At 65.9% G+C, this 56965-nt stretch carries 52 protein-coding genes and 1 tRNA gene (2 of these 53 running past the window's edge); 30 read left to right on the top strand and 23 right to left on the bottom strand.

Features of this window, described 5'->3' with window-relative positions; all coding sequences use genetic code 11:
- Positions 1-656: the 5' portion of a formate dehydrogenase beta subunit gene (locus tag KPL81_RS17870; RefSeq protein ID WP_219793318.1), read on the bottom strand. The gene continues 895 nt to the left of window position 1, outside the view; the window shows 656 of its 1551 coding nt (coding positions 1-656); its start codon is at positions 654-656; its stop codon lies off the left edge, out of view.
- Positions 656-1153, bottom strand: a complete 498-nt coding sequence (locus tag KPL81_RS17865; RefSeq protein WP_219793317.1) for a formate dehydrogenase subunit gamma — start codon at positions 1151-1153, stop codon at positions 656-658. The genes KPL81_RS17870 and KPL81_RS17865 overlap by 1 nt, the downstream gene beginning before the upstream one ends.
- A 192-nt stretch (positions 1154-1345) precedes the next feature.
- On the opposite strand from KPL81_RS17865, the gene KPL81_RS17860 reads away from it, so the two are divergent.
- Positions 1346-2419, top strand: coding sequence for a substrate-binding domain-containing protein (locus KPL81_RS17860; protein ID WP_209474915.1), 1074 nt, complete (start codon positions 1346-1348; stop codon positions 2417-2419).
- Positions 2420-2441: 22 nt separating this feature from the next.
- On the opposite strand, the gene KPL81_RS17855 is transcribed toward KPL81_RS17860, so the two are convergent.
- Positions 2442-3548, bottom strand: coding sequence for an FAD-binding oxidoreductase (locus tag KPL81_RS17855; protein ID WP_219793316.1), 1107 nt, complete (start codon positions 3546-3548; stop codon positions 2442-2444).
- Between the two features lie 327 nt (positions 3549-3875).
- On the opposite strand from KPL81_RS17855, the gene KPL81_RS17850 reads away from it, so the two are divergent.
- The gene (locus tag KPL81_RS17850) at positions 3876-5165 is read left to right on the top strand and encodes an aromatic ring-hydroxylating oxygenase subunit alpha (RefSeq protein WP_209474919.1); all 1290 of its coding nucleotides are present in this window, start codon (positions 3876-3878) and stop codon (positions 5163-5165) included.
- A gap of 102 nt (positions 5166-5267) precedes the next feature.
- Here KPL81_RS17850 and KPL81_RS17845 read toward each other — a convergent pair whose 3' ends face one another.
- On the bottom strand, positions 5268-5507 hold the full coding sequence (locus tag KPL81_RS17845) for a hypothetical protein (protein ID WP_209474921.1): 240 nt from the start codon (positions 5505-5507) through the stop codon (positions 5268-5270).
- 156 nt (positions 5508-5663) lie between these two features.
- A complete protein-coding gene (fdhA, locus tag KPL81_RS17840) occupies positions 5664-6857 on the bottom strand; it encodes a formaldehyde dehydrogenase, glutathione-independent (RefSeq protein ID WP_209474922.1) in 1194 nt (397 codons plus the stop codon).
- A 282-nt stretch (positions 6858-7139) separates the two neighbouring features.
- Here fdhA and KPL81_RS17835 point away from each other — a divergent pair, with 282 nt between their 5' ends.
- Both KPL81_RS17835 and KPL81_RS17830 read left to right on the top strand, forming a co-directional pair.
- The gene (locus KPL81_RS17835; protein WP_219793315.1) at positions 7140-8714 is read left to right on the top strand and encodes a BCCT family transporter; all 1575 of its coding nucleotides are present in this window, start codon (positions 7140-7142) and stop codon (positions 8712-8714) included.
- Positions 8715-8922: 208 nt separating this feature from the next.
- Positions 8923-9480, top strand: coding sequence for an invasion associated locus B family protein (locus KPL81_RS17830; protein WP_240549367.1), 558 nt, complete (start codon positions 8923-8925; stop codon positions 9478-9480).
- Positions 9481-9553: 73 nt separating this feature from the next.
- Here the strand turns inward: KPL81_RS17830 and etfB are convergent, their stop codons facing one another.
- From etfB to KPL81_RS17790, 8 genes are all read right to left on the bottom strand, one after another.
- The gene (gene etfB, locus KPL81_RS17825) at positions 9554-10387 is read right to left on the bottom strand and encodes an electron transfer flavoprotein subunit beta (RefSeq protein WP_219793314.1); all 834 of its coding nucleotides are present in this window, start codon (positions 10385-10387) and stop codon (positions 9554-9556) included.
- Positions 10377-11651, bottom strand: coding sequence for an electron transfer flavoprotein subunit alpha (etfA, locus tag KPL81_RS17820; protein ID WP_219793313.1), 1275 nt, complete (start codon positions 11649-11651; stop codon positions 10377-10379). Before etfA ends, etfB begins: the two co-directional genes overlap by 11 nt.
- Positions 11648-13615: a (Fe-S)-binding protein gene (locus KPL81_RS17815; protein WP_219793312.1), complete on the bottom strand. Its 1968-nt coding sequence runs from the start codon at positions 13613-13615 to the stop codon at positions 11648-11650. The genes etfA and KPL81_RS17815 overlap by 4 nt, the downstream gene beginning before the upstream one ends.
- Positions 13616-13778: 163 nt before the next feature.
- Positions 13779-15851 (bottom strand): dimethylglycine demethylation protein DgcA, encoded by a 2073-nt coding sequence (gene dgcA, locus KPL81_RS17810; RefSeq protein ID WP_219793311.1) that lies wholly within the window; start codon positions 15849-15851, stop codon positions 13779-13781.
- Positions 15852-15861: 10 nt separating this feature from the next.
- On the bottom strand, positions 15862-16407 hold the full coding sequence (locus tag KPL81_RS17805; RefSeq protein WP_219793310.1) for a DUF5943 domain-containing protein: 546 nt from the start codon (positions 16405-16407) through the stop codon (positions 15862-15864).
- A gap of 132 nt (positions 16408-16539) precedes the next feature.
- Positions 16540-17517, bottom strand: coding sequence for a dipeptidase (locus KPL81_RS17800; RefSeq protein ID WP_219793309.1), 978 nt, complete (start codon positions 17515-17517; stop codon positions 16540-16542).
- Between the two features lie 250 nt (positions 17518-17767).
- Complete coding sequence (gbdR, locus tag KPL81_RS17795) at positions 17768-18919, bottom strand: choline metabolism transcriptional regulator GbdR (protein ID WP_209478740.1); 1152 nt, start codon at positions 18917-18919, stop codon at positions 17768-17770.
- Positions 18920-19180: 261 nt separating this feature from the next.
- A complete protein-coding gene (locus tag KPL81_RS17790; protein WP_240549366.1) occupies positions 19181-19918 on the bottom strand; it encodes a FadR/GntR family transcriptional regulator in 738 nt (245 codons plus the stop codon).
- Between the two features lie 187 nt (positions 19919-20105).
- Here KPL81_RS17790 and KPL81_RS17785 point away from each other — a divergent pair, with 187 nt between their 5' ends.
- From KPL81_RS17785 to KPL81_RS17765, 5 genes are all read left to right on the top strand, one after another.
- Entirely contained in the window at positions 20106-21038 is a 933-nt protein-coding gene (locus KPL81_RS17785) for a LysR family transcriptional regulator (RefSeq protein WP_219793308.1), read from the top strand.
- Positions 21039-21168: 130 nt separating this feature from the next.
- Positions 21169-22206, top strand: coding sequence for a TRAP transporter substrate-binding protein DctP (gene dctP / locus KPL81_RS17780; RefSeq protein WP_219793307.1), 1038 nt, complete (start codon positions 21169-21171; stop codon positions 22204-22206).
- 61 nt (positions 22207-22267) lie between these two features.
- The gene (locus KPL81_RS17775; RefSeq protein ID WP_219793306.1) at positions 22268-22759 is read left to right on the top strand and encodes a TRAP transporter small permease; all 492 of its coding nucleotides are present in this window, start codon (positions 22268-22270) and stop codon (positions 22757-22759) included.
- Positions 22756-24033 carry a TRAP transporter large permease gene (locus KPL81_RS17770; RefSeq protein ID WP_219793305.1) on the top strand — a complete coding sequence of 426 codons (1278 nt, stop codon included), beginning with the start codon at positions 22756-22758 and terminating at the stop codon, positions 24031-24033. The genes KPL81_RS17775 and KPL81_RS17770 overlap by 4 nt, the downstream gene beginning before the upstream one ends.
- Positions 24034-24038: 5 nt before the next feature.
- Positions 24039-24785, top strand: coding sequence for a M15 family metallopeptidase (locus KPL81_RS17765; RefSeq protein WP_219793304.1), 747 nt, complete (start codon positions 24039-24041; stop codon positions 24783-24785).
- Between the two features lie 86 nt (positions 24786-24871).
- On the opposite strand, the gene KPL81_RS17760 is transcribed toward KPL81_RS17765, so the two are convergent.
- Positions 24872-25915: a hypothetical protein gene (locus KPL81_RS17760; RefSeq protein WP_219793303.1), complete on the bottom strand. Its 1044-nt coding sequence runs from the start codon at positions 25913-25915 to the stop codon at positions 24872-24874.
- A gap of 163 nt (positions 25916-26078) precedes the next feature.
- Here KPL81_RS17760 and KPL81_RS17755 point away from each other — a divergent pair, with 163 nt between their 5' ends.
- On the top strand, positions 26079-26303 hold the full coding sequence (locus KPL81_RS17755; RefSeq protein ID WP_219793302.1) for an amphi-Trp domain-containing protein: 225 nt from the start codon (positions 26079-26081) through the stop codon (positions 26301-26303).
- 35 nt (positions 26304-26338) lie between these two features.
- Here KPL81_RS17755 and KPL81_RS17750 read toward each other — a convergent pair.
- Positions 26339-26415: transfer RNA gene (locus tag KPL81_RS17750), tRNA-Arg, on the bottom strand.
- A gap of 76 nt (positions 26416-26491) precedes the next feature.
- Complete coding sequence (gene lhgO / locus KPL81_RS17745) at positions 26492-27688, bottom strand: L-2-hydroxyglutarate oxidase (RefSeq protein WP_219793301.1); 1197 nt, start codon at positions 27686-27688, stop codon at positions 26492-26494.
- Positions 27689-27925: 237 nt separating this feature from the next.
- Here lhgO and KPL81_RS17740 point away from each other — a divergent pair, with 237 nt between their 5' ends.
- Positions 27926-28822, top strand: a complete 897-nt coding sequence (locus tag KPL81_RS17740) for a c-type cytochrome (protein WP_338035639.1) — start codon at positions 27926-27928, stop codon at positions 28820-28822.
- A 94-nt stretch (positions 28823-28916) separates the two neighbouring features.
- Here KPL81_RS17740 and rep read toward each other — a convergent pair whose 3' ends face one another.
- From rep to pyrE, 4 genes are read right to left on the bottom strand one after another with little or no spacing between them, the layout of a single operon-like run.
- On the bottom strand, positions 28917-30968 hold the full coding sequence (gene rep, locus KPL81_RS17735) for a DNA helicase Rep (RefSeq protein WP_219793300.1): 2052 nt from the start codon (positions 30966-30968) through the stop codon (positions 28917-28919).
- Positions 30969-30972: 4 nt separating this feature from the next.
- On the bottom strand, positions 30973-31446 hold the full coding sequence (gene trmL / locus KPL81_RS17730) for a tRNA (uridine(34)/cytosine(34)/5-carboxymethylaminomethyluridine(34)-2'-O)-methyltransferase TrmL (RefSeq protein ID WP_219793299.1): 474 nt from the start codon (positions 31444-31446) through the stop codon (positions 30973-30975).
- Between the two features lie 59 nt (positions 31447-31505).
- Positions 31506-32075: a YfaZ family outer membrane protein gene (locus KPL81_RS17725; RefSeq protein ID WP_209474959.1), complete on the bottom strand. Its 570-nt coding sequence runs from the start codon at positions 32073-32075 to the stop codon at positions 31506-31508.
- A gap of 17 nt (positions 32076-32092) precedes the next feature.
- Complete coding sequence (gene pyrE / locus KPL81_RS17720) at positions 32093-32770, bottom strand: orotate phosphoribosyltransferase (protein ID WP_219793411.1); 678 nt, start codon at positions 32768-32770, stop codon at positions 32093-32095.
- Between the two features lie 157 nt (positions 32771-32927).
- Here pyrE and KPL81_RS17715 point away from each other — a divergent pair, with 157 nt between their 5' ends.
- A complete protein-coding gene (locus KPL81_RS17715; protein WP_209474961.1) occupies positions 32928-33695 on the top strand; it encodes an exodeoxyribonuclease III in 768 nt (255 codons plus the stop codon).
- A 146-nt stretch (positions 33696-33841) separates the two neighbouring features.
- On the opposite strand, the gene rph is transcribed toward KPL81_RS17715, so the two are convergent.
- Positions 33842-34579 (bottom strand): ribonuclease PH, encoded by a 738-nt coding sequence (gene rph / locus KPL81_RS17710; protein ID WP_219793298.1) that lies wholly within the window; start codon positions 34577-34579, stop codon positions 33842-33844.
- 169 nt (positions 34580-34748) lie between these two features.
- Between rph and KPL81_RS17705 the strand changes: the two genes are divergently transcribed.
- The 11 genes from KPL81_RS17705 to KPL81_RS17655 all read left to right on the top strand — a co-directional run bounded on the left by KPL81_RS17705 (position 34749) and on the right by KPL81_RS17655 (position 46489).
- Positions 34749-35627 (top strand): YicC/YloC family endoribonuclease, encoded by an 879-nt coding sequence (locus KPL81_RS17705; protein ID WP_209474965.1) that lies wholly within the window; start codon positions 34749-34751, stop codon positions 35625-35627.
- 6 nt (positions 35628-35633) lie between these two features.
- A complete protein-coding gene (locus KPL81_RS17700) occupies positions 35634-37418 on the top strand; it encodes a transporter substrate-binding domain-containing protein (RefSeq protein ID WP_240549365.1) in 1785 nt (594 codons plus the stop codon).
- Positions 37415-38833 carry a sigma-54-dependent transcriptional regulator gene (locus KPL81_RS17695; RefSeq protein WP_219793297.1) on the top strand — a complete coding sequence of 473 codons (1419 nt, stop codon included), beginning with the start codon at positions 37415-37417 and terminating at the stop codon, positions 38831-38833. The genes KPL81_RS17700 and KPL81_RS17695 overlap by 4 nt, the downstream gene beginning before the upstream one ends.
- 322 nt (positions 38834-39155) lie before the next feature.
- Positions 39156-40622, top strand: a complete 1467-nt coding sequence (locus KPL81_RS17690) for an alanine/glycine:cation symporter family protein (protein WP_209474969.1) — start codon at positions 39156-39158, stop codon at positions 40620-40622.
- Positions 40623-40712: 90 nt separating this feature from the next.
- Positions 40713-41627 carry a glutaminase B gene (glsB, locus tag KPL81_RS17685; RefSeq protein ID WP_219793296.1) on the top strand — a complete coding sequence of 305 codons (915 nt, stop codon included), beginning with the start codon at positions 40713-40715 and terminating at the stop codon, positions 41625-41627.
- A gap of 139 nt (positions 41628-41766) precedes the next feature.
- On the top strand, positions 41767-42381 hold the full coding sequence (gene gmk, locus KPL81_RS17680) for a guanylate kinase (RefSeq protein WP_219793295.1): 615 nt from the start codon (positions 41767-41769) through the stop codon (positions 42379-42381).
- A gap of 115 nt (positions 42382-42496) precedes the next feature.
- Complete coding sequence (rpoZ, locus tag KPL81_RS17675; protein WP_159555517.1) at positions 42497-42757, top strand: DNA-directed RNA polymerase subunit omega; 261 nt, start codon at positions 42497-42499, stop codon at positions 42755-42757.
- Positions 42758-42779: 22 nt separating this feature from the next.
- Positions 42780-44915, top strand: a complete 2136-nt coding sequence (locus tag KPL81_RS17670) for a RelA/SpoT family protein (RefSeq protein ID WP_219793294.1) — start codon at positions 42780-42782, stop codon at positions 44913-44915.
- A gap of 87 nt (positions 44916-45002) precedes the next feature.
- Positions 45003-45392 (top strand): RidA family protein, encoded by a 390-nt coding sequence (locus KPL81_RS17665; protein ID WP_209474977.1) that lies wholly within the window; start codon positions 45003-45005, stop codon positions 45390-45392.
- Between the two features lie 7 nt (positions 45393-45399).
- Positions 45400-45912 (top strand): RNA 2',3'-cyclic phosphodiesterase, encoded by a 513-nt coding sequence (gene thpR / locus KPL81_RS17660; RefSeq protein WP_219793293.1) that lies wholly within the window; start codon positions 45400-45402, stop codon positions 45910-45912.
- Between the two features lie 70 nt (positions 45913-45982).
- Positions 45983-46489, top strand: coding sequence for an acyloxyacyl hydrolase (locus KPL81_RS17655; protein ID WP_219793292.1), 507 nt, complete (start codon positions 45983-45985; stop codon positions 46487-46489).
- A gap of 99 nt (positions 46490-46588) precedes the next feature.
- Here the strand turns inward: KPL81_RS17655 and KPL81_RS17650 are convergent, their stop codons facing one another.
- Positions 46589-47461 carry an NAD(P)H-binding protein gene (locus KPL81_RS17650; RefSeq protein WP_219793291.1) on the bottom strand — a complete coding sequence of 291 codons (873 nt, stop codon included), beginning with the start codon at positions 47459-47461 and terminating at the stop codon, positions 46589-46591.
- Positions 47462-47538: 77 nt separating this feature from the next.
- On the opposite strand from KPL81_RS17650, the gene KPL81_RS17645 reads away from it, so the two are divergent.
- Together KPL81_RS17645 and recG are read left to right on the top strand one after the other, a co-directional pair.
- Complete coding sequence (locus KPL81_RS17645) at positions 47539-48459, top strand: hydrogen peroxide-inducible genes activator (RefSeq protein WP_219793290.1); 921 nt, start codon at positions 47539-47541, stop codon at positions 48457-48459.
- Positions 48456-50537, top strand: a complete 2082-nt coding sequence (gene recG, locus KPL81_RS17640) for an ATP-dependent DNA helicase RecG (protein WP_219793289.1) — start codon at positions 48456-48458, stop codon at positions 50535-50537. Before KPL81_RS17645 ends, recG begins: the two co-directional genes overlap by 4 nt.
- 6 nt (positions 50538-50543) lie before the next feature.
- On the opposite strand, the gene yccS is transcribed toward recG, so the two are convergent.
- Positions 50544-52757 (bottom strand): YccS family putative transporter, encoded by a 2214-nt coding sequence (yccS, locus tag KPL81_RS17635; RefSeq protein ID WP_219793288.1) that lies wholly within the window; start codon positions 52755-52757, stop codon positions 50544-50546.
- A 215-nt stretch (positions 52758-52972) separates the two neighbouring features.
- Between yccS and KPL81_RS17630 the strand changes: the two genes are divergently transcribed.
- From KPL81_RS17630 to KPL81_RS17610, 5 genes are all read left to right on the top strand, one after another.
- Positions 52973-53791, top strand: coding sequence for a DUF3100 domain-containing protein (locus KPL81_RS17630; RefSeq protein ID WP_209474989.1), 819 nt, complete (start codon positions 52973-52975; stop codon positions 53789-53791).
- On the top strand, positions 53781-54269 hold the full coding sequence (locus tag KPL81_RS17625; RefSeq protein WP_209474991.1) for a hypothetical protein: 489 nt from the start codon (positions 53781-53783) through the stop codon (positions 54267-54269). The genes KPL81_RS17630 and KPL81_RS17625 overlap by 11 nt, the downstream gene beginning before the upstream one ends.
- An 11-nt stretch (positions 54270-54280) precedes the next feature.
- Positions 54281-55441 carry an amidohydrolase gene (locus KPL81_RS17620; protein WP_219793287.1) on the top strand — a complete coding sequence of 387 codons (1161 nt, stop codon included), beginning with the start codon at positions 54281-54283 and terminating at the stop codon, positions 55439-55441.
- A 100-nt stretch (positions 55442-55541) separates the two neighbouring features.
- Positions 55542-56429 carry an NAD(P)-dependent oxidoreductase gene (locus KPL81_RS17615; RefSeq protein ID WP_219793286.1) on the top strand — a complete coding sequence of 296 codons (888 nt, stop codon included), beginning with the start codon at positions 55542-55544 and terminating at the stop codon, positions 56427-56429.
- Positions 56426-56965 carry the beginning of an aldehyde dehydrogenase family protein gene (locus tag KPL81_RS17610; RefSeq protein ID WP_219793285.1) on the top strand. 1011 nt of this gene lie beyond the right edge of the window, so the window shows 540 of its 1551 coding nt (coding positions 1-540); the start codon lies at positions 56426-56428; the stop codon falls past the right edge of the window. The genes KPL81_RS17615 and KPL81_RS17610 overlap by 4 nt, the downstream gene beginning before the upstream one ends.

Raw genomic sequence — 56965 nt, 5'->3', positions numbered from 1 at the left:
CCCTGGGTGGCGCCCACGGCGAGGCCGGCGATGGCCATGCCCTCGATCAGCAGATAGGGATCGCACTCCATCACCAGACGGTCGGCGAAGGTACCGGAATCGCCCTCGTCGGCGTTGCAGACGATATATTTCTGGTCGGCTGGGGCGTCGAGCACGGTCTGCCACTTGATGCCGGTGGGGAACGCCGCCCCGCCGCGACCGCGCAGGCCGGAGGTCTTGACCTCGTCGACGATGGCCTGGGGCGAGAGCGCCAGCGCCTGCTCCAGGCCGCGGAAACCGTCATGAGCGCGATAGTCGTCGAGTGAGAGCGGATCGGTGATCCCGATGCGCGCAAAGGTCAGACGCTGCTGGGCCTGCAAATAGGGAATCGACTCGGTCGGCCCCCGGCAGAGGGTAGACATGGCGCTGCCCTCTAGCAGCCCGGCGTCGAACAGGCCGGCCACGTCGCCGGGCTCGACCGGACCATAGGCGACACGCCCGGCGTCGGTCTCGACCTCGACCAGCGGCTCCAGCCAGAACAGCCCGCGCGAGCCATTGCGCACCAGCTCGACCTCGGCGCCGCGAGCGACCGCCTCTGCCTCGATACGCTCGGCGACCTCGTCGGCGCCCAGCGCCAGCGCCGTGGTCTCGCGGGGAACGTATATCCTCACTGGCATTAGCTCACCTCCAGCACTTGCGTGGTCAGCTCGTCGACCAGCCGGTTGAATTTTTCGGGGGTGACGCGGGCGAGGATGCGGTCATCGACACGCAGCGACGGACCGCAGGCGCAGTTGCCAAGGCAATAGACCGGCTCCAGGGTGATCTCGCGGTCGGCGGTCGTCTGGTGGTAGTCGATACCGAGCGTTTCCCGTGCGTGATTCTCCAGTGCCCGCGAACCGCGCGCCTGGCACGCCTCGGCGCGGCAGATCTGCACCACATGACGTCCCGGTGGGGTGGTTCGGAAGTGATGATAGAAGCTGATCACGCCGTGCACCTCAGCACGGGTGAGCTGCAACGCCTCGGCAATGATCGGCACCGCCTCACGCGGCACATGGCCGCAGCGGTCCTGAATCGCATGCAGGATGGGAAGCAAGGCCCCGGGCTCGTGCTTCAGGGCGTCGATCTCGTCCTGAACCTGTTGGGGGTTCCAGGGAAGGAATGGGCTGTTTGGCATGGCCTGGCCTCGAAGCGAACGTAGGGTGCATGTCGTACCAATACGTTCGACGCTGCTAGTGACGGTCTATTTATGTACTACAGTGCATATATGAATTACGCTGTATGTCGCTTCACGGCAATCGCTCTTGCTCTCGCGTACTTGTGAAAGTAGCAGTACTGCTTCCGTTTCGAAATATGAAAAACACAGCATATGAAACGCATTCGAATCGAGCCGGCCTGGTCCTTTACCGACGAGTCCGGTAACCGCCTGGACCCTCAGCTGTTCGGGTTGCTGCAGGGCATTCATCGCAGCGGCAAGTTGACCGAGGCCGCCGCCGAGGTCGGTATCTCCTATCGCCACGCCTGGAACCTGCTCAACAAGTGGGCGGACTTCTTCGGCACTGGCCTGGTGGAGATGCAGAAGGGGCGCGGCGCATGGCTGACCCCCCTCGGCGACAAGCTGCTGTGGGCCCGCCAGCGAGTGGCTGCCCGGCTCGGCCCGCAGCTCGAGAGCCTGGGCTCGGAGCTCAACCTCGAGCTTCAACAACTTCTCGAAGGTGTCGAGCCGGTACTGCGCATGCACGCCAGTCACGGCTATGCAGTAGCGCTGCTGCCCCGCTTCGCCAGCGACTTCCAGCTCGACCTGCAGTACTGCAGCCCGCAGGAGGCACTGGCGGCACTCAATCGAGGCGCCTGCGACGTGGCCGGCTACCACATGCCGACTTCGGCGACCCACGGTCCGCTGATGCAGGGCTATCGGCGCCAGCTTCGGCCACGCAGCCACTGCATCATCCGCTTCATCACCCGCTGCCAGGGGCTCATGCTCGCACCGGACAACCCCAAGGGCATCGCCGGCCTGACCGACCTGGCCCGAGGTGACGTGCGTTTCATCAATCGACAGAAGGCCTCGGGCACCCGGGCGCTGCTCGACATCCTGCTGCGCGAGGCCGGGCTCGCATCGCAGCGCATCCCCGGCTTCGAACTCGAGGAGTACACCCATTCCGCCGTGGCCGCCTATATCGCCGCCGGCATGGCCGATGTTGGCTTCGGCGTCGAAGCCGCCGCGCATCAATTCGGCCTGACCTTCCTGCCGCTGGCTCATGAGCACTACCTGCTGGTGTGCCAGCGCAGGAGCCTTGCCGACCCCAGCGTCGTGCGCCTGCTCGAGATGATCCGCGGCGAGGCGTTCCAGGCGGCCGTCCGCGAGCTGCCCGGCTATTCGCTGGACCGCTGCGGCGAGGTATGCGGCGTTGAAGAACTGTTCGACCAGGCCCGGCAGGGCTGAGCCTAGCCGGGCCCGGCCTCAGTCAGTAATCGACCACCACGTCGCCCCGGGGCTTGCTGCAGCAGGAGAGGATGTAACCCTCTTCGATGTCCTCATCGGTGATGCCGCCGTTGTGCTCCATGTCCACTTCACCGGACTTGAGTCCCACCCGGCAGGTGCCGCAGATACCCATGCCACAGGCCTTGGGAATGTGCAGGCCCAGCTTGGCGGCAGCTGAGTGCACCGTCTCGCCCGGCTGGATGCGGACGCTCTTGCCCGAGCCGACGAACTCGACGCTGAGCATGTCGGCGTAGTCGATCTCCTCGGCCTCGGCCTCGGCCTGCTCGGCCAGTTCCAGCACTTCTTCGCGCACGTCCAGCGGCGTGGCGCCGAAGGACTCCTCGTGGTAGTGGCTCATGTCGAAGCCGTTATCGCGCAGGATGCGCTTGATCGCGTTCATGTAGGGCGTGGGGCCGCAGCAGAAGATCTCGCGATCGAGGAAGTCGGGCACCATCAGCTCCAGCATCGGTTGGGTCAAAAACCCGCGATAGCCGGCCCAGGCCTCGCCGATGTCGTCCTTTTTCTCGCAGACGATATGCAACTTGAACTCGGGGATCCGCGAGAACATGTGCACCAGCTCGCGATGGTAGATGACGTCGCGCGGGGCACGTGCACTGTGGATGAACTCGACGTCGACGTTGGCGTTGGTGTCGAAGAACCAGCGTGTCATCGACATCAGCGGCGTGATGCCCACGCCGCCGGAGAGGAACAGCACCTTGTCGGCGGGAAAGTCGATCGAGTTGAAGTTGCCCACCGGCCCATGCACCGCCAGCTCGTCGCCGACCTTCAGGTTGTCGTGCAGCCAGTTCGACACTTTGCCGCCCGGCACCCGCTTGACGGTGATCGAGAAGCTGTAGGGAATCGATGGCGAACTGGAGATCGTATAGGAGCGCATGATCGGCTCGCCGTCGATCTCCAGCTCCAGGGTCACGAACTGCCCCGGCTTGAAGAAGAACATCACCGGCTGCTCGGCCATGAAGCAGAAAGTGCGGACGTCCCAGGTTTCCTGGATGACCTTGACGCAACGCACCAAATGGCGGCCGTTGGTCCAGGTCTGGGTCGTGACGGGGTTGAGAAAGTTCATGGTCATGTCGAGTCGCCTGGCATTGATCAGCGTGGAAGGCTCCGACTGCGGAACACCGCCTGCCGTTGAACGAATTTTGCGCCAGGCGGCAAGGCCACGACTTGCCTGACTACGACACGGGCATGCCCATGAGTCCCACTCGGTGTCTCTTTTCCTTCCACACGCGTCGCGCCTGCATTCTTGTCTGTCGTCGGCAGACAACTGCCTCCCCGGCGGCTGATCCACACTCGCCGTAATCACGACCGGCCCCCACAATCACAACGCCGGCCTCCTGACGACCACACCAACAACCGAACCGATGCCGCCAACGCGGCCAGCAATGAGGAAGCTTGCATGGACACCCCCTCTCCGACTCCCCTCGACGATCCCTTGGATCCGGCACGCCAGGCCACCGCAAGGATGCTGGCCGAGCGTGCGCACAACTTCTCGTTGCCCCAGCCCTTCTACAACGATGCCCGGCTGTTTGCCCTGGACATGCAGGAGATCTTCGGCAAGGAGTGGCTGTTCGCCGGCATGACCTGCGAGATTCCCGCCAAGGGCAACTACATGACCCTGCAGGTCGGTGACAACCCGGTGATCATCGTGCGCGGGGATGGCGGCACCATTCATGCCTTCCACAACGTCTGCCGCCACCGCGGCTCGCGACTGTGCGTCAGCGACAAGGGCAAGGTCGCCAAGCTGGTCTGCCCGTATCACCAGTGGACCTACGAACTCGACGGCCGCCTGCTCTTCGCCGGCAGCGACATGGGCGAGAACTTCGACCTTTCCGCCTACGGACTCAAGCCGGTCCACGTACGCACCGGCGGCGGCTTCATCTTCATCAGCCTGGCGGCCGAACAGCCACCGGCCATCGACGACTTCCTGGTCACCCTGGATCACTACCTCGAGCCCTACGACATGACCAACGTCAAGGTCGCCGTGGAGTCGAGCATCGTCGAGCAGGCCAACTGGAAGCTGGTGATCGAGAACAACCGCGAGTGCTATCACTGCAACGGCTCCCACCCGGAACTGCTCAACTCGCTGCAGGAGTTCGACGACACCGACGACCCGCGCGCCACGCCGGCCTACAAGGCACTGGTGGCGAAGAAGCAGTCCGACTGGGACGAGCAGCAGGTGCCCTGGCAGCTCAAGCGCTTCGGCAAGCGCAACCGCCTGACCCGCACGCCGCTGCTGGATGGCGTGGTCTCGATGACCATGGACGGCAAGCCGGCCTGCGGCAAGCTGATGGGCCGGCTGACCAGCCCCGACATGGGCTCGCTGCGCATCCTGCACCTGCCCAACTCCTGGAACCACTTCATGGGCGATCATGCCATCGTGTTCCGCGTGCTGCCGCTGGGGCCGCAGGAGACTATGGTGACCACCAAATGGCTGGTGCACAAGGATGCCGTGGAGGGCGTCGACTACCATCCCGAGCAGATGCGTCGGGTGTGGGACGCCACCAACGACCAGGACCGGCGGCTGGCCGAGGAGAACCAGCGCGGCATCAACTCCAAGGCCTACCAGCCCGGCCCCTACTCGGAGACCTACGAGTTCGGCGTGATCGACTTCATCGACTGGTACAGCGAGCGGATGCAGGAGAACCTGGGCCACAGCGCGCCCCACCTGCAGCTGGTGCGCGGCTAGGCTAAGCGCCGTCTACACCTCGTGAAGCAAAATCGCCCCCGGCCAAGGCCGGGGGCGATGCGTTACAGTGCAGGCTTCAGGGCGGCGTAGCCATGAGGGACGTCAGCCCACCACAGGCCGCAAATGACGCGCCAACGCCTCTCGCACCTCGGGCTGCATGACGCCGGTTTGGGTCTCCAGCTCGGCGACCAGCGCCGGCAGGTCGGGTACCCCCGCCTCGGCTTGCCGCTGAGCGGCAAGCCGGGCGCAGGTATCGGGATCGGCACCGACGGGCAGCTCGATGCCCAGCGCCACCAGGCGCTGACGAAAATCCTCCGCATCGATCAAGTCGGCGAACATCATCTCTCTCACCTCTCCGCTGCCGTTGTCGTCGTCAGTTCCCTAGATTACCCGCTCGACGCCCAGGAGACCACGTTGCCGTCGGGGGCGACATCCCGAGATGGCTCGCAGCGCCGACGGCAAGGCGCGGCGCGGCCAGCCCGGGTTCCTCTCCTTACCTTAGGCGGCCACGCTGCCGTGCGGGTCGATGACGAATTTCTTCGCCGCCCCGCCGTCGAAGTCGGCGTAGCCCTGCGGGGCCTGATCCAGCGAGATCATCTGTACGTTGACCGCATCGGCGATCTTGACCTTGCCGAACAGGATCGCCTGCATCAGCGGGCGGTGGTATTTCATGACCGGACACTGCCCGGTATGGAAGGAGTGGGACTTGGCCCAGCCCAGGCCGAAGCGCATGCTCAGCGCCCCCTGCTTGGCGGCATCGTCGACGGCACCGGGATCCTCGGTCACGTAGAGACCGGGGATACCGATCTGACCGCCGGCACGGGTCAACTGCATCGCTGAGTTGAGTACGGTGGCCGGCGCCTCCTTGCCGTGGTTGCAGCCGCAGGCATGGGCCTCGAAACCGACGCAGTCGACGAAGGCGTCGACTTCACGCTCGCCGAGGATCGCCTCGATCTTGTCGGCCATGTCGCCATCCTGGGTCAGGTCGATAGTTTCGCAACCGAAGCTGCGGGCCTGGGCCAGGCGCTCCTCGATCATGTCACCAACGATCACGCAGGCCGCCCCCAACAGCTGGGCGGATACCGCCGCCGCCAGGCCCACCGGACCGGCACCGGCGATATAGACGGTGCTGCCCGGCCCGACGCCGGCCGTCACGCAGCCGTGGAAGCCGGTGGGGAAGATGTCGGAGAGCAGGGTCAGGTCGCGGATCTTCTCCATCGCCTGGTCGGCATCCGGGAATTTCAGCAGGTTGAAGTCGGCGTAGGGCACCATGACGTATTCCGTCTGGCCGCCGACCCAGCCGCCCATGTCGACGTAGCCATAAGCGGCACCGGGGCGTGCGGGGTTGACGTTGAGACAGATGCCGGTTCGGCCTTCCTTGCAGTTACGGCAGCGCCCGCAGGCGATGTTGAAGGGTACCGAGACCAGGTCGCCCGGCTTGATGAATTCCACGTCGCGCCCGCACTCGACCACCAGGCCGGTGATCTCGTGGCCCAGCACCAGGCCGGACGGCGCAGTGGTACGACCGCGCACCATGTGCTGGTCGCTACCGCAAATGTTGGTGGTGACCACCTTCAGGATCACACCGTGGTCACATTTGCGATTGCCGAGAGCGAGTTCCGGGTAGGGGATGGATTCGACGTCGACCTTACCCGGGCCCTTGTAGACGACGCCGCGGTTGGCTTGGCTCATGGCTGGCTCCTTACATTGTTATGCGGCTGACCGGGCCTGAGCCCGATGCCGAGGGGGATGGCGAAACGCCACCAAGCCAGCCTACGCCACCCCTCGACGACCTCGTATGCGCAGAGGCGACGCCGCCATGCGTGATATCGCCATGTCCCGGGCCCCACCGGATAACCGCAGGTCGCTTTCACGACACCACCCCTGCCCCATGCACCCAACAATATCTGGCCGGGTGCGCCATCGCATTCGACACCCCAGCGCAAGACACACAACAATCACCGAGGAATCCCCATGAAGCATGACGATGCCCCGATCCTCAAACCGGGGCAGGACAATGCCCAGGTGCTGGGGATGGATTTCCACCATCCCGTCTTCCCACTTTCGGCCCTGGCCATCCTGGCCTTCATTCTTTATGCCCTGATCTATCCCGATGCCGCCAACAGCCACCTCACCGCGGCCCGCGGCTGGTCGATCGAATACTTCGACTGGCTGTTCATGATCGCCGGCAACCTGTTCGTGCTGCTGTGCCTGACGCTGATCGCCATGCCGGTAGGGCGCATCCGCCTGGGCGGCAGCCAGGCCCGGCCGGAATACTCGACCACTTCCTGGTTCGCCATGCTGTTCGCCGCGGGCATGGGCATCGGCCTGATGTTCTGGAGCGTAGCCGAGCCGGTCGCCTACTACACCGACTGGTACGGCACCCCGCTCAATGCCGAAGCGCATACTCCGGCAGGGGCCAGTGCCGCCATCGGCGCCACGATGTTCCACTGGGGCCTGCATCCGTGGGCGATCTACGGCGTGGTGGGACTATCGCTGGCATTCTTCGCCTACAACCGCGGCTTGCCGCTGACCCTGCGCTCGGCCTTCACGCCGATCCTCGGCGAGCGAGTGCGCGGCTGGTTCGGCCATATCATCGACATCGTTGCGGTGCTGGCGACGATCTTCGGTCTGGCTACCTCGCTGGGTTTCGGCGCCTCCCAGGCGGCGGGCGGCCTCAACTATCTGTTCGACGTGCCCAACACCATCGGTACCCAGCTGGCGATCATCGTGGCGGTCACCGCCGTGGCCCTGTTCTCGGTGTGGCGTGGCATCGACGGCGGCGTGAAGCTATTCTCCAACATCAACATGGTGATCGCGCTGGCGCTGCTCACCTTCGTGCTTGTGACTGGCGGCGTGCTGCTGTTCGTCAACAATCTGTGGCACACCACCCTGGCCTATGTCAGCCATATCGTGCCGCTCTCCAGTTGGATCGGTCGTGACGACGCCACCTGGTACCACGGCTGGACGGTGTTCTACTGGGCCTGGTGGATCTCCTGGTCGCCCTTCGTCGGCATGTTCATCGCACGGGTCTCCCGCGGACGCACGGTGCGCGAGTTCCTCACCGCCGTGCTGGTGGTGCCGACCCTGGTCACGCTGGTTTGGATGAGCGTCTTCGGCGGCACCGCCCTTGACCAGTCGTCCGCCGGCATCGGCGCCCTGGCCGACGGCATCAGCGACGTCTCGCTGGCAATGTTCCAGATGCTAGAGCACCTGCCGCTGACCACTCTGACCTCGAGCCTGGCGATCCTGCTGGTGTTGATCTTCTTCATCACCTCGTCGGATTCCGGCTCGCTGGTGATCGACAACATCACCGCCGGCGGCAAGACCGACGCACCTCGCGGTCAGCGCGTGTTCTGGGCGGTGCTGGAAGGCGTGATCGCCGGCATCCTGCTCTACGGTGGCGGTAGCACCGCGCTGGGCGCGCTGCAGGCCGGTGCCGTGGCCACCGGCCTGCCCTTCACCCTGGTGCTGCTGGGCATGGCCTTCTGCCTGGTCAAGGGGCTGAGGGAAGAGCAGCGCGGAGCGGTGGCCGCCAAGCTGGCCTGATACGCACCTCTCCTCCCCAGACGCAACGACCCCGGCCTTTGCCGGGGTCGTTGCGTTGAGGGCCTCTCGCCATGTCACCTCCCCGGACGGCACGAAGGGGCTCGACCTCGAGGGAACGAACAGGCATGGTAGTGATTTCCTACCTGGCCCCTCGTCGAGGCGGCGAGTGTGCCCCTCCCTGTCGTGTGTACAGGATGCACGAGAGCCCATGGTCACCCAAGTCGAGGAGGTAACACTGATGTCGACCCCGTTCACCCGATGCCTGGGCCTGGCCGGCCTACTGTCGCTGCTGGCCCTGGCACACCCTGCCTTCGCCCAGCAAGCCTTGCCTGGGGCCGCCGACGCCGATGTCACCACCGAGCAATTCCGTGATTGGGAGGTTACCTGCCCAAGCGAGGGCGAGGGCATCTGCACGATGGGCCAGGTAGTCAACGAACCGGACAGTAATCAGCCACTGATGCAGGTCGTGATGGCTTATCCGCCGCAACTCGACGGCCCGGCGATGACCTTCCTGCTACCGCTGGGAGTGCATCTCGCCTCGGGCCTGCAGCTCCAGGTAGGCAGCGAAGAGCCCGTCCAGTTCCCCTACCAGACCTGCGTGCAGCAGGGTTGCCGCGCCGACCTTCCCGTTCGGCCCAGCCTGCTGCAGGCATTGCGCAGCGGCAGCACGGCCACCCTGAGCCTGTTCGGCCCGCGCGGCGACCGCATCGATCTGGACATCTCCCTGATGGGCTTCACCGACGCCAGCTCCCGCATCTCGCCCTGAATACAGAAGCTCTCATATGAGAGCCCCGGCATTGCGCCGGGGCTCGTCGGGTTGCGGGTTACGCTTCCGGCCGCTACCTCAACACGCCCTCTTCCTTCAATAGCTTGAGAATCGCCTCGGCGCCCTGCTCCGGCGTAACGTCGGTCAACACCTGGCCCCCGGCGCCTTCGGCCTTGGCCGCGGCGGCCTTGAAGCGATCCCGGGCCGAGGCCGCCTTGACGATCTTCAGGCGCTTGGGCCGCTTGCGGGCCGGGGCCACGCTCCATTCCGCCTGGGCCTCGTCCCACTCGACTGCAGCGGGCTGGACCTCGATCTCACCCCGCCGGGCCGGGCCGAAGGCGCTCTGGCGAGCCGCCGCGGCGGCCGCGTCGACGCTGACGATCGCCGGCAGGCGCACCTGTAACCGGCGGCGCTGGCCGCGCGGCAGGGCCTGGAGCAGCGTGGCCACGCCATTCTCGACCTTCTCCACCGCCGCCAGACCACTGACCAGCGGCCAACCCAAGCGCTCAGCCAGTAGGTAGGGCAACATGCCGGAACCCTCCCCCTGCTCGGCACGCTCGCCGGCGATCACCAGCTGCGGCTGGGCGTCGCTTAGGGTGTCGGCCAGGGCAGGGACCACATCGGCACCTGGCGGCTGCTCCACCAGCGTCAGGGCCGGTAGGCCCATGCCCAGGTAGCCGCGCATGGCGCTTTCGCTCTCTTCGTCGAGACTTCCCGCATGCAGCAGCGTGACCCGCGCCTCACTGAGCGCCAAGGCCAGCTCCACGCCACGAGCATCCTGATCGGCACGCCGGGCGCGGCCGGTCACGGGATGGCGACCGACCGAAACCAGCACGGCCACCTCGAGAGCGGCACTGGCTTGAGCACCACTGTTGCGTGCTGCAGTGTCATGGGTGTCAGGCCGCATCGCGCCTCTCCTCTCGTAATCTCTGCACCATCTCGACCAGTGACGCGAGAATGCTCGCCGAGTCACCGATCACCGCCAGATCGGCACGTTTGATCATGTCGCATCCCGGATCGAGGTTGATCGCCACCACCTTCTCGCAACTCTGGATACCCTGCAGATGCTGGATGGCCCCGCTGATGCCTACCGCCACGTAGACTCGCGCCGTGACCCAGGTGCCGGTGGCGCCCACCTGCCGATCGCGGGGCATGTAGCCATCGTCGACCGCCACCCGCGAGGCACCCTCGGTCGCGCCCAGCACCTTGGCGGCCTGGTGGAAACCCTCCCACTCCTTGACTCCATTGCCGGCGGAGAGGATGAACTCGGCCTCGGCGAGCGCCACGCCGGCCGGGTCGACGGCTACCTGACCCAGGTCGTCGATGCGGCCCAGCAGCGGAGGCAGCGACTGCGACAAGGCCAGCGCCTGGACCGCATGACGGGTCTCTGAAACGGGCTCGGCGCATTCGGCCAGCGCCAGCACGATGCGCGGCAGGGTGCGCTGAATATCGGTCGTACCGGCAGCGCCCCGCGCGGTACAGCGCCAGCCCAAGGCACAGGCGTCGTCCCGCTCTAGCTGCCAGACGCCAGTAGCGGGGCGCTCCCGCAGGCGAGCCGCCAGCCGCCGCCCCAGTTCGGCACCACCCAACTTGGAGTCGGGCAATAGCCAGTGACGCGGGGAGAACTCGCCGTCAACGGCGGCAAGCGCCGCCAGGCGGGCCTCCGGCGCGTAGCCGTCAAAATCATCGCCGTCCAGTGCGATCAGCCGATCGATGCCGGCCTCGCTGAAGCCCTCACCATTGGTACTGCCGAAGATCACGGCCAGCACGGCGCCGGGCCGCTCGCCGTCGGCATCGGCCAGTTGTCGCGCCAGACCCAGCAGGTCTCGATCATGGCTGGAGAGCCGCCCGCCGGGCAGGTCCGGCACCACCGCGACCAGGAAGGCCGGATCGTCGATCGTCACTTGGCGACGACTGTCCTTCGCTTCTGCCGTGCCGGTGGCGGCATGGCCGCCCTGCTGGACACCGCTGCGGTCGATGCGCTTGATGCCGTTGGGCCCGATGAAGCCCACCGCATGGGGGTTTCGACGAACCACGCCGTTAGGCCCCATCCACTCCGTTGCTGCGGACGAGCCCTCACCAAGCTCTGCCAGCACGCTCAAGTGGTCGGGATGCAGACGATTGCGGGCGATCCACTCCTTACGCGGATCACGGCGGATGATCTCGCTCATGGCGTCACCTCCTCGGCGGCAGGCTGCGGGGCACGGGTGCTCCCGGAGGAAGCGGGACGCTCCACCAGCGCATCGGCCACCAGCTCGGCGATGTCACGCACCTCGGCGGTGGCATCGACCACCCCCTCGAGCATGGCGGTGCACTGCGGGCAGCCCACCGCGACCAGCTCGGCACCGGTCTCCTTGACGTCATTCATGCGCATGTCGGGAATCCGCTGCTTGCCGGGAATATCGGTGATCGGCGCACCGCCGCCACCGCCGCAGCAACGTGAACGGAACCCCGAACGCTGCATCTCGGCCACGTCGATGCCCAGCGCCTTGAGTACGTTGCGCGGTGCCTCGTATTCGCCGTTGTAGCGACCCAGGTAGCAGGGGTCGTGATAGGTGACCGAGCCGCCTTTCCAAGGCGCGAAGTGCAGCCGCCCCGCCTCATACAGTTCGGCGATGTAGGTGCTGTGATGGGACACGGCATAGTGGCCGCCCAGCTCGCCGTACTCGTTGCCGAGAACGTGGAAGCTGTGAGGGTCGCAGGTGACGATACGCTGGAAGCGATACTGCGACAGCGTCGCGATATTGCGCTTGGCCAGCGACTGGAAAGTCGCCTCATCGCCCAGGCGGCGTGCCACGTCGCCGCTGTCTCGCTCCTCGTTACCGAGCACGGCGAAGTCGACCCCGGCCGCACGCAGCACCTTGACCAGGGCCCTCAAAGTGCGCTGATTGCGCATGTCGAAGACCCCATCGCCGAGCCACAGCAGTACGTCGACCTGACCCAGGTCACGCATCAGCGGCAGGTTGAGATCGGCGGCCCAATGCATGCGCGAGCCGGGGTCGAAGCCACCCGGATTGTCGGTAGCGATCAGGTTGTCGAGCACCTCGGCCCCCTTGTTGGGGGTATTGCCATGCTCCAGGGTCAAGAAGCGGCGCATGTCGACGATGGCATCGACGTGCTCGATCATCATCGGGCACTCCTCGACGCAAGCGCGGCAGGTGGTGCACGACCACAGCGTCTCGGCATCGACCAGGGCCTTGCCTTCACGGGCGACGATAGGCCCATGGGGGCTGCCGGCATGCTCTCCCACCGGCTTGCCGGGATAGGGGGAGCCTGCATAGGCGGCGTCGCTGCCGCCGGCCATGCCGACGACCATGTCCTGAATCAGCTTCTTGGGGTTGAGCGGCTGGCCCGCGGCGAAGGCCGGGCAGACCGCCTCGCAGCGGCCGCACTGCACGCAGGCGTCGAAGCCGAGCAGCTGGTTCCAGGTGAAGTCGCTGGGCGTCTCGACGCCGAGCGGGGCCTTGGTATCCTCCAGGTTCAGTGCCTTGAGGCCGGTGGAGCGGTTGCCCTCACCGAAGCGCTCGGGGCGGCGATGGAAGGCCAGATGCAGGGCGCCGGCGAAGGCGTGCTTCATCGGACCGCCCCAGGTCATGCCAAAGAACATCTCGCCCAGGCCCCACACCAGCACAGCGGAGAGCGCCAGGGCGAGGATCACGCTGCCCGTTCCATCCGGCAGGATGCCCACCGTCGGCAGGGTGATCAGGAACACGCTCAGCGAGAAAGCCATCAGGCTCTTGGGCAGGCGCATCCAGGGTCCCTTGGAGAGCCGCGCCGGCGGGTTGCGCCGCCGCCTGGCCACAAACAGGCTGCCCACGAACATCAGCGCACTGGCGGCCAGCAGTAGTCCGCCCAGCACCGGATTGGCGAATCCCAGGCCATGCACCAGGATCATCAGCACGGCCGCCGCGACGAAGCCGCCGGCAGTGGCCACGTGGGTATTGGACATGACCTTGTCGCGCGCCACCACGTGGTGCAGGTCCACTAGATAGCGCCGCGGCATGGCGGCGAGCCCGCGCAGCAGAGCGACCTTGGCGGGCCGCCCCTGGCGCCACAGGCGAACGCGCCGCACGGCGCCGATCACGGCCAGCGCCAGGGCGGAGAAGATCAGTATCGGCAGGAGGGTGTCGAGCATGGTGCTCACCTCGTCTCTAGAACCAAAACGGGGCTATCCCGGCGACAGGCCTCTGCGAGGGCGCTGTGAACCTATCCCTGGGCGCTACATTTGTCATCCATGACAAATGATCCTCGCGACGGCCTGCCCCCGGCGCCCCTCGCCGTTGGTGGCTTTCACCAACTCAGAGGTCTTTACACAGCCGCAGGGCGTCATAGATGGCCGCATGCGTATTGCGCGGCGCGGTGCAGTCACCCAGGCGGAACAGCAGGTAGCCATCGCCTTCCTCGGCGAGGCAGGGCTGCGCCTTGGCGGCGTAGAGCGCCTCGAGATCCACTTGGCCGCGATTGCGCGAACGCTCCTTGAGCGCATAGTAGAGCGCCTCGTCCGGGCGTACGCCGTTCTCTACCACCACCTGGTCGACCACCCGCTCTTCCAGAGCGCCGGTGTACTCGTTCTCGAGCACCGCTACCAGGCCGCCGCCCTCGCGGTAGACCTTGTGCAGCATCAGGTCGGAGGTCATGATCACCTCCTTCTCGTAGAGACTGCGGTAGTAGGTCGGGAAGGTGGTACCGCCCACCGCCGCGCCGGGCTTGATGTCGTCGGTGACGATCTCGACCTTGGCACCCTTGTCGGCCAGGTAGTCCGCCGCCGAGACGCCGGAGAACTCGCAGATGGCGTCGTAGATCAGCACGTTCTTGCCCGGCGCTACCTTGCCCGAGAGCACGTCCCAGGTGCTTACCACCAGGCTCTCCTCGGGATCCTCGGAGTAGCCCCACTCGGGGAACTGGCTGAGGAAAGGCTGGCCGCCGGTGGCAAGAATCACCACGTCGGGGCGCAGGTCCTCGAGGGTCGCCTCGTCGGCACGCGTGCCCAGGCGCAGGTCGACGTTCAGGCGCGCCAGCTCCAGCTGATACCAGCGGGTGATACCGGCGATCTGGTCGCGCTGCGGCGCCTGGGCGGCGATGGTGATCTGCCCTCCCAATGCATCCGCGGCCTCGAACAGGGTCACGTCGTGACCACGCTCGGCGGCGACGCGAGCCGCCTCCATGCCGCCGGGGCCACCTCCGACCACCACCACCTTGCGCTTGGGCCCCTCGGACTTCTCGATGATGTGCGGCAGGCCCATGTACTCGCGGGAGGTCGCGGCGTTCTGGATGCACAGCACATCGAGGCCCTGGTACTGGCGGTCGATGCAGTAGTTGGCGCCCACGCACTGCTTGATCTGATCGACCTGGCCCATCTTTATCTTGGCGATCAGGTGCGGGTCGGCGATATGCGCGCGAGTCATGCCCACCAGGTCGACGTAGCCGCCTTCGAGGATACGCTGCGCCTGATTGGGATCCTTGATGTTCTGGGCGTGGATCACCGGCACGCTGACCACTTCCTTGATGCCCGCCGCCAGGTGCAGGAACGGCTCCGGCGGGTAGGACATGTTGGGAATGACATTGGCCAGGGTGTTGTGGGTATCGCAGCCGGAGCCGATCACGCCGAAGAAGTCCACCTGCCCGGTGGCATCGTAGTAGGCGGCGATCTGCTTCATATCGTCGTGGGTCAGGCCGTCCGGATGGAACTCGTCGCCGCAGATGCGCATGCCGACGACGAAGTCGTCGCCCACCTCGGCGCGCACCGCCTTGAGCACCTCCATGCCGAAGCGCATGCGATTCTCGAAGCTGCCGCCCCACTGATCGGTACGCTTGTTGACCCGCGGGCTCCAGAACTGATCGATCAGGTGCTGGTGCACGGCGGAGAGCTCGACGCCGTCCAGGCCACCCTCCTTCGCCCGACGCGCCGCCTGGGCGAAGTCGCCGATGATGCGCCAGATCTCCTCCTCCTCGATGGTCTTGCAGGTGGAGCGGTGCACCGGCTCACGGATGCCCGAGGGCGACACCAGGGTCGGCCAGTCGAAGCCGTCCCAGCGCGAGCGGCGTCCCATATGGGTGATCTGGATCATGATCTTGCCGCCGTGCTTGTGCACGGCATCGGCCAGGTTCTGGAAATGCGGGATGATGCGGTCGGTGGAGAGGTTGACCGAACTCCACCAGCCCTGGGGGCTGTCGATGGAAACCACCGAGGAGCCGCCGCAGATGCACAGGCCGCAGCCGCCCTTGGCCTTCTCCTCGTAGTAACGCACGTAGCGCTCGGTGGTCATGCCGCCGTCGGTGGCATGCACCTCGGCATGGGCGGTGCTGACCACACGGTTGCGGATGGTCAGCTTACCAATCTGGATCGGCTCGAAGATCGCGTCGAATGCCATGGAAACCTCCTCAACCCCGGGCGTCGGGCAACGGCTTGACGGTGAAGATGCCCACGTCGCAGCCGGGCTCGGCGGCGCTCTGGGTCTGCTCGGCAACGGTGCGCAGGCTACTGCTGCGGGCGGCGAGGATCTGATCCATGGCGCCGGCGAACCAGCCGGTGAACATGTACTCCTCCTTGTGCCCCGTCTTGCCGAGCTGGTAGACGAAGGCACTGTGCTCCAGGCGCACGCGGGCGGTGCCGGCATCGAGATCGATCTCTTCGGTCACGAACTTGCCCCAGCCCCGCTGGGAAAGCCGCAGCATGTAGTGCTCGAACACCTCGACGCCTGCCAGGCCGTGCAGTTCGGCCTCCTTCTCGCACCAGTGCCAGGCGCTCTTGTAGCCGGCGCGGTAGAGAATCTCGGCATACTTGTCCACACCCAGCGCCTCGGCGACGGCGGTGTGGTTGTTGATAAAGAAGTGCCGCGGCACGTAGAGCATCGGCAGGGCGTCGGTGGTCCACACGCCGGTTTCGCTATCCACCTCGATGGGCAGTTCAGGGGCCATCTTGGTCACGGTCTTTTTCCTCGAAATCGTTGTTATGCAAGGTGAGCGGCGCCGGGGATAGGTCGTAGAGGGGGGCTTTGACCTATCGCCGGTTGAGCCGCGTCTTCGGGCCGGCGCTCCTCGCTTACTCAGCCACTATCGTCAGGCGCCCCAAACATCCTTCAATATGCGAACCCAGTTTTCGCCCATGATCTTGCGTGTCTGAGTCTCGCTGAAGCCGCGGCGCAGCAGCGCCTCGGTCAGGTTGGGGAACTCACCGATGGTGCGAATGCCCTCGGGATTGATGATCTTGCCGAAACTGGTCAGGCGACGAGCGTAACCCTTGTCGTGGGTCAGCCACTCGAAGAAGTCCTTGCCGTGGCCCTGGGTGAAGTCGGTGCCGATGCCGATGGCATCCTCACCGACGATGTTCATCACGTATTCGATGGCCTCGACGTAGTCGTCGACGGTGGCGTCGATGCCGGCGCGCAGGAAGGGGGTGAACATGGTCACGCCAACGAAGCCGCCGTGCTCGGCGATGAAGCGCAGCTCCTCGTCGGACTTGTTGCGCGGGTGCTCCTTGAGACCGGACGGCAGGCAGTGGGAGTAGCAGACCGGCTTCTTGGACTCGAGGATGACCTCCTCGGATGTCTTGGAACCGACATGTGAGAGGTCGCACATGATGCCCACGCGGTTCATCTCGGCGACGATCTCGCGGCCGAACCCGGACAGACCTCCGTCGCGCTCGTAGCAGCCGGTGCCCACCAGGTTCTGGGTGTTGTAGCACATCTGCACGATGCCGACGCCGAGCTGCTTGAAGACCTCGACGTAGCCGATCTGGTCTTCGAAGGCGTGGGCGTTCTGGAAGCCGTAGATGATGCCGGTCTTGCCCTCTTCCTTGGCCCGCGTGATGTCAGCGGTGGTGCGCACCGGGCGCACCAGGTCGCTGCACTCGGCCATCAGCTGGTTCGATTTGACGATGTTGTCGACGGTGGCCTGGAAGCCCTCCCACACCGAGACGGTGCAGTTGGCGGCGGTGAGTCCGCCGCGGCGCATGTCCTCGAACAGCTCGCGGTTCCACTTGGCGATGATCAGGCCGTCGATGACGATGGCATCGTCGTGCAGGTCTTGGGGCGTCATGAGGCGTGCTCCGGGTCGGGGTTGACTGATGGCAGCATAGCGCCGGCCAGGCACGCCTCGACTTCTGGAAGCGACGGCAATAATTCCAAAAGCGTCATCTCTGTCGTGACTGCGACGAACGGCACACTCTCGCCCGTGGCGACTCGCGGAAACGCCGGCACGCAGCGCCGAGCTCCCGCATCAGCGGGAGCCCGGCTTCTCGAGAACGGGAGAGGGACGACTCGCGATACATGGCCGCGAGTCGTGGGCGTCAGTGGTCCAGGCGTACGCTGGCGTAGGTCGGCTCGCCGCGAGCGTTATCGAGCGCCATCAATGCCGCCGAGATCGGCTGCTCCGCCACCGGCTGGAAGGAGACCGGCTGCAGCAGCAGGCTACCGGACGGCTGCTCGGCCAGTACCGGTGGCCGCAGCGGGCTCATGCCCAGGCGCTCCTCCCGCGGCGGCAAACCGAAAAACTCACGGTAGCACTTTGAGAAGTGCGGCGTGGAGACGAAGCCGCAGGCCGAGGCGACCTCGATGATCGACATCGAGGTCTGCTTGAGCAGCTGGCGCGCCCGGGTGAGGCGCAGCTTGAGGTAGTAGCGCGACGGCGAGCAGTTCAGGTACTTCTGGAATAGCCGCTCGAGCTGTCGGCGCGAGACATCGACGTAGGTCGCCAGCTCCTCGAGCGCGATAGGTTCCTCCAGATTGGCCTCCATCAGCGCGACGATCTCCAGCAGCTTGGGCTGGGTGGTACCGAGCACATGCTTGAGCGGTATCCGCTGGTGGTCGTGCTCGCCGCGCATGCGCTCGCAGATGAACATCTCGGAGATGCCCGCCGAGAGTTCACGTCCATGCTCGCGACCGATCAGAGTCAGCATCATGTCCAGCGGCGCAGTACCGCCGGAAGCAGTGGCCCGGTCCCGGTCGATCGAAAACAGCCGGGTGGTCAGCACGGCACGGGGGAACGACTCGCGCATCGCCGCCAGGCACTCCCAGTGCACGCTGGTTTCGTAGCCGTCCAGCAACCCCGCCTTGGCCAACGCCCAACTGCCGGTGCAGATGCCGCCCAGCCGGCGCGACAGACGGGCCTGGGACTGCAGCCAGCTGACGTGTTCGCGCTGCACGGCGCGGGCCGGTCCCACGCCGCCGCAGACGATGACCATGTCCAGTGCCAGCGGCATGGTGATGGCGCCGTCGGGCGTGACCCGCAGCCCGTCGCTAGCCGAGATCGGGCCACCGTCGATGCTAAGCGTGAACCAGCGGTACAGTTCGCGCCCGGCCAACTGATTGGCCATGCGCAGCGGCTCGATGGCCGAAGCCAGCGAGAACAGGGTGAAGTTATCCAGCAGCAGGAAACCCAGCGTCTGGGGCGCCGGTTCCTTGCTCGGGGCGTGGGAAGCGGATGAAGCCTGGGAAGACATGGCCATAGTCGTACTCCGGTGCCGCGTATCGTTATGGTTGTCGGCACGTTTACCCGTGAGGGTGCTGTGTCAGGGTCTCGATGTGTCGTGTTCAGGCAAGGCTCGCCTTCGACATGTTCCAAGACGTCGCTCTCGGATATGACAAAAATCGGTCATTCGCGAGAGCGCCGCCAGATGGGCGGTCATCCGGTGTCGCAATCAATCGATATGAGTGTCGCAAATGGATAAGAGCGGAGCAAACCCATATTTCTCGTTCCGCTATCAGCGTTCCAGGTAATTCCTGTAGAGATGCCACGAGCGGTGGAGGTGCTGGTACATGGTCTCCCTTGCCGCGGCCTCGTCGCGGGACAGGATGGCCTCGAGAATATAGCCATGCTCTTCCTTGACCCGCCCGATATAGCGTTCCGCGGCGGCTCGGTTGATGTCGACGGCCGACAGCTTTGCACGGGGAATCATGCTCTGGCTGAGTTGGGAGTAGAGCTGCAGAAAAAACGGATTCTTCGCGGCCTGGAAGATGGCGTAGTGGAACTCGTAGTCCTCCGCACGGGCCTGAGATTTCTCGGCGTGCGCCTTGATGAAAGCGGCATGCCTGGCTTCCAGGTTACGGCGGTCCTCGACGTCGTGGCGCAGGGCTGCCAGCTCCGCTGCCGCCGGCTCCAGTGACAGGCGTAGCTCGAGCACATGCAGGATGTCGTCGATGGTGGTGGGGCTGATCCTCTCCGCCGGACGCGCCTCGATGGCAGTGGAGCGCAGCACCGTCGTCCCCACGCCCCTTCGCGTCTCGACCAGACCCAACGACTTCAGATGCGTCACGGCCTCACGAATCACCGTGCGGCTGACGCCGAACGAGTCGCACAGGCGGGCCTCGGTCGGCAGTTTCTCACCCACGCTTATCTTGCCTTCCAGAATCAACGCTTCCAGCGTATCGGCGACGTGGTCCGGAAGACTTCCCCGCTTCGCGACCTTCTGTACGTTGAACTCTGCCATATCGATGGTCATCTGCCTCCTGCCACCCCGCTTCTCCTTCATGACTGACGCACACTGCCCTCCCGCCCCGTTGGCATGAACCCGGCAGCGTAACGTTTGCCGACAATTTGTCATACATCATATTGACTTCCCCTCCCACATGCCACGCCCCCGCAGCGATCGGCTATGATCACCCCCTCAGTTGCCTGCCGGAGTCCGCATGCTCAACCCACGTGCCCTTGCCTACCTCAATGAAGTGATCCGCCAGGGCTCGCTGCGCCGTGCCGCCGCCCGGCTCGACGTGGATGCCTCGGCCATCAGCCGCCAGCTCAGGACGCTCGAGGAGGATCTCGGCGTGCGGCTGTGCGAGCGCCACGGCGGCGGCATGCGCCCCACCGAGGCAGGGCGCCTGCTGGTCCGCCACTTCCATTCCCAGCGTGCCGCCGAGGAGGCGGTGCTGTCGCAGCTGATGGCGATCCAGGGTCTCGCTCGCGGCGAAGTACGCATTGCGGTGGGCGAAGGCTTCATTGCCGACCTGATTGCCGCACCGCTGGGTGCGTTCATGTCCGCTTTCGCCGGAATCGAGGTGGAGATCCGCATGGCAGGGGTCAACGAGGCGATGTCGCTGCTCAAGGACATGGAGGTGGATCTGGCACTGCTCTATGCGCCGCCGGTGGACCCGCGGGTCCGCTGCCACGTGGAGACGCGCCAACCGCTGGACCTGATCGTGCCGCCGGGGCACGACCTGGCCGAGCTGGCACGGCCGGTACGGCTGCGTGACCTGCAGGAGGCGCCCCTGGCACTGATGGATAACCCCTTCGGCATGCGCCAGATGGTCAATATGGTGGCCCATCAGGAGCGGGTTCATCTCGATGCCCGCCTGCACACCAACTCGGTGGCAGTCCTCAAGAACTTCGTGCGCTCCGGCATCGGTGTGACCTTCATGCCCGAGCTGACCGTAAGCGACGAGATCCAGCGCGGCGAGATTCTCGCCCTGCCCATGGCCTATCCGGTCATGAACGGCGCCCGAGCGCAGATCGTCAGTCTCGAGGGGCGCGAGCTCACCCTGGCGGCCAAAGCCTGTGTCGAACATTTACGCCAAGGCATGCGCTTCTTCCGTGGCGATGCCCCGCGACTGGCCAAGGCAAAGTAGCTGTTGCCTACAAAGCAACGCTTGCGGTATTGCATAGTCAACACATCAATTTCTAGTCTGCTAATGGAGTGTCGTGCCTGATGCACGGCATCGGCCTTTCGTCGTCAATAACAACTCAAGGAGAAGCCTCATGACCCGCGACCTGTCTTCCGCGCTGAAGGGACTCGCCTTCGCCGGCCTGCTGGGCGGCGCCCTGGCGACCGGCGCCGCCCAGGCGGCGACTACTATCAACCTCAGCTACAACGGCGCCCCCGACCCGGACAAGAATGCCGTCCACGTTTTCGCCACCAATCTGAAGCAGTTGGTCGAGGAGAAGACGAACGGCGAGCTCATGCTCGAACTCTACCCCAACAGCATGCTCGGCGAGGAAGAGGAGCGCATGGAGCAGACCATGAACACGCCGAGTCTCAACGTGGCTTCGTTCGCCGGTGTATCGCCCTTGGTCGAGGAGGTCTTTGTCAGCGCCATTCCCTTCCTGTTCGAGGACTTCGAGGCAGCACGCAGCTTCTTCGACGAAGGCGAGTACTGGAAAGAGGTCGAAAGCGCCCTGCACGAACGTGCCGGCATCGAGATGCTCGCCGTAGTGGAAGAGGGCGGCTTCCTCGCCTTCACCAACGACGAGAAGCCGATCACGCATCCCGACGACTTCGAGGGCCTGCGCTTCCGCGCCATGGACCCGAGCCAGGTGGCACTCTATGAATCCTTCGGCGCCTCGGGCACGCCGATTCCCTGGACCGAGGTCTACATGGCCCTGCGCACCGGGGTCGCCGACGGCCAGATGAACCCGCCGATGTACATCATCCTGGGCAGCCTCTACGAGGTGCAGGATTATCTCACCCTGGCCAACATCCAGTATTCCAACCAGTTCCTGGTCGGCAATGCCGAGATGATCGAAGGTTGGGACGACGCCACCCGCGAGGCCTTCCGCGAAGCCGTGGCCGAGGCCAACCGCAACGCCCGCGAGCACAACGAGGCGAAGGTGGAGGAGCGCATCGCCTTCCTCGAGGAGCAGGGCATGGAAGTCATCCGCCCCTCCGAGGATGACATCGCTGCATTCCGCGACGTGGGCCAGCCTGCCTACCTGGAGTGGCTGCGCGAGCGCGGCATCGACCAGCGCTGGATCGACCTGGCGCTGGAGGATGCCGGCATGACCGAGCTGCTCGACTGACCCCACCCCACAATATCGCGAGGGCCACACGGCCCTCGCCCGTGACGGCCGGAGTTTTCCCATGCCTTCGCTTCGCCAACGGGTGCTGGCCGCGAGCCGGACACTCACCCTGACGCTCGCCGCCATGCTGCTGCTGATCAATCTTGCGGCCATTCTCTACGGCGTCTTCATGCGCTACCAGGCCGGCGGGGCACCGATCTGGACCGATGAGCTGGCACGCTTCCTGATCATTGCCACGGTAATGCTCGCCGCCGGTGGCGTATGGGTCGAGGGAGGCCACATGCGCGTGGCGCTGATCGAGCGGCTGTTGCCACGTGGCCTGGCTCGGGTGCTCAACTTCTACCAGTGGCTGCTCACGCTGGCCCTGGCCGTGGGCGGCGCCTGGTTCAGTTACCGCTACGCCCTATCGGTGGGCATGTTCACCACTTCCGGGCTCGGCATCAGTCGCACGGTACCGCTGATGTCGTTGCCGCTGGGCTTCGCCCTGCTCGCCTGGCACGCACTGTGGTACGGGCCTGCACCGCTGCCGACGATCGCGGAGGAGGTCGCATGATCCTTACCATGTTGGCGGTGTTTCTCGGCCATGTACTGCTCGGTCTGCCGCTGTTCCTCGCCCTGCTCGTCACCGCCGTGGTCGGTTTCCTGTTCGTCGACCCCGCAATGATCGCGCGCATGCTGCCGCAGCAATTCTTCGGCGGCATCAACGTCTTCTCGCTGATGGCCATTCCGTTGTTTATCCTGGCCGGCAACCTGATGAACGCCAGCGGGCTGACCGAGCGCCTGATGGGCCTGGCGCGCCTGCTGGTCGGCCACCTGCGCGGCGGCCTGGGCCACGTCAACGTGGTCTCCAGCGTGTTCTTTGCTGGGGTCAACGGCTCCGCCGTGGCCGATACCTCGGCGCTGGGCTCGCTGCTGGTGCCGGCGATGCAGAAGGAGGGCTACACCCGAGCCTTCGCCGCCGGGCTCACCGCCGGCAGCTCGCTGATCGGGCCGATCATCCCGCCCAGTATCTTCATGATCCTGTATGCCTCGCTGACCAATACCTCGGTGGGCGACCTGTTCCTCGCCGGCGTGATCCCCGGGCTGCTGCTGGGGCTCGCCTTCATGGGCATGAACGCCTGGCATGCCTGGCGTCACGGACTGCCCAAGCGCGGCGGCCTGCCGCGCCTCGGCCAGCTTGGCCTCGCCGCACTGGCCGCCCTGCCGGCGCTGATCGCCCCGTTCATCATCGTCGCAGGCATCGTGCTCGGCTTCGTCACGCCGACCGAATCCGGCGCGCTGACGGCGCTCTACGTGGCGTTGTGCGGCATCCTGCTCGGCGGCTTGCGCCTCGGCGACTTCTGGCGCGCCCTGCTGGATACGGCACGGCTCACCTCGGCGATCTTCCTGATCATGGCGGCTTCGGCCACCATCAGCTGGCTGCTCTCCTACGCCCAGGTGCCGGCCCAGTTCGTCTCGCTGCTCGCACCTTACGTGGACAATGCCGTACTGATCCTGCTGCTGCTCAGCGCCATCACCTTCGTTACCGGCATGTTCATGGAAGAAGTCTCGGCGCTGATGCTGCTCACGCCGATCTTCGCCCCGGTGGCGATGATGGCGGGTATCGATCCGGTGCACCTGGGCATCGTCATAACGCTCAACATCACCATCGCTCTGATCACGCCGCCCATGGGCGCCTGCGTGTTCGTCGCCGCCGCCGTCAGCCGCATCGAGATCGTTGCGCTGTTCCGCACCATCTGGCCCTTCGTGCTGACGGCCATCGGCGTGCTGCTCCTGTTGATTCTGTTTCCGCAGCTGACACTCTGGCTGCCCGCTGCCATTGGATAGAACCCATGCCCCGTCCTACCCCGCCCTTACCCAGCCAGCCGTTTCCCGGCTGGGAGTCGGTCAATCGTCTACCGATACGCGACAACGGCGAGCGTCTGGTGCCGATGAGCCTGGCGCCGCCGCCAATCAAGGTGTTTCCCGCCTATGCCCGGCTGGGCATACCCGGCGCGGTTCCGGAGTGCTTCGTACGCGAAGGGGTCTATCGGGCACTGCTCGCCGCAGCCCGGGCGCTGCCCGAGGGCTTCGGCCTGGTGGTACTCGACGGCTGGCGCCCTTGGCGGGTGCAACAGTACCTGTTCGACACGCTGCACGAGGCGATCCACCTGCACCACCCCGAACTCGACGAGGAGGAACTGCTGGAGCGCACCCGCGAGTTCGTCTCGCTGCCAAGCCGCGACCCGGCCGCACCTAGCCCGCACCTCACCGGCGGCGCCGTGGACGTCACCCTGTGCGATGCCGATGGCCTGCCGCTGGACATGGGCACGCTGTTCGATGAGGCGCTGCCCGCCTCGCACAGCGACCACTTCGAACGTCTCGAGACACCCGGCCAGGAGCAACTTCGTGCGCGGGACAACCGCCGCCTGCTCCACCGCATCATGATCGAACAGGGCTTTACCAACCTGCCGAGCGAATGGTGGCACTACGACCTCGGCGACCAGCTGTGGGCACACTACGGCGGCCACGCCGAGGCCCGCTACGGCCCCGCCGAGCTGGACACCATCGAGAACCGCTGGCGCCGACAGTTGAGCTGAGCGCACGAAAGAAGCCCCACGGCAATGACCGCGGGGCTTCGAATGGGTGGCATGACAGTTGTGAGGCCTGAACTGGGCTCACACCGCTACGGGTGACTCATTCGCAGCAAGGTGAAGGGCGCTTCGCAGGCGTGTCGCTCATCGCGCTCGTCAATGCTTCCCAGCCCCAGGTGACGATCGTTGTCGTAGGCGACGAACATGCGCTCGTGATCCAGCACCGCCAGCCCCTCAGCCTTGTGCTCAAACTCCAGCGGCGAGCCGTCCGCTGCGGTGACCAGTTCAGGGAGCCGGCCGGCACGCAGATCGTCGAGGCTCATCACCCACAGGTAACCGCCGATTCGATCCTCACCGTCCTGCTCCGTCTCGAAGCTGGTCAGCAAGTAGAGCCGAGCATGATAGGGATCGTACTCCAGGCTGGACAGGCCACACTCGAACCTCACCCCTTCATGATGCCCGGGATCGAAAGCGTAGAACTCGCGTATCTCGTCGATGAAGACGAGATTGCCCGTAGGACTGATCTCGTAGTGCGCACCCACCAGCCGGCTGACATAGGTGAAATCGTCATGCGCCCTGCCTTGCTCACGCAGCCCGAAGAGCAGCAGGCCATCGCCGCGTTCGCCAGGTATCGCCGCCAACCCTTCGATCTTGTAGTAGGGAAAGCCGATCGCCGCGTCGAGCTTGTTGCGCAGCTCCAGCGACCCCTCCACGCCGTCACGCGGATCGGGGTCCACGGCCTGTACCTTCTCCGGTTCTCCCAGCGGCCATATCAACAGGTGGTTGTAGGCGTTGAGCTCGTGGCTGGCATCATCGATGCGGTCGAAGCCAGTGGTCGCCAGGACATGGCGGCCGTCGGCGGTGAGCGCAAAATCCTCATACTTGATGGCCTGCTTGATCAGTGGCGTCGTGAAGTATTCGAGCTGCGTATCGTCCGGCCCCTCTGGCGTCATGGGCAAGGCGAAGACGGCAGAGCGATTCTCGCCAGGAATCGGCTTGTCACTGGCCATAATCAAGCGCTTACCGTCGTACACCACGGCGGAGACTTCCGCATTAACCAGATTGCCTCTCTCATCGCAAAGGGCGGCGGGAAAGCAGCGGATCGTGCCTTGTTGCAGGATGACGGCGCTCGGCATCACAGGTCTCTCCTCGGGGTTCCTTGATTCAGCATACCGGGCCCCAAAGCCGGGGGTCGACCCGTCCAGGGCTGTTGACACTATGACACCGACGAGCGGGTAGTGCTCATCGCCTGCTAGACTGGGCCTTAGTCTACGGGCAGGTCGAAAGGGAGAGGCACATATGCCAACCAGGGCGGAACGAGACGTCGAAAAAGGGTATTCCAAAGCCGAATTCGTGGCAAAGCTGCGGCGCCTGGCAGATACCATCGAAAAGGGGGATCGCTTCGACATCCAGATAGCCGGTGAGCGAATCTACGTGCCGGTACGTGCCGAGTTCACCATCGAGCACGAACGCTCGGACGATGAAGAGGAAATCGAGTTCCAGATCAAATGGAAGAGGGAGTAGCGCGCCAGCCTTCGCGAACCGGCATGACTTGGGAATGGCGCGCCCGGCAGGATTCGAACCTGCGACCTTTGGCTTCGGAGGCCAACACTCTATCCAACTGAGCTACGGGCGCTTAGCTTACTGAGAAGCGGCCAATATCGTAACCGCCGATGCCTGAACTGTCCAGCCTGGCTGGCTACTCGCAGCGTTCACGCTTGTACCATCTCGCCGACCTTTTCCAGGATGTGCCGGCCGATGGGCAGCGCCGAAGTGGCAGCCGGCGACGGGGCGTTGCAGACGTTGACCGTTCGCTTGGTGTTGACGAACAGGAAGTCATCGATCAGCCGGCCGGCGCGGGAGACGGCCTGGGCGCGCACGCCGGAGGGCCAGGGCTCGAGGTCGTCCAGGGTCAGGCTGGGGCAATACTTGCGCACCTCCTCCAGGTAGCCGCGACGCCAGAGCGAATTCCTCATCTCGTGCAAACCGGGCTTCAGGTTGCGCCCGAGCACCTTGAGGATGCCCGGATTGCTGAACATGCGCGCCATGTCGAGCAGCGAGACGTCGCCCTTGCGATAGCCCTCGCGCTTGAAGGCCAGCACCGCGTTGGGACCCACGGTGACCGAACCGTCGATCATGCGCGTCAGATGCACGCCGAGGAACGGCATGGAAGGATCGGGAATCGGGTAGATGAGGTGGCTGACGATGTCGCTGAGCCGGTCGGGCAGCCGGTAGTACTCGCCGCGGAACGGGCAGATGGAGAAACCGGGGTTACGCCCCAGCAGCCGCACGATGCGATCGGCCATCAGTCCGGAGCAGGTCACCAGATAGCGGCTGGCGAATTCGCCCTGGCTCGTGCCGACGATCACCTCCCCGGTGCGTTCGGCGATCGTCGTGACCTCATGGTCATAGCGGATCTGGCCGCCACGACGCTGGAACGCATCGGCCATGGCCGCGGCCACCCGGGCATAGCTGACGATGCCGCTGGAGGGAACGAAGATGGCACCGAGGCCGGTGATGTGGGGCTCGCGCTCTTTCAGCTCCGCGCCGGAGAGCCACTGCCGCTCCAGCCCGTTGGCGGCGGTGCGCTCCCACAGCGCTTCCATGCGCTGCATCTCCTGCTCGTTGGTTGCCACCAATAGCTTGCCGCAGACCTCATAGGGAATGGCATGGCGATCGCAGAATTCCTTGGTGGCACGGTTGCCCTCGAGGCAGAAGCGCGCCTTGAGGCTGCCCGGCGCGTAGTAGACACCGGCATGGATCACGCCGCTGTTGTGGCCGGTCTGGTGCTGCGCGGGGCCGCTCTCCTTTTCCAGCAGCAGCATTTTCTTGTCGGGATAGCGCTGGATGAGCTGCATCGCGGTGGAAAGCCCGAGAATGCCGCCACCGAGGATGATGAAATCGTACACGCACGCCTCGCGTCGCCAGTGGAACACCGAAGGGTCGCTATCACGATACTCGCCGGCCGCCGCGCTGACCAGCCGCTCCGCCGCGCCTGCTCATGCCAAAGGCGTGGGCAACGGCGTTTTCCAGCGCTTTGCTATATCGGTATACTACTGCCCATTGTGCGCATCACGGCGCTCCGGCTATCGCGTGCCGACGTCGCCGAAAGATTACGATTACAGGACCGTCGAGAGGTGGTGAGAGTGAAATCCAGCAAGCTGATCATGGGGTGTCTGGCCACCCTGGGCCTGGCCGCGGGCGCCGCGTCCGTGCAGGCCGAAGTGGACCGCGATGCCATCGCCGAGCGCCTGAAGCCGGTGGGAGAACTGTGCCTGCAGGGCGAGGAGTGCGGTACGGCAATGGCCGCCGCGAGTGACTCGGGTGGTGGCGACGGCGCCGACGGCGAAGCCATCTACGGCCAGGTGTGCATGGCATGCCATGACAGCGGCGCCGCCGGTGCACCGGTACGCGGCCAGGAGGATGCCTGGGCCGAGCGCGTCGACAAGGGCTGGGACACGCTGCTGGATCATGCCCTCAACGGCTTCAATGCGATGCCGGCGCGGGGTGGCAACCCCAACCTCTCCGACGAGGAAGTCGCCGCCGCCACCGCGCATCTGGTGGGCCCGGTGATGGAAGTACCGGAGCTTGGCGGCAGTGAAGAAGGCGCTGCCGATGGAGAGGCCGCCTCCGACGAGGAAGCTGCCGGCGGTGATGCGGAAGCCGTCACCGAAGAGGGTCCCGTCGAGGAAGAGGCTGCCGCAGCCGCCGTGGCGACCGAAGAGGCCCCTGCGGATGAAGAAGCCGCTGAGGACGCGCCTGCCGGCGAAGAGGCCGCTGGCGACGAACCGGCGCATGCCGGCATCGACGGCGAAGCGATCTACAACCAGGCCTGCATGGCGTGCCACATGACCGGTGCCGCCGGCGCCCCGCGCCGCGGCGAAGCCGGCGAGTGGGAAGGCCGCATCGACCAGGACATCGAGACGCTCTACGACCATGCCATCAACGGCTTCAACGCCATGCCGCCCAAGGGCGGTAACATGGGCCTCTCCGACGACGAGGTCCGTGCCGCGGTGGACTTCCTGGTCGAGCCGGTCAAGTAACCCGCTGCGCGGGTAGCGAATCTGCGACGGGGCGCCAACAGGCGCCCCGTCGTCGTTCATGGCCAGTGGCTCACTGACCCCCGCCGGCCGGGTATTACCCCAGCAGCGATCGCAGCCCGGCGATGGCGTCCTGTCCTCGGGCCTGCTTCTTCTCCGGGTCTTCCTTGTCGGCGCGGCCCTCCCACTCCAGGTCGTCCGGCGGCAGCTCATCGAGGAAACGGCTCGGAGTGCAGTCCATCAGCTCGCCGAAGGCCTTGCGCTGGCGCGCCAGGGTCAGGGTCAGGGTCTGGCGCGCCCGGGTGATGCCGACATAGGCCAGGCGCCGCTCCTCTTCCACCGTGCCGGCCTCGATGGCGTTGCGGTGGGGAAGCAGCTCCTCCTCGAGGCCCATCAGGTAGACGTGGGGGAACTCGAGCCCCTTGGAGGCGTGCATGGTCAACAGCTGCACCTTGTCGGTGTCGTCCTCCTCGGCCTGCTGCTCGAGGATGTCTCGCAGCACCAGCCGCGAGATGGCCGCCTCAACATCGTCGGTCTCGGCGCTCTCTTCCGCCTCGACTTCTTCTGGGTCGCGCTTCATGGACTTCTCGAGCTGGTCGATCAGCGTCCACACGTTGGCCATGCGCCGCTCGGCGATGGTGGGCGCGCTGGCGTTCTGGTAGAGCCATGCCTCGTAGTCCATCTCGTGCAGCATGCCGCGTATGGCCGCCAGCGAGTCGCCTTCGTCCATGCGTCGGCGCACGCCGTCGATGAAGTGGGTAAAGCGCGCCAGCCGCTCCACCGCCCGCGCCGGCAGCTGCTGTTCCAGGCCCAGCTCGTGGCAGGCGTCGAACAGCGAGGCGCCACGCTCGGTGGCATAGTTGGCCAGCTTTTCCAGGGTGCCCGGGCCGATCTCGCGCCGCGGCACATTGACGATGCGCAGGAAGGCGTTGTCGTCGGCCGGGTTGATAAGCAGGCGCAGGTAGGCCATGGCGTCCTTGATCTCGTTGCGCGAGAAGAACGAAGTGCCGCCGGAGAGCTTGTAGGGAATCTGGTAGTGCTGCAGCTTGAGTTCGAGCAGCCGGGCTTGGAAGTTGCCGCGGTAGAGCACCGCGAAGTCGCGCCACTCGGCGCGCTCCTTGATGCGCCGGGTGAGGATCTCGCTGGCCACCCGCTCGGCCTCGGCCTCCTCGTGGCGGTTGACCACCACGCGAATCGGCGCGCCCTGGCCCATCTCCGACCACAGGGTCTTCTCGTAGACGTGAGGGTTGTTGGCGATCAGGGTGTTGGCGGCGCGCAGGATGGTGCCGGTGGAGCGATAGTTCTGCTCCAGCTTGATCACGTTGAGGCGCGGGAAATCCTCGCCCAGGGTCACCAGGTTCTCGGGCCGCGCCCCACGCCAGGCGTAGATCGACTGGTCGTCGTCGCCCACCACGGTGAAAGTCTTGCGTTCGGCCATCAGCAGCTTGACCAGCAGGTACTGCGAGACGTTGGTGTCCTGGTACTCGTCCACCAGCATGTAGTGGATCTTGCGCCGCCAGCGCGCCAGCACCTCGGGATGGTCCTTGAGCAGCACCACCGGCAGCAGGATCAGGTCGTCGAAGTCCACTGCATTGTAGGCCTTGAGATGACGCACGTAGGCCTCGTAGACCCTGGCGGCGTAGAGTTCATCCTCGTCCACGGCGTGAGACAGCGCCTGACCCGGCAGCACCAGGTCGTTCTTCCATTCCGAGATCTGGTGCTGCACGGCGTTGATCTGCTCGGCATCGACCTGGGCGTCCTTGTTCATCAGGTCGCGCAACAGCGCCTTGGCATCCTCGGGATCGAACAGCGAGAAACCCGGTTTGTAGCCGAGTGCCTTGAGCTCGCCGCGGATGATGTTGAGCCCCAGGGTGTGGAAGGTGGACACGGTCAGCCCATGGCCCTCCTTGCCCTTGAGCATCTGCCCCACCCGCTCCTTCATCTCGCGGGCGGCCTTGTTGGTAAAGGTCACCGCGGCGATGCGCCGGGCGCTCATGCCGCATACCTGCACCAAGTAGGCGATCTTGGTGGTGATCACGCTGGTCTTGCCCGAACCGGCGCCGGCCAGCACCAGGCAGGGGCCGTCGATGTAGCGCACGGCTTCCTGCTGGCGCGGGTTGAGCTTGGCGAGGCGTTGCTGAATGCTCATGGGTTCACTCGGGCTGCGCCGCGCCGGCGAAGCCTAGCTGCCGCCAGGCCTCGAACACCAGGATGGCGCAGGCGTTGGAGAGATTGAGGCTGCGGCTGTCCGGCAGCATGGGAATGCGCAGGCGCTGCTCGGCCGGCAGGTCGTCGAGCATTGCCTGCGGCAAGCCGCGGGTCTCGGGGCCGAACAGCAGGGCATCGCCGGGGCGGTAGCTGGGTTCGTGGTAGCCGGTACGGCCGCGGGTCGAGACGGCGAAGACACGCCCCGGTTTTACGGCCTCGACGAAGGCCGGCCAGTTGCGGTGCACGCTGACGGCGGCCCACTCATGGTAGTCGAGCCCGGCGCGGCGCAGGCGCTTATCGTCGAGCACGAAGCCCAGCGGCTCGATCAGGTGCAGGCGAAAGCCGCTATTGGCACACAGCCGGATCAGGTTGCCGGTATTGGGTGGGATCTCGGGTTCGAAGAGTACGACGTCGAGCATGGCGGCCTGCCTGGAAGCGCTGGCGAGCCCGCAGGGGCCCGCCCGTACAGCGACGGCGATCAGAAGCTCAGGCGAACCCCGACCTGAGCGCCACGATCCAGCGTGCGGCTGCCGTGGCGGTTGTCGAAGTCGGCCGTCGTCTGGCGCAGGCCGACGTAGCCGTCGACGTTGGGGGTGAAGGCGTAGCGCGCCCGCACGCCTACTTCGTAGCCGTCGTCGAGGTCACCACTGGTCGCGATTCCGGGGGTATAGAAACCGTAGCCGCCCAGCGAGACGTCCGGTGCCTGGGGCAAGTAGACATAGCCATAGCCACCCAGGCCTACACCGCCGCCGTCGCCGTAGTCGGTGTCGAACTGCGTCCAGCGCGCACCGATGCCCACATCGCGCTCACGGTTGCGCTGCACGCCCAGCAGCTGGGCATGGTAGATGGTGGCGTCTTCGCGATACTCGCTGTTGATGACGCCGCCCCCCAGGGCCACGCCCTGGGTGATCTCGGCGGCGGCTTCGAACTGCATGGCATCGGCGCCGAGATTGAGGTCCAGGCTGCCGGCAGCATGGGCACCTGCAGCGACGAACAGCGCGCCGCCCAATACAGAGGCCGTGGCAAGATGCTTGACGAAGGTCTTCATCGACTGGCTCCTTTAACTTACGCGCTCGCATTCGAATCTGTACCGGCACTCACGCCATAGCGCGACCGGTAGTCGCGGATCGCCTCGGCATGCCCCTTGAAGGCTTCTCCGCCCTGTTCCTCGAGGTAGGCCAGCACCATGTCCAGCGTGACGATGCTCACCACCGGCATGGCGTAGCGCGCCTCGACCTCCTGGATCGCGCTTTTTTCGGCCTGGCCGCGCTCCTGGCGATCCAGCGCGATCACCACGCCGGCGGCCTCGGCGCCGGCGGCCTCGATCAGCGCCATGACTTCGCGTATGGCAGTGCCCGCGGTGATCACGTCGTCGATGATCAGGATACGCCCGGAAAGCTCGGCGCCGACGATGTTGCCACCCTCGCCGTGGTCCTTCGCCTCCTTGCGGTTGAAGGCAAAGGGCAGGTCACGGCCGTGATGATCGGCCAGCGCCACCGCGGTGGTGGCCGCCAGCGGGATGCCCTTGTAGGCAGGGCCGAACAGCACGTCGAACGGCACGCCGCTGGCCTCGATTGCGTCGGCGTAGAAGCGACCGAGACGCGCCAGGGCGCCACCGCTGCGAAACAGGCCGGCATTGAAGAAATAGGGACTGACACGACCCGACTTGAGGGTGAACTCGCCGAACTTCAGCACGCCTTGCTCGATGGCGAACTCGATGAACTCACGCTGATAGGCATGCATGCTGGCCGACACGGCGCTCCCCCTGCTATTCATACCTCTGATCACAAGCCCTCTGGAAATGGAATTCTGCGGTCCTACCACGAATATCCATGCGGGCCATTTACCCAAACGTCGAAACGTCGGGTATCATACACGCGCGACGTCAAAGGGACCATGTATGAAAATTGCCACCATCAATGTCAACGGAATCCGCGAGGCGGTCGGACGAGGGTTTCTCGACTGGCTGGCCGAACAGGACGCCGATGTCGTCTGCGTCCAGAACCTCAAGGCCAAGAGCTTCGAGCTCGACGATAGCATTCTTTACCCGGAAGGCTACGAAGGCTACTTCCTCGATGCCGAGGAAGACGGCTTTTCCGGCGTGGGCCTCTACTGCCGCAAGATTCCCAAGGCGATCATGTACGGCCTCGGCTTTCCCCAGTGCGATCATGAGGCACGCTTTCTGCAGGCCGACTACGACCGCTTCAGCATTGCCAGTTTCCTGATGCCCGACGGCAGCGACTACGCCGCCAAGCAGGCCTTCATGGCCCAGTACCAGGAATATCTGAACAAGATGTCGCGCAAGCGTCGCGAGTACATCATCTGCGGTACCTGGCACATCGCCCACAAGACCGTCGATCTGGAGAACTGGGCCGACAACCAGACCACACCGGGCTTCAAGCCGGAAGAGCGCGCCTGGATGGACCAGGTATTCGGCCCCACCGGCTTCATCGACACCTTCCGCGAGATCAACCGCGACGCCGGCGAATACACCTGGTGGCCCAAGCTCGACCAGGAAGTGCCACGCTCGCGCCAGGAGGGCTGGCGCATCGACTATCAGATCGTCGGACCCAACCTGCGCCGCCACGTGGTCGACGCGTGGATCGACTACGATGCCACCTTCAGCGAGTTCGCCCCGCTGTTCGTCGAGTACGACCTGACGCTGTAAGCACGTCCCCTTCGTCGCGGCCGGGTTTTCCCGGAACGCATAGCGCCGGCATTGATGCCGGCGCTATGCGTTTGAAGCTATATCGTCGCTCGGTAGATTGATGAGCTTTCCCGGCGCTCATCTCTACCGGCGCCTTGCAGGTAGCCTTAGCGGCGAATGCCCAGGGCCTCGCGCTGGTGCTCGAAGAGCTCGGCCCCGGCGTTCTCGGCCAGCTCGAGCATGGCGTTGAGCTGCTCGCGAGAGAACACCCCCGCCTCGGCGGTACCCTGCACCTCGATCAGCCCACCCGATTCGGCCATGACCACGTTCATGTCGGTGTCGGCACCGCTGTCTTCCGGATAGTCGAGGTCGACCACCGGCACCCCCTTGAACAGCCCCACCGAGACCGAGCTAACCAGCTGCTGGAAGGGATCGCTTTTGATCAGCTTCTTGCGCTGCAGGTAGCGGATGGCATCCACCAGCGCCACGCAGCCGCCGGTGATCGAAGCGGTGCGGGTGCCGCCGTCGGCCTGGATCACGTCGCAGTCCACGGTGACGGTGAATTCGCCCAGCTTCTTGAGATTGACCGCGGCGCGCAGCGATCGTCCGATCAGGCGCTGGATCTCCAGCGTGCGCCCGCCCTGCTTGCCGCGGGCCGCCTCGCGGCCGCCACGGGTGTGGGTGGCACGCGGCAGCATGCCGTACTCGGCGGTTACCCAGCCCTGGCCTTTGCCGCGCAGCCAGCGCGGCACGCCGGCCTCGACGCTGGCGTTGCACAGCACCTTGGTGTCGCCGAACTCCACCAGCACGGAGCCTTCAGCGTGGCGCGTGTAGTCACGGGTCAGGCGGATCTCGCGGGGCTGGTCGGGGCGCCGCCCGCTCGGGCGTGAGGGTTGGGAAGCCATGGAACCTCTCGAAAGACGAAGAACGATCGGAACGATGTCGCGGCATCGGCGAGGCATCGAATGGCTGGCCATTCTACACGGTCGGGGCGGGGAATCGGTTACACTCCTTGTCCGAGATGTCGCCGGGCTGATGCCGGGAACGGCGCAGCCGATCGAACGAGGAGTCGCCATGGTCGCCCATAGCAAGGTACACAGCATGACCGCCTTTGCCCGTCAGAGCCGCGAGAGCGACTGGGGCAGCCTGCAGTTGGAACTGCGCTCGGTGAACCAGCGCTACCTGGAGCCCTTCTTCCGGCTGCCCGAGGCGCTGCGCGACCTCGAACCCACCTTTCGCGAGGCGCTGCGTACGCGCCTGGCGCGCGGCAAGGTCGAGTGCCACCTGCGCTTCGAACCCACCGACGTGAGCGAGACCCTGGCCGTCAATCACACCCGGCTGGTGGCGCTGGCCGAGGCGCTGGGCGAGATTCGCGAGGCACTGCCCCAGGTCGCCATGCCCGATGCCCTGTCGCTGCTCGACCACCCCGGCGTGCTCGAGTCCCAGGGCGTCGACCTGGAGGCAGTGAAGTCGGAAGCCACGGCCCTGTTCGAGGCCGCCCTCGACGAACTGATCGAGGCCCGCGCCCGCGAGGGGGACAAGCTCGCCGCACTGATCCGCGAGCGCCTGGCCGGCGTGCGCGAGCAGGTCGCCGAGGTGCGTCGGCTGATGCCGGAGATCCTCGCGCGCCAGCGTGCCCTGCTGCTGGACCGGCTCGAGACGGTCAAGGCCGAACTCGAGCCCCAGCGGCTGGAGGCCGAGCTGGTGCTGCTGGCGCAAAAGGCCGACGTCGACGAGGAACTCGACCGCCTCGAGACCCACGTCGGCGAGGTGGCGCGCCAGCTCGAGCAGAAAGGCCCCAAGGGGCGCCGCCTCGACTTCCTGATGCAGGAACTCAACCGCGAGGCCAACACCCTCTCCTCCAAGTCGGCGGTGGCCAGCACCACCCGCTGCGCGGTGGAGCTCAAGGTGCTGATCGAGCAGATGCGCGAGCAGATCCAGAACATCGAGTAGCAACACATGACGGCAAACCCGGCGGAGCCCTCCAGCAAGCGCCTTCCCGCCGTGGCGCGGTGGGCGGGGCAAATGGCACTGGCCGCTTGTCTCGCCTTGCCCCTGCCGGGCTGGGCCCAGGCCGAGACAGACGCTGCCGACGGCACCGGAGAGGTCATCGTCGTCGGTGGCGATCACTACCACCCGCCCTACGAGTTCCTCGACGAGGACGGCGAGCCGGCCGGCTACAACGTGGAGCTGACCCAGGCCATCGCCGAGGTGATGGGGCTCGAGGTGCGCATCGAGTTGGCCCAGTGGAGTGAGGTCCGCGAGGGGCTCGAGAACGGCGAGATCGACGTCCTGCAGGGCATGTCCTACTCCGAGGCGCGGGCCGAGCACTTCGACTTCGCCCCGCCCCACGCTATCGTTCACCAGTCGCTCTTCGCCCGCCGCGGAGAGCCGGCAGTGGAGGTCGAGGCGCTGCGCGGCAAGGAGGTCATCGTCCAGCGCGGCGACATCATGCACGACTACCTGATCGAGCACGGCATCGGGGCCAAGGTAGTCCCGGTCGACACCCATGCCGATGCGCTGCGGGCCTTGGCTGCCGGCCAGCACGATTATGCGCTGGTGGCCAACTTGCCGGCCCTCTACCTCAGCCGCGAGCTGGGCCTGACCAACCTGGTGCCGGTGGCGCGCCCCTTCTCGCTGCGCTACGGCTACGCGGTGCGCCAGGGCGACGCCAACCTGCTGGCCAAGTTCAGCGAGGGGCTGGCCATCCTCAAGAACACCGGTCGCCACCAGGCGATCTACGACAAGTGGCTGGGCCCACTCGAGGGTCGCGAGGGCATCCCGTGGCAGAAGGTCGGGCAGGTCGGCGCGGCACTCTCCGCCCTGCTGCTGCTAGTCCTGGGCGCCATCGTGATCTGGAACCGCATGCTCAAACGCGAAGTGGCGGCGCGCACCGCGGAGCTGCGCCAGCACCAGCAACAGCTGATACAGGCCGACAAGATGGCCTCACTCGGCGTGCTGGTCTCGGGCGTGGCCCACGAGATCAACAATCCCAGCAGCCTGTTGCTGTTGAACCTGCCGGTACTGCGCGACGCCTATGCCGACGCCGAACCGATCCTCGAGGCCCACTACCGCGCCCACGGTGACTTCCCGTTCGGCGGGCTACCTTACTCGCGCATGCGCGAGGAGATCCCCGGCATGATCGACGACATGCAGGAGGGCACCCGGCGCATCAAGCGTATCGTCGGCGATCTCAAGGACTTCGCCCGTCAGGGCGGCGACGAACCGGCCGGCACCTTCGACCTCAATGCGGTGGTGGCCACCGCCGTGCGCCTGGTCGACAACTCGATCCGCCAGGCAACCGGCCGCTTCGAAACGCACTATGCCGAGAATCTCCCATCGCTATCGGGCAACGCCCAGCGCATCGAGCAGGTGGTGATCAACCTGGTGCTCAACGCCTGCCAGGCGCTCGAGCACCCCACCCAGGGCATCCGCCTGGCCACGCGTCACGATCGCACCGAGGGGCGGGTGCTGCTGGAAGTGCATGACGAGGGCCGCGGCATCGCCCCCGAGGCCATGCACCGGCTGACGGATCCCTTCTTCACCACCCGCCGCGAGTGTGGTGGCACCGGGTTGGGGCTGTCCGTCTCCGCCGGCATCGTCAGCGAGCACCAGGGGAGCCTGACCTTCGACTCCCAGCCCGGCCACGGCACCCGGGTGACCCTGTCGCTGCCGACGGCAAGGCCCGGCACGACGCCAACCGACGGGGCAGAGAATCGCCAGCAGGAGCCCGACACACCATGAGCACCCCCCTCTACCCCGCCTTCGGCGTTCTGCTCGTCGACGACGAGCCCTCCTTCCTGCGTAGCCTGAATATCGCCCTGGAGCGCAGCGGGGGTATCAACCATATCCACCGCTGCCAGGACAGCCGCGAAGTGATGGATATCCTGGCACGCGAGAACATCGGTCTGGTGACGCTCGACCTGACCATGCCCCATGTCTCGGGAGAGGAGCTCCTGGCGCGCATCGTCGAAGAGTTTCCCGACGTCGGCGTCATCGTGGTGAGCGGTCTGAATCAGGTGGAGACCGCCGTCAACTGCATCAAGCTCGGGGCCTTCGATTACTTCGTCAAGACCGACGAGGAGGGGCGGTTGGTCGAAGGCATCCGACGCGCTATCCGTTTGCAGGAGCTGCGCCAGGAGAACCAGGCGCTACGCCGTCGCGTGCTCGACGACACCCTGGAGCATCCCGAGGCCTTCGCTCATATCGTGACCGCCGACAGGAGCATGCGCGCCGTCTTCCAGTACCTGGAATCGGTGGCGCTGACCCAGCAACCGATCCTGATCAGCGGCGAAAGCGGCGTGGGCAAGGAGCTGATCGCCAAGGCGGCTCATACTCTCAGCGGCCGCCAGGGACCGCTGGTCTGCGTCAACGTGGCGGGTCTGGACGACAACGTCTTCGCCGACACGCTGTTCGGTCATCAGCGCGGCGCCTTCACCGGCGCCGAGCAGCCGCGGGCCGGCATGATAGAGCAGGCCGCAGGCGGCACTCTGCTGCTAGACGAGATTGGCGATCTCAGCCTCGCCTCGCAGGTCAAGCTGCTGCGCCTGCTACAGGAGGGCGAGTACTACCCGCTGGGCAGCGACCGGCCCAAGCGCCTGCAGGCCCGCGTGCTGGTGGCGACGCACCACGACCTGGCCGAGAAGCAGCGCACGGGCGCTTTCCGCAAGGATCTCTATTACCGCCTGCGCACACATCAGGTCCACATCCCCCCCTTGCGCCGGCGCAAGCAGGACATCGCACTGCTGCTGGACCACTTTCTGGCCGAGGCGGCCGAGGAACTCGGCAGAAACAAGCCAAGCTATCCGCCGGAGCTTGCCGTGCTGCTGGGCAATTACGCCTTTCCCGGCAACGTGCGCGAACTACGCGCCATGGCCTACGATGCCATGAGCCAGCATCGCAGCCGTACGCTATCCATGGATGCCTTCAAGCGCGCCATCGACCAGGCCTGTGGCGAAGACTCGCCTTCACCCCATCGCCAGCGGGCCGTGTTTGCCCCCGACGAGCCGCTGCCCACGCTGGACGAAGTCGCCGACCTGCTGGTGGAAGAGGCGCTGAAGCGCGCCGAGGGCAATCAATCCATGGCCTCACGCTGGCTGGGCATTTCGCAGCCGGCCCTGAGCAAGCGGCTGAAGAAGCAGCGCGGCGAAGGGGCATAACGCTGGTTATAGCGATAACCGTGGTTATAGTCACTCCATCCCACTGAAAACAAAGCTTTTTTCCCTTCTGAAGGCGTGAATGCCGTTGGCGAGGGTTATACCGCTTGATTTCCCAACCTCCAATTTCCCCCATAAAAACAATCCCTTGCCATCTCTCCCTCACTGGCATGGACCTTGCTCTGTATAGCCTGGCCCGCCCCGGCGGGCCATGTCGACAAACGCAAGCAAGAGGTTCTCCCATGCCAAGAACAACGACTCACGCGGCCATCGAACGGCCGGCATCGCGTATTGCCCCGCTCGCCACCAACCGGGGGAACGCACCATGCTCGATCTGATCAACGACCTGCTCTGGGGCAAGGTACTCATCACCTTGCTCATCGCCGTCGGCATCGGCTTCACACTCGCTTCACGCTTCGTGCAGTTTCGTCACTTCGGGCGCATGTTCCGTATTCTCGGCGCCGGCCATGCCTTCAAGCGCGACAAGCACGGTCACCTGAGCTCCTTCCAGGCCCTGCTGCTCTCGGTGGCAGGGCGCGTCGGTGGCGGCAACATCGCCGGTGTCGCGGTCGCCATCACCCTGGGCGGCCCGGGTGCGATCTTCTGGATGTGGGTGGTTGGCCTGATGGGCATGGCCACCAGCTATCTGGAGTGCACCCTGGCACAGGCCTACAAGACCGCCCAGCCCGATGGCACCTATCGCGGTGGCCCGGCTTACTACATCGTCCACGGCCTCGGTAAGCGCTGGCACTGGCTGGCAGCGCTCTACTCGGTACTGCTGCTGGTTACCTTCGGCTTCGGCTTCACCGCCCTGCAGTCCTATGCGGTGGCCACCTCATTCAACGATGCCTTCGGCATACCGGTCGTCTACTCCGGCATCGGCATGGCCCTGGTCGTGGGACTCATCGTCTTCGGCGGGATCAAGCGCATTGCCCGGGTGACGGAAGTGCTGGTGCCGGTCATGGCGCTCGGCTACATCCTGATCGCCCTCGTCGTTCTGGGCCTCAATTTCGCCCGCATACCCGAGGCCATCCTGCTGATCGTCAACAGCGCCTTCGGCCTCGAGCAAGCCGTCGGCGGCGGCATCGGCGCGGCCATCATGATGGGGGTCAAACGCGGACTGTTCTCCAACGAGGCAGGGCTCGGCAGCGCACCCAACGTCGCCGCCGTGGCCTATGTGCCGCATCCTGCCAACCAAGGCATCGTGCAGGCCTTCTCGGTGTTCATCGACACCCTGATCATCTGCTCGGCCACGGCCTTGATCATTCTGCTCAGCGGCGCCTACGATCCCGCCGCCGGCGTCGATATCGGCGGCGTGGCGCTGACCCAGACGGCCCTGGCCGATCACGTGGGCGAATGGGGGCGTAGCTTCGTCAGCGTGGCGCTGCTGCTGTTCGGCTTCAGCACCATCCTCTACAACTACTATTTGGGCGAGAACAGCCTCAACTTCTTCAGCGAGGGTAACGTCACGCTGTTCAATGCGTTTCGTGTCGCGATCATCCTCCTGTGCACCTGGGGCGCGCTCACCGACCTGGGCACGGTCTTCGCCTTCGCCGACGTGACCATGGGCCTGCTCGCCGTGGCCAACCTGGTGGGCCTGATCATGCTGTTCAAGCCGGGTCTTCGCATCATGCGCGACTACGACGAGCAGCTGCGTGCCGGCATTCCCCACCCGGTCTTCGATGCCGCCCGGTTCAGCGATCTCAACATCGATCCGGCGGCCTGGGACATCGAGCCCGAGGATCGTCAGCGTCTCGAACAGGAGCGGGCGGCCTCGCTCGCCACCAACTGAGGCTCAACGACCCGCTCCCGCTTTCGGCCCGGTCGCGCCTGTCGTCGCCGGGCCGGTTCGCTGGAGGGTACTCTTTGGGTAAAGCCGACTATGCAGCAGTGGTTAGAGGAGATCGCCGCGAGCGCCCGCCAGCGACTTGGCGAGGGGCGTGTCGCCGATTACATACCGGCGTTGGCGCAGCGCGATCCCGACCGGTTCGGTATCGCCGTCTGCACGACCAGCGGCGAAACCTATGCCGCGGGGGATGCCCGCGAGCCGTTCTCGATCCAGAGCATCGCCAAGGTGCTGTTGCTGACGCTGGCCCTGCGCACCCATGGCGAGGCGCTGTGGCAGCGGGTGGGTCTCAATCCGTCGGGCATGCCGTTCAACTCCCTGGCGCAGCTCGAGGCGGAGCGGGGCAAGCCGCGCAATCCGTTCATCAATGCCGGCGCCATCGCGGTGACGGATCGCCTGGTCAGCGCCTTCGCCACGCCGGACAAGCATCTGCAGGACATCGCCCGGCGGCTGTCGAACAATGCCACGATCCTGATCGACGACGCGGTGCTGGCTTCGGAGTGGCAGCACCGCTCGCGCAATGCTGCCATGGCCTACCTGATGAAGGCGTTCGGCAACATCGACAATGACGTCGACGAAGTGCTGCGCTGCTACTTCTCCAGCTGCGCGCTGGCCATGAGCTGCGTGGACTTGGCCACCGCGCTGAACTTCCTGGCGGCCGACGGCGAGGTCCGCCCCCTGGGGGAGCGCTTCGTCTCACCGGGTCTGGCCCGACGGATCAACGCGATCATGACCACCTGCGGCATGTACGACGCGGCCGGCGACTTCGCCTACCGTGTCGGACTGCCGGCCAAGAGCGGCGTCGGCGGCGGCATCGTCGCGGTCGTGCCGGGCAGGATGACGGTCTGCGCCTGGTCGCCGGCGCTCGACGAGAGTGGCAACTCCGTTGCCGCCCAACACGCGCTGGAGCTGTTCGCCGGGGAACTCGACGCACACCTGCTGACGACTTAGGCGTCTGGCCGCTTCGCCCACCACAGCCCATGACGCGCCCACTACCGGGCGGGTATACTGTTTCGCTCGAATGCGCAGCCATGGCGCTCGCCCCCTTTCGCCTCGCGCGAACGGGGGCATTTGCGATCCGGAGCCCGATATGTCCCAAGGTACGCTTTTCATCGTTTCCGCGCCCTCCGGCGCCGGCAAGACCACCCTGGTGCGCGAGCTGATCGAGAGCCTCGACGGCATCCAGGTCTCGGTGTCGCATACTACCCGGCCCCGCCGCCGCGGCGAGGTCGACGGGGTCAACTACCACTTCGTCGAGACCGCCGAGTTCGAAGCGATGATCGCGCGCGGCGAGTTCTTCGAGCATGCCCGTGTGTTCGACAACTTCTACGGCACCTCGCGGCCGGCGGTAGAGGCACTTCTCGAGGCCGGCCAGGACGTAATTCTGGAGATCGATTGGCAGGGTGCACGCCAGGTGCGCGAACTGATGGCCGATGCGGTGTCGATCTTCATCCTGCCGCCTTCACGCGACGAACTGGAGCGGCGCCTGGCCAGTCGCGGCACCGACGAGCACGCCACCATCGCCCGGCGCATGCGCGACGCCGTCAGCGAGATGTCGCACTACGATGAATACGACTACCTGGTCATCAACGACGATTTCACCACTGCCCTGCGCGAATTGCAGTCGCTGGTGATCAGCCGCCGCCTGAGCCTGGCCCGGGTGCAGGAAAGCCACGGCCCGCTGCTGGCGGCGCTGTTGTCCTGATACCGGGCGCAGGCGCTTGTCAGAGCCGCCAGGCGTCGAGTAATCTAGTCTGTCCTGTTCCATTTCGGTACTCCGGCCGTGGCCGGGGGCCTCACAGTTTCGGGAAGTACCCAATATGGCGCGTGTCACCGTCGAAGATTGTCTGGAAAACGTCGAAAACCGCTTCAAGCTGGTGATGATCTCCACCCAGCGTGCGCGTCAGCTGTCGCGCGGTTCCCGCGATGCCCAGTTGCCCTGGGAGAACGACAAGCCCACCGTGATGGCGCTGCGCGAGATCGCCGCCGGCCTGGTGGATCACAGCGTACTGGACGAGCCGATCGAGGCCCCGGTCCGGATTCGCCGCGAAGGCGAGCCGGGCATGGCCATCGAGGAGTAAGGCTGTCACTCAAGGCGCGCTAATGTTCACCATCGACGACCTGGCCGACAGACTCGGCGGCTACCTTCCTCCCGACGAGATCCAGCAGGTCAAGCGCGCCTTCTACTACGCCGAGCAGGCCCATGACGGCCAGCGCCGGCGCTCCGGCGAACCCTACGTCACCCATCCGCTGGCGGTGGCCAACATCCTCGCCAACATGCACATGGACCATCAGAGCCTGATGTCGGCCATGCTGCACGACGTGATCGAGGACACCGGGGTTTCCAAGGAGGCGCTCGCCGAGCAGTTTGGCAAGCCGGTGGCGGAACTGGTCGACGGCGTCTCGAAGCTGACCCAGATCACCTTCGAGGACAAGGCGGTCGCCCAGGCCGAGAACTTCCAGAAGATGGTGCTGGCGATGTCCAAGGACATCCGCGTCATCATCGTCAAGCTCGCCGACCGCCTGCACAACATGCGCACCCTGGGCGCGCTGCGCCCCGAGAAGAAGCGCCGTATCGCCCGCGAGACGCTGGAGATCTACGCCCGCATTGCCAACCGGCTGGGCATCAATACCATTCGCGTCGAGCTCGAGGATCTCTCGTTCCAGGCCCTGCACCCGATGCGGGCCGAACGCATCAAGCGCGCCGTGTCCAGCGCCCGCGGCCATCGCCGCTCGGCAATCCGCCAGATCCAGACCGCCCTGCAGAAGAGTCTTGACGACGAGGGCCTGCCCGGCACCGTGGTGGGCCGCCAGAAGCACCTGCTGTCGATCTACAAGAAGATGCGCGACCAGCGCAAGCCGTTCGCCGAGATCATGGACGTGTTCGGCTTTCGCATCATCACCGAGGACGTCGACAGCTGCTACCGTATTCTCGGCGTGGTGCACAACCTCTACAAGCCGGTACCGGGACGCTTCAAGGATTACATCGCCATCCCCAAGGCCAACGGCTATCAGAGCCTGCATACCACCCTGTTCGGCAGCGGCGGCATGCCCATCGAGGTACAGATCCGTACCCGAGAGATGGAGGCCATGGCCAACAACGGCATCGCCGCTCACTGGCTCTACAAGGCCGGCCAGACCGACCATCCCATCGCCGAGGGCAGCCACGCCCGGGCGCGGGAATGGGTCAAGGGGCTGCTCGAGATGCAGCGCCACGCCGGCGACTCGCTGGAGTTCATCGAGCACGTCAAGAACGACCTGTTCCCCGACGATATCTACGTGTTCACGCCGCGCGGCGACATCATGGAGCTGCCCCAGGGTGCCACGGTGATCGACTTCGCCTACACCGTGCATACCGATATCGGCAACAGCTGCATCGCCTGTCGTATCGACCGCCACCTGGCACCGCTCTCGACTCGCCTGGAGAGCGGCCAAACCCTGGAAATCATCACCGCCCCGGGAGCACGCCCCAACCTGGCCTGGCTCAACTTCGTGGTCACCGCCAAGGCGCGTTCGGCGATCCGTCACGCCCTCAAGCACCAGCAGCAGACCGAGGCGGTGCAGCTCGGCCGGCGTCTGCTCAATAAGGCGCTGGCCGACTTCGAGACCAGCCTGGAAGAGCTGCCCGAGCGCGTCCTGCCGGAGCTGTTGGAGGAGCTCTCGCTGAAGAGCGACGAAAGCCTGCTGGAATCGATCGGCCTCGGGTCACGGGTAGCCCACGTGGTAGCGCGGCGTCTGGTCGACCTGCTGCATGGCGACATGACCGCTAGCGGCGGTCGCTCGCCCTCCTCCCAGGGGCCGATCGTGATCAGCGGCGCCGAGGGCATGGTGATCAAGTTCGCCCGCTGCTGCCATCCGCTGCCCGGCGACCCGGTGGTGGGGCACCTGTCGGTGGGCAAGGGCATCGTGGTGCACCGCACCGAATGCCGCAATCTCGACGAACTCAAGAGCGACCCCGACAAGCTGTTCGCCCTGGAGTGGTCCGACAAGATCGATGAGGACTTCCCAGTGGCCCTGCGCATCGAGATCGAGAGCCGCCGCGGGCTGGTGGCCGAGCTCGCCAGCCTGGTCACCGATGCCGACGCCAACATCGAGCGTATCGGCATCGAGGAGCGCGACGCCCGCCTCTCCATCGTGCACCTGACCCTGGCAGTGCGCGACCGTGTGCATCTGGCGCGCATCATCAAGCGCATCCGTAACCTGTCCCACGTCGGCAAGATCACTCGCGTCGGCAACTGAATCCGTTTCAGCCCGTTCACCGTCGAAGGCGGAGAACGGGCTTTTCATTGACCTTGCACGACAACGCAACCACACAAGGAGAGCGTCATGAGCAACAAGGCCGTCATCAACACCGAGAAGGCCCCCGCCGCCATCGGCCCCTACTCCCAGGCCATCAAGGCCGGCAACACTGTCTACCTTTCCGGCCAGATCCCCCTCGACCCGACCACCATGGAGCTCGTCTCCGACGACTTCGAAGCCCAGGCCCGCCAGGTCTTCACCAACCTCAAGGCCGTATGCGAGGAGGCGGCCGGCTCGCTGGGCGAGATCGTCAAGCTCAACCTCTACCTGGTGGACCTGGACAACTTCGCGGTGGTCAACAAGGTAATGGAGGAGTTTTTCGCCACACCCTACCCGGCCCGCGCCGCAGTAGGCGTCAAGGCACTGCCCAAGGGAGCGCAGTTCGAGGCCGAAGCGGTGATGGTGATAGGCGACTGAGGGGAGAGTGCGCCTCTTTCTCGCACTGGTGCCGCCACCCGAGCTGCGAGGGCGGCTCGGCGAGCTGGCGGAGATCGCCCACGCCCGCTGCGGCGGGCGGCGCATGCCCGACGAGAGCCTGCACCTGACGCTGGCCTTCCTCGGCGAGGTGGCGGAAGCGCAGGCAAGCGAGCTGGCCGAGTGGGTTCAGGGCATGACCATCGAGCCGGGCGAGTGGCGCCTCGATCGCTGGGGCGGTTTCCGGCGCCCCGGCATCGTCTGGGTCGGTGGTCGCGAGCGCAGCCCGACCCTGGCGCACCTTCAGGGGCGGCTCTGGGGGAGCTTGGAGTCGCTGGGTCTCGGCACGCGCCCCACACGATTCATTCCACACGTCACCCTTCTGAGACGGGCCAGCGTCGTTGATCTGGAACACTTCCCGTCCATCGATCTGCTGTGGTCCTATAATCAGTTGGAGCTGATCCAGTCTAGCGTCGACGAGCGGGGTGCCCGCTATCGAACCATGGCCGCGTCGCAGGGTTGAGCTCCAAGGATGGGAGCGCACCAAAGATCAGAGATAAAAACATTGGTGCGCAAGAAAAAGGAGAACCAACATGAATCGCAAGTCGTCTCTCGCTGCCAGCCTCGGCGTCGCCCTCGCCATGGCGGCCAGCCCGGCCTGTCTGGCCGATCTCTACGTGGCAGGCGGTATTACCAGTGAATCGGCCGCCGCCGCCCGCATCGAGCTCGACACCCTGATCGGCCTCGAACGTCTGCATCCGCAGCTCGACCTGCGGTTGGCTACCGGCCTGCTGCTTCTCGAGGGGGACGAGAGCGACGAGAATGCCGCCTGGCTGCTCACCCCGATGCTGCGCTACACCTTCGCCGGGCAGCGAAACGTCTACCTCGAGGGCGGTATCGGGGCCGCCGTGTTTCTCGATGCGCGAATAGGCTCGCGCGACCTCTCCACCGCCTTCCAGTTCCAGGATCGCCTGGCCCTTGGCGGGTCGCTGGGACCGGGCGAGCTCTCGCTGAGCGTCGCGCACTATTCCAATGGCGGTATCAAGGACCCCAACGAGGGCATCGAGGTAGTGTCGCTGGGCTATCGGCTGCCGCTCTAGGCGCAAGCCGTCAACCCAGCGATGCGATGCCTCGGCAGCTCGATGCCAGCCTGGCAATGCTGGCCGACATTCCGCATTGCCTGCCGTGTCACGCCTGGATCAAACCGGCTCGGCGAGAAAACCACCCTCCTGCATCACATGGGCGTATCCCTCGCGGTAGCTGGGATAACGGAAGGCGTAGCCCGTCGCGCGCAAGCGGGCATTGTCGCAGCGCTTGCTCGAGCGCTTGCGCAGCGGCGCCTGGATCACCTCGGTGGGCTCCACCTTGAGCTGGCCGGCCAGCCACGCCATGACCTCATGAAGCGGCTCTGCGGCGCAGTCACTGGCCAAATAGAGATCGTCGAGCGGCTTACCCGCCACGTCGAGGCCGATCAGGTGCGCCAGCACACCGGCACAGTCGTCGCGATGAATGCGGTTGGAATACATGGGCGGGGTCTTCGGTGCGATGCGACCTTCCTGCACCTGGCGGATCAGGCGATCCCGGCCCGGGCCGTAGATACCGGAGAAGCGCACCGTGGTGCCGGCCAGCGGGCTCTCCAGCAGGGCCTGCTCGGCCTCGCGCATCACCGTTCCGGAGAAACCGGCGGCTTCCGCGGGGCTCTCTTCGTCGACGCGCTCTCCCTCCTTCTGCGCATAGACGCTGGTGGAGGAGACGAAGAACAGGCGTTTGGGCAATGTCTCACGCCCCTCGTAGGTCCGCAGCACCGCCTTGAGACCGTCGCAATAGGCTGCCCGATAGGCCGCCTCGTCGAAGCGATCGGCGCTGAGGATATAGACCACGTAATCCACATCGGGCAGCGCGGCCAGGGCCGCTTCGTCGTTCAGGTCCAGCGGCAGCGGCTCGATGCCACTCCCCTCGAGCGCCTGAGCGCTTCGGCGGGCACCGATCACGTGGTGGCCGGCCCCCAGCAGTTCCCTGCCGAGCACCATTCCGATGTCGCCACAGCCCAGAATCAGTGTCGTTTTCTTCACCTTTCTCTCGCCCCCTGATAAAAAGTCCCTATTGAAAGTCATCTATCGTCCGAGAGGATGCCCCAAGGGCACCAGACATGACTCTAACAGAACTTCGGTACATCGTAACCTTGGCGCAAGAGCGCCACTTCGGCAGAGCGGCCGAGCGCTGCTTCGTCTCCCAGCCCACGCTGTCGGTGGCGGTCAAGAAGCTCGAGGAAGAGCTTGGCGTGGCGCTGTTCGAGCGCTCCAAGTCTACCGTGCAGGTGACCCCGCTGGGCGAAAAGATCGTCGAGCAGGCCCAGCGCGTACTGGAACAGAGCAGCGTGATCAAGGAGCTGGCCAACGCCGGCAAGGATCAGTTGGCGAGCCCCCTGCGCATTGGCGCGATCTACACCATCGGGCCCTACCTGTTCCCGCATCTGATCCCCGCCCTCACGCGTAGCGCTCCGCAGATGCCGCTCTACATCGAGGAGGGCTTTACCGCCAATCTCAGGCGCAAGCTGCGCAGCGGCGAACTCGATGCCATCATCATCGCACTGCCGTTCACCGAGACCGACGTGGTCACCAAGCCGCTCTACGAGGAGCAGTTCGAGGTGCTGATGCCGGCCGACCATGCCTGGGCCCGGCGCGAGTTCATCGACAAGGAGGACCTGCTCAAGGAGCGCCTGCTGCTGCTGGGCGAGGGCCACTGCTTCCGCGACCAGATTCTCGAGGCCTGTCCCGCCATCAGCCAGCACCTCAACAGCCCCAGCAACACCCTGACGGCCGAGGGCGGCTCGCTGGAGACGATCCGCCACATGGTCGCCTCGAAACTGGGCATCACCGTACTGCCGCAGTCGGCCATCGGTACCGGCCACTACGAAAGCGGACTGCTCGCCAGCCGGCCGTTCAAGCCACCGGCACCGTCGCGTACCGTGGCGATCGCCTGGCGCGCCAGCTTTCCGCGCCCCAAGGCGATCGACGCGGTGACCGATGCCATCCAGCGGTGTCACGAGGCGTTGCCCGAAACGGCATGAGCGACCTCGACGCGCCGGTCACTACCCTGAAGGGCGTCGGGGAAGCGGTAGCGCTGAAGCTGGCGAGGCTGCGCGTGGAGAGCGTGGCCGACCTGCTCTTCCATCTTCCGCTGCGCTATCAGGACCGCACCCGCATCACGCCGATCGGCACTCTGCGCGCCGGTCACGAAGCGGTAGTCGAAGGTGAAGTCTCGGCCAGCGACGTGGTCAAGGGGCGCCGGCGCAGCCTGCTGGTCCGGCTGCGCGACGGATCGGGCATCCTCAGCCTGCGCTTCTTCCATTTCTCCCCGGCACAGCAGCAGCAGTTCCGCCCCGGTATCCGGGTGCGCTGCTTCGGCGAGGCCCGCGCCGGCGCCACCGGGCTCGAGATCTACCACCCCGAGTATCGCCTGCTGAGCAGCGATGCAGCGCCGGTCGAAGACCACCTGACGCCGATCTATCCCACCACCGAGGGGCTCAATCAGGCGCGCCTGCGGGCGTTGATCGAACAAGCGCTGGCCCGCCTCGACGAGGCTCCCGAAGCACTGCCCGACTGGATCGGCGCGGAGCTGCGCTCTCGCTTCGACCTGCCCGAGCTGCATGGCTGCCTTCACGTCCTTCACCAGCCGCCCCCCGATGCCGACCCCGAACGCCTGGCCAGCGGCAAGCACCCGGCCACGCAGCGCCTGGCGCTGGAAGAGCTGCTGGCACATCGTCTGAGCCTGCAGCAGGTGCGCCTGAAAATTCAGCAGGACGGCGCCCCGGCGCTGCCCAGCGGGCGCGGCCTGCAGGCGCGCTTTCTGACTCAGCTGCCGTTCTCGCTGACCGCCGCCCAGCGCCGCGTGCTCGACGAGATCGGTGCCGACCTGGCTCGCGAGGTGCCGATGCTGCGCCTGGTGCAGGGCGACGTCGGCTCGGGCAAGACGGTGGTGGCCGCGATGGCGGCGCTGTCGGCCATCGCCGGCGACTGCCAGGCGGCGATGATGGCGCCCACCGAGATTCTCGCCGAGCAGCACTATCGCACGCTCAAGGCATGGTTCGCGCCGCTCGGCATCGAGGTGGCCTGGCTGGCCGGCAAGCTCAAGGGCAAGGCACGGCTCGACACCAAGGCTGCCATTCTCGACGGCCGCGCGCAGATGGTGGTGGGCACTCACGCGTTGTTTCAGGGCGACGTACACTTCCAGCGCCTGGGGCTCGCCATCGTCGACGAGCAGCACCGCTTCGGCGTGCACCAGCGTCTGGCGCTGCGCGAGAAGGGCGAGGCCGGCGGGCTCACGCCGCACCAACTGGTGATGACCGCCACGCCGATTCCGCGCACCCTGGCAATGAGCGCCTATGCCGATCTGGATGTCTCGATCATCGACGAGCTGCCGCCCGGGCGCACCCCGGTGAAGACGGTGGTAGTGCCCGACGAGCGCCGCCCCGAGGTGGTCGCACGCATCCGCCACGCCTGCGCCGAGGGCCGCCAGGCCTACTGGGTCTGCACCCTGATCGAGGAATCCGATGCGCTGCAGTGCCAGGCCGCCGAGGCGACCCGCGACGAACTCACCGAGGCCTTGCCGGAGCTGGCCATCGGCCTGGTTCATGGGCGCATGAAGGCTGCCGAGAAAGCCACCGTGATGGATGCCTTCAAGGCCGGCGAGCTGGACCTGCTGGTGGCCACCACGGTGATCGAGGTGGGCGTCGACGTGCCCAACGCCAGCCTGATGATCATCGAGAACCCGGAGCGCCTGGGGCTTTCCCAACTGCACCAGTTGCGTGGCCGGGTCGGCCGCGGTACCAGCGAGAGCTTCTGCGTGCTTCTCTACCACGGGCCGCTGTCGGCCCACTCGCGCGAGCGCCTGGCGGTGATGCGCGAGACCACCGACGGCTTCCGCATCGCCGAGAAGGACCTGGAATTGCGCGGTCCCGGCGAAGTGCTCGGCACGCGCCAGACGGGGCTTGCGCAGATGAAGATCGCCGACCTGGAGCGCGACGCCGACCTGCTCGAGCGCGTCGCACCGTTGGCCGAAGCCTTGCTCACCCGTCATCCGCGAGCCAGCCAGCCGCTGATCCGCCGCTGGCTGGGCGAGGAAGCCGGGCGCTACGGGCAGGTGTAGCGGCGGCTATCCCGTCCTCACTGCGCTCGGGGCGTCGTCGCGGTCGTCCTGTACCGCGATCAGGCGCTCGGCGGCATCGGTCAGCGGCCCGAGCTGCTGGGCGATCAGCAGCAATTGTGTCTGCATCGGCCGATAGTCCTCCGCTTCCCATGCGGGGGGCTTGTCCTCGAGCCGTGCCAACAATGCCTCCCGCGCCTCCTCGAGCCCAGCAGCACTCGTGCGCCGAGCCAAGTGCTCCGCCAGCATCGCCAAATAGCCGGCGATGCGCCGCCCCTCAGGGAACAACCGGGCATCGTCCGCCTTCTCGCCGAGTCGTTGCCGGTGCGCTCCCAGTGCGGAAAGGTAGCTCAGCAGGGTGTGCGACAGCACCAGGAAGCGAAAGCCGTCATTGGCGACACGCTTGCGGTAGGGCTCGGGCTCCTTCAGCACGTTGGCCAGCAGGGTCGACAGTGCCGCATCGGCGTTGTGCGCGTTGCGCCGTGCCAGGCGGTAGGCGAGGTCGTCCTGCTTGCCGCTGGCGTACTGGTGCAGGATCTCCTCGAGATAATGCCGGCTGGCCTCGAGTGCGTTGGCTGCCTCACGGTGCAGGCGCCGCCCCTGCCAGTCGGGCAGGATCAAGAAGACCGCCGCCCCGGCGATCAGCGCACCGATCAGAGTATCGAAGAGCCGCGGCCAGATCAGGTCGAAGCCATCCCCTACCTGGTTGAAGCTGCACAGCACCAGCAGGGTGATGGCGGCGGTGGCAGCGACGTAGTGCCTCTCGCGGGTGGCAAAGAAGGTCACACCGGCAACTACCGCGATAAGCGTCTGCAGCAGGGCCGAGGGGAACAGGGTGATCGACGCCCAGCCGGCCACCAGGCCCAGCACGGTACCGGCGATGCGCTGGGTCAGAAAGCGCCGGGTGGCGGCAAAGTTGGGACGGCACACGAACAGCGTGGTCAGCAGGATCCAGAACCCTTGGGTGGGATGGATCAGTTGCAGAAGGCCATAGCCCGACAGCAGCGCGATGGGCAGGCGAATGGCGTGGCGGAAGGTGGGCGACGCCACCGTCAGGTTGAGCCGAACACGTTCCCAGGCATCCTTCACGCTGCCGGGCGAACGATCGAACAGGCTGGTATCTCCCGGGCTTTCGGCGCTGTCCGGATTGTCGGCCGAGGCCAGTTGCCCTTCGAGTGTGGCCAGATTGTCGGCCAGGGCCGCGAGCGGATGCATCAGCTCGCGCCAGGCCGGATTGCGCATCGCCCGCAGGTGGTCGATCGAGGCACGCAGGTCGGCGAGTGCCTGTTCGCTCTGGTCGTGCTCGAAGGGACGGTTGAGCAGCAGCGCCTTGCCCAGCCGCTTGCATGCCTGTCCCTGCTGGTCGAGCAGGCGCTGGCAGCGAAACAGCACGTCGTGATGGAAGAACGCCTCGGTCAGCCGGGCATAGGGATAATGCGTGGAGCTGGCCCGCTCATGAATCTCCTGGGCGATGAAGTAGATCCTTAGATAGCGGTTGAGCTTGCCCTCGCCACGCTGCCCCTCGAGCCGGCGGAAGATCATCTCCTTGGCCTGGTTGAGCGCCGTCACCACCCGGCCGTTCTGCCGGGCCAGCGCCAGACGCCGCGCCTCGATGTCGACACCACGCAGCGGTTCGAACAACGTCGCCTTCAAGATCAGGTAGTTGCCCAGCTCACGATAGAGCTGGGCCATGCTCTGCTTGACCGGCTGACGCGAGAAGAGCGCACACCAGATCACCGAAATTGCACCGTACCAGGCCGCCCCCGCGAGGATCAGCAACGTCTGCCCCCAGTCGTCCGCCTGCGGCGCGCCACCATGGTGCTCGATTGTGATCATGGTGTAGATCGACAGGATCAGTGTGCCCGAGGCGATGGTGGCGTAGCGCTGCCCGATGGCGCCCAGCATGATCAGCGCGAAGGTGGCCACGCCCAGCCCCAGGGCGAACAGCCACGGCCAGGGGAACAGCCAGCGCACCACGAGCGAGGCGGCAGCGAAACAAAGCAGCGTGACCGCGAGTGCCTGCAGACGACCCTGCCAGCTGTCGTCGGTTTCGGACAGCGCGCTGGCGATGATGCCCAGGAACAGCGGGATCACCAGGCTGATGTCGGCCAGCGCCCAGCTCAACAGCAGCGCGCCGCTCAGGGCCAGGAATACGCGCAGGCTGTAGGCGAACTTGTCCAGCGTCCACAGACGCCGCAGCGACAGGGAGAACGAAGTCGGCATGAGGCTCGGCTTAGTGGCGGGAGACTATGATCATTCTACGCGACACACGACTTTCGTATAAGTCCAACGCATTTGCCGCCGCCAGGCACCTCGCGCTGGCCTGGTACGCCGGGCATCGCAGCAGGTGTGCAAAAAAACAGAACACAGGCCGACTACCATTGGAACGCACTCCTTTCGATACTCGAGGTGTCCCATACCACGACAAGGACAACTCCATGGACATGAAACTGCTACTCGACTGGCGTCTGCACCTGACAGTGGTGCTGGCGTCGCTGCTGGCCGAAGCGATCGGCATCCTGCGCATTCCCCTCGGCCCCGGCACGCTGTTGCTGCTGCCGCTATTCTACGCCTTCATCATTGGCGTACTGCTCAACCCGCACCTGTTCTCGGGCATGCAGCGGATCATTCCCAAGCGCGTCAGCAACGCTGCCGGCCCGCTGATCATGATCTCGATCCTGCCATTCATCGCCAAGTTCGGCTCCACCATCGGCCCGGCCATCGAACAGATCATCGCCGCCGGCCCCGCCCTGATCCTGCAGGAACTCGGCAACCTCGGCACCATGCTGCTGGCGCTGCCCTTCGCCGTGCTGGTGCTGCGCATGGGACGCGAGGCCATCGGCGCCACCTATTCCATCGCCCGCGAGCCCAACATCGCCATCATCTCCGACAAGTACGGCCTGAGAAGCCCCGAGGGGATCGGCATCATGGGGGTCTACGTGGTGGGTACCATGTTCGGCACCCTCTACTTCGCGCTGATGGCCGGCTACCTGGCCTCGCTTAACGTTCTCGACATCCGTGCACTGGCCATGGCCTGCGGTGTGGGCAGCGGCAGCATGGTGGCGGCCTGCTCCGGTGCCCTGGCCGAAGCCGCGCCTCATCTGCGCGACGAGCTGCTGGCCTTCTCCGGTGCCAGCAACCTGCTGACCTACGCCACCGGCCTCTACGTTTCCCTGTTCATCGCCCTGCCTGCGGCCGAATGGCTCTACAAGCGTCTGGGCGGCAACCCCCTGCAGGAGGTCCGCCATGAAAGCTGATACCACTTCCGCACTGAACGCCGAGACCCTCGCGGAGCTGCGCCCCGAGCAACAGCTCGGCAAGACCGCCCTGTTGCTGGCAGCGGTGTGCGTGGCGGCCTGGTTCTCGAACATGATCAACGGCGCCCCACTGATCCAGGCGCTACCGGGCATGGTGCTGCTCTACGCCATGGTCATGCTCGGCCTGGTCATCGGCCGCCTCGTCCCGTTCTACCTGCCCAGCGTGGCCTGGGTCTCGCTGGTCAGCATCGCCATGACACTGCCCTCATTTCCTGGCAGCGCCTGGGTCGTCGAGCAGCTTTCCCATGTCAACTTCCTCGCCGTGGTGACGCCGGTACTGGCCTATGCCGGCCTGGCGCTGACCGGCCGCGAGTTCACCATGTTCCGCCAGACCGGCTGGAAGCTGGTGATCGTCTCGCTGCTGGTGTTCACCGGCACCTTCGTCGCCTCGGCCTTCATCGCCCACCTGATCCTCTGAGGAGCCCGTCCATGGATGACCGCCTGCTGCCGACGCCCGAGTGCCTCACGGCCTGGCGCCACGACTTCCATCGCCACCCGGAAACCGCCTTCGAGGAGCATCGTACCGCCGAGCGCATCGCCGAGCTGTTGCGCCAGGCCGGGCTCGAGGTCGTGACCGGCCTGGGTGGCGGCACCGGCGTCGTGGCGATTCTCGACGGCAGGCGCGGCCCAGGGCGTGTCATCGGGCTGCGGGCCGATATCGATGCACTCGACGTCGAGGAGGCCAACCGTTTCGCCCACGCCTCCCAGGTACCGGGCAAGATGCACGCCTGCGGCCACGATGGGCATACCACCATGCTGCTGGGGGCGGCCTGCGCGCTGGCCGCCGATCCCGACTTCGCCGGAAGGGTGGTCTTCATCTTCCAGCCGGCGGAGGAGAGCGAGGGTGGCGGCCGCGTGATGGTCGAGGAGGGGCTCTTCGAGCGCTTCCCCATGGAAGCCGTCTACGGCCTGCACAACTGGCCGGGGCTCGCCGTGGGCGAGGCGGCGGTACACGACGGCGCGGTTATGGCCGCCTTCGACGTCTTCACCCTGAGGCTCAGCGGACGTGGCTGTCACGCCGCCATGCCCCACCTGGGCAGCGACACCATCCTGGCCGCCTGCCAGCTGGCCAGCCAGCTGCAGGGGCTGATCAGTCGCGAGACGCCGCCCCACCAGAGCGCCGTGCTCAGCATCACCCAGTTTCATGCCGGCGACGCCTTCAACGTGATCCCGGAAACGGTGGAGCTGCGCGGCACCCTGCGCTGCTTCGACGGCGAGCTGCGCGCCTATCTGGAGCGCCGCTTCCGCGATGCCGTCGAGGCCCTGGCCGGGTTTCACGGCCTCAAGGTCGAACTCGACTACCAGTCACGCTACCCCGCCACGATCAACGCGCCCGAGCATGCGCTGCGCTGCGCCGAGGTGCTGGAGACGCTGCCGGGCATCACCCGCGTGCATCGCGACCTGCCGCCGAGCATGGCGTCGGAGGACTTCGCCTTCATGCTCGAAGCCCGTCCCGGCGCCTACATCTGGCTGGGTAACGGCGTGGAGAGCGCGGCACTGCACAACCCGCACTACGACTTCAACGACGCCATCGCCCCGCTCGGCGTGGCTTACTGGCAGGCGCTGGTCAAGACCCTGCTCGACGACTGACGGCGGCTTCCGCCACGTCTTCCATTGGCCGCGGCGCTGCTGCGGCCCGGATCGACGCACCTGCCCAACACCACATCTTGCATCTTATCGAGGAACGTCCATGAGAATCTGCGTTATCGGCCTCGGCCAGATGGGCGGCAACATGGCCCTGACCCTGCAATCCGCCGGCTTCGACGTCACCGGCAGCGACCTGTTCGAAAGCACCCGCCAGCGCCTGACCGAGCGGGGGCTGCCGGTGGTCGCCCCCGAGGAGCTGCCAGCGAGCGACGTCTACCTGCTGTCGCTGCCCACCTCGGCCCAGGTGCGGGAGGTGATCGAGACCTCGCCCGGCCTGCTCGGCCTGGCGCCGAAGGGCAGCGTCATCGTCGATACCTCGACCTCGGACCCGGTGATCAGCCGGGAGCTGGCCGCCAAGGTGCAGGCCGCCGGGCTGGCGTGGCTCGACGCCCCGGTCAGCGGCGGCCCCAAGGGGGCGGCGACGGGCAAGCTCGGCATGCTGCTCGGCGGCGAGACGGTCACCATCGAGCGCCTGGCGCCGATGCTCGAGGCGATGTCGGCCCGCTACACCCATGTCGGCGGGCCGGGCAGCGGCCATGTGGTCAAGCTGGCCAACAACTATCTGTGCGCCGCGCACCTGCTGACTACCGCCGAGGCGGTGGCCATGGCCGCCCGCGCCGGGGTCGATCCCGCCGCCTGCCTGGCCGGACTCAACAGCGGCTCTGGACGCAGCGCGGTCAGCGAGGTCAACTTCCCCGAATGGATCCTCTCCGGGCGCTTCGACTCCGGCTTCACCACCGGTCTGATGCGCAAGGACCTGCGCCTGGCCCGCGACGCTGCCGAGCGCTTCGACATGCCGCCGGGTCTACTCGATGCCGTGGTAGAGGCGTGGCACGCCGACCCGGAGCATCCCGCCGATGGCGACGACTTCAACCGGATCGCCGGCGCGCTGTTGGCCGCTGCTGCCCCCGCCGAGGAGGCTGCGCCATGAACCGTCTCAACCAACAGGCCCGTGACCGACTCTCGACGCTGCTGGAGGATTTTGAGCTGCAGGGCGAGGTGCCGCTCTCCAACTGGATCGACGGTGCCCCCTGCCCGGGCGAAGGCGAGGCGATCACGCTGATCGACCCCGCCACCGGCGAGGCACTTGTCGACTACCGCGATGCCGGCCCGACCCTGGTCGAGCGCGCCGTCGCCGCTGCCGCCCAGGCGCAGCAGGCGTGGATGGCGCTTACCGCCAGCGAGCGCGGACGCCGCATGAACGCCGCCGTACGCGGCCTCGAAGGCCACGAGGAAACGCTGGCCCAGCTCGAGAGCGTGGTGGCAGGCAAGCCGATCCGCGATTGCCGCGGCGAGGTCGGCAAGGTGCGCGAGATGTTCGAGTACTACGCCGGCTGGTGCGACAAGCAGCACGGCGAGGTGATCCCGGTACCCACCAGCCACCTCAACTACGTGCACCACGTGCCCTATGGGGTGGTGGGACAGATCACGCCGTGGAACGCGCCGATGTTCACCTGCGCCTGGCAG

This window comes from Billgrantia antri (assembly GCF_019430905.1).
Lineage (GTDB): Bacteria > Pseudomonadota > Gammaproteobacteria > Pseudomonadales > Halomonadaceae > Halomonas > Halomonas antri.
This window is presented reverse-complemented; position numbering and strand designations above follow the sequence as displayed.

What these genes read in the sequence shown, in the direction of transcription:
- etfB (WP_219793314.1), bottom strand. Translation starts at nt 10,387, where the DNA reads ATGCGGCCTGACACCCATGACACTGCAGCACGCAACAGTGGTGCTCAA.
- KPL81_RS17725 (WP_209474959.1), bottom strand. Translation starts at nt 32,075, where the DNA reads ATGAAGACCTTCGTCAAGCATCTTGCCACGGCCTCTGTATTGGGCGGC.
- KPL81_RS17770 (WP_219793305.1), top strand. Translation starts at nt 22,756, where the DNA reads ATGATCCTTACCATGTTGGCGGTGTTTCTCGGCCATGTACTGCTCGGT.
- KPL81_RS17865 (WP_219793317.1), bottom strand. Translation starts at nt 1,153, where the DNA reads ATGCCAAACAGCCCATTCCTTCCCTGGAACCCCCAACAGGTTCAGGAC.
- yccS (WP_219793288.1), bottom strand. Translation starts at nt 52,757, where the DNA reads ATGCCGACTTCGTTCTCCCTGTCGCTGCGGCGTCTGTGGACGCTGGAC.
- KPL81_RS17845 (WP_209474921.1), bottom strand. Translation starts at nt 5,507, where the DNA reads ATGATGTTCGCCGACTTGATCGATGCGGAGGATTTTCGTCAGCGCCTG.
- KPL81_RS17655 (WP_219793292.1), top strand. Translation starts at nt 45,983, where the DNA reads ATGAATCGCAAGTCGTCTCTCGCTGCCAGCCTCGGCGTCGCCCTCGCC.
- KPL81_RS17670 (WP_219793294.1), top strand. Translation starts at nt 42,780, where the DNA reads ATGTTCACCATCGACGACCTGGCCGACAGACTCGGCGGCTACCTTCCT.
- gmk (WP_219793295.1), top strand. Translation starts at nt 41,767, where the DNA reads ATGTCCCAAGGTACGCTTTTCATCGTTTCCGCGCCCTCCGGCGCCGGC.
- KPL81_RS17790 (WP_240549366.1), bottom strand. Translation starts at nt 19,918, where the DNA reads ATGACCATCGATATGGCAGAGTTCAACGTACAGAAGGTCGCGAAGCGG.
- dctP (WP_219793307.1), top strand. Translation starts at nt 21,169, where the DNA reads ATGACCCGCGACCTGTCTTCCGCGCTGAAGGGACTCGCCTTCGCCGGC.
- KPL81_RS17785 (WP_219793308.1), top strand. Translation starts at nt 20,106, where the DNA reads ATGCTCAACCCACGTGCCCTTGCCTACCTCAATGAAGTGATCCGCCAG.
- KPL81_RS17800 (WP_219793309.1), bottom strand. Translation starts at nt 17,517, where the DNA reads ATGACGCCCCAAGACCTGCACGACGATGCCATCGTCATCGACGGCCTG.
- dgcA (WP_219793311.1), bottom strand. Translation starts at nt 15,851, where the DNA reads ATGGCATTCGACGCGATCTTCGAGCCGATCCAGATTGGTAAGCTGACC.
- KPL81_RS17620 (WP_219793287.1), top strand. Translation starts at nt 54,281, where the DNA reads ATGGATGACCGCCTGCTGCCGACGCCCGAGTGCCTCACGGCCTGGCGC.
- KPL81_RS17715 (WP_209474961.1), top strand. Translation starts at nt 32,928, where the DNA reads ATGAAAATTGCCACCATCAATGTCAACGGAATCCGCGAGGCGGTCGGA.
- KPL81_RS17835 (WP_219793315.1), top strand. Translation starts at nt 7,140, where the DNA reads ATGAAGCATGACGATGCCCCGATCCTCAAACCGGGGCAGGACAATGCC.
- KPL81_RS17855 (WP_219793316.1), bottom strand. Translation starts at nt 3,548, where the DNA reads ATGACCATGAACTTTCTCAACCCCGTCACGACCCAGACCTGGACCAAC.
- pyrE (WP_219793411.1), bottom strand. Translation starts at nt 32,770, where the DNA reads ATGCATGCCTATCAGCGTGAGTTCATCGAGTTCGCCATCGAGCAAGGC.
- glsB (WP_219793296.1), top strand. Translation starts at nt 40,713, where the DNA reads ATGCAGCAGTGGTTAGAGGAGATCGCCGCGAGCGCCCGCCAGCGACTT.
- KPL81_RS17700 (WP_240549365.1), top strand. Translation starts at nt 35,634, where the DNA reads ATGACGGCAAACCCGGCGGAGCCCTCCAGCAAGCGCCTTCCCGCCGTG.
- KPL81_RS17645 (WP_219793290.1), top strand. Translation starts at nt 47,539, where the DNA reads ATGACTCTAACAGAACTTCGGTACATCGTAACCTTGGCGCAAGAGCGC.
- recG (WP_219793289.1), top strand. Translation starts at nt 48,456, where the DNA reads ATGAGCGACCTCGACGCGCCGGTCACTACCCTGAAGGGCGTCGGGGAA.
- fdhA (WP_209474922.1), bottom strand. Translation starts at nt 6,857, where the DNA reads ATGAGCCAAGCCAACCGCGGCGTCGTCTACAAGGGCCCGGGTAAGGTC.
- rph (WP_219793298.1), bottom strand. Translation starts at nt 34,579, where the DNA reads ATGGCTTCCCAACCCTCACGCCCGAGCGGGCGGCGCCCCGACCAGCCC.
- KPL81_RS17665 (WP_209474977.1), top strand. Translation starts at nt 45,003, where the DNA reads ATGAGCAACAAGGCCGTCATCAACACCGAGAAGGCCCCCGCCGCCATC.
- KPL81_RS17760 (WP_219793303.1), bottom strand. Translation starts at nt 25,915, where the DNA reads ATGCCGAGCGCCGTCATCCTGCAACAAGGCACGATCCGCTGCTTTCCC.
- KPL81_RS17625 (WP_209474991.1), top strand. Translation starts at nt 53,781, where the DNA reads ATGAAAGCTGATACCACTTCCGCACTGAACGCCGAGACCCTCGCGGAG.
- trmL (WP_219793299.1), bottom strand. Translation starts at nt 31,446, where the DNA reads ATGCTCGACGTCGTACTCTTCGAACCCGAGATCCCACCCAATACCGGC.
- etfA (WP_219793313.1), bottom strand. Translation starts at nt 11,651, where the DNA reads ATGAGCGAGATCATCCGCCGTGATCCGCGTAAGGAGTGGATCGCCCGC.
- KPL81_RS17765 (WP_219793304.1), top strand. Translation starts at nt 24,039, where the DNA reads ATGCCCCGTCCTACCCCGCCCTTACCCAGCCAGCCGTTTCCCGGCTGG.
- rep (WP_219793300.1), bottom strand. Translation starts at nt 30,968, where the DNA reads ATGAGCATTCAGCAACGCCTCGCCAAGCTCAACCCGCGCCAGCAGGAA.
- KPL81_RS17830 (WP_240549367.1), top strand. Translation starts at nt 8,923, where the DNA reads ATGGTCACCCAAGTCGAGGAGGTAACACTGATGTCGACCCCGTTCACC.
- KPL81_RS17695 (WP_219793297.1), top strand. Translation starts at nt 37,415, where the DNA reads ATGAGCACCCCCCTCTACCCCGCCTTCGGCGTTCTGCTCGTCGACGAC.
- rpoZ (WP_159555517.1), top strand. Translation starts at nt 42,497, where the DNA reads ATGGCGCGTGTCACCGTCGAAGATTGTCTGGAAAACGTCGAAAACCGC.
- KPL81_RS17690 (WP_209474969.1), top strand. Translation starts at nt 39,156, where the DNA reads ATGCTCGATCTGATCAACGACCTGCTCTGGGGCAAGGTACTCATCACC.
- KPL81_RS17860 (WP_209474915.1), top strand. Translation starts at nt 1,346, where the DNA reads ATGAAACGCATTCGAATCGAGCCGGCCTGGTCCTTTACCGACGAGTCC.
- KPL81_RS17815 (WP_219793312.1), bottom strand. Translation starts at nt 13,615, where the DNA reads ATGCTCGACACCCTCCTGCCGATACTGATCTTCTCCGCCCTGGCGCTG.
- gbdR (WP_209478740.1), bottom strand. Translation starts at nt 18,919, where the DNA reads ATGTCTTCCCAGGCTTCATCCGCTTCCCACGCCCCGAGCAAGGAACCG.
- KPL81_RS17615 (WP_219793286.1), top strand. Translation starts at nt 55,542, where the DNA reads ATGAGAATCTGCGTTATCGGCCTCGGCCAGATGGGCGGCAACATGGCC.
- KPL81_RS17850 (WP_209474919.1), top strand. Translation starts at nt 3,876, where the DNA reads ATGGACACCCCCTCTCCGACTCCCCTCGACGATCCCTTGGATCCGGCA.
- KPL81_RS17775 (WP_219793306.1), top strand. Translation starts at nt 22,268, where the DNA reads ATGCCTTCGCTTCGCCAACGGGTGCTGGCCGCGAGCCGGACACTCACC.
- KPL81_RS17705 (WP_209474965.1), top strand. Translation starts at nt 34,749, where the DNA reads ATGGTCGCCCATAGCAAGGTACACAGCATGACCGCCTTTGCCCGTCAG.
- KPL81_RS17630 (WP_209474989.1), top strand. Translation starts at nt 52,973, where the DNA reads ATGGACATGAAACTGCTACTCGACTGGCGTCTGCACCTGACAGTGGTG.
- KPL81_RS17755 (WP_219793302.1), top strand. Translation starts at nt 26,079, where the DNA reads ATGCCAACCAGGGCGGAACGAGACGTCGAAAAAGGGTATTCCAAAGCC.